A 54,360-nucleotide genomic window follows, 5' to 3' on the forward strand; every position below is an offset into this window, starting at 1 on the left:
CCGCTGACCATATTCCGTCTATGCCTTTTCCGAGGACACAGAGCCCGACCTGTTGCCTCGAGGGGATGAGCGGTGCGGTTTGTACAATTATTGGTGAGATTGCCGCCCTTTGTACAACCCCTGTTATTGACTATCCCCGCTGCTCGGACGAGTTTTCCAATACGCAGCAGTGGGCATCTCAAGTGCCTAGCTCAAGAATCGGCAGCCTGTGCATGGTCATCAGGCAAAAAAAAGCCCGCACAGTGGCGGGCAACAGGGAGCAGCACTAAATGTTCGTGTCAGGCGAGGAGGGTGCCGGGTTGCAACTTTTCAATCAGGGCGCGGGCACTGGCCAGGCTCGGCATCGGTCCGCTGACCGGCTCGCCGTTGCTGACCAGGTACCAACAAGCCAGCAGGCCCTGATCGCGCAAATTGGCCGGTACTGCCGAGCCGATAACGGACATGATCTCGATAGTGGCCATCTGCTGTCCTCCGCTAAAACATGGGGTTACTGTACCGATGCCGCGGGTGGGACTGAAATCAATGTGCTCAATAGTGCTTATCAGTTTTGCCTAACGTGCAGGCAACGTTGTGCAACGGCCGATGAGCACAGCGTGACGCGCAGTGTCGAACCGGTAGGCTTGGGCCAACGGCTCTGCTAGGCTCATTCGCCGTCTGTACACCGCAAAAGGATCGCGTATGCCCCTTACCCCCAGCAGGGATACCGTGCTGTGCATTTCCCTGGCAGGCCGCCCAGGCACCTTCGGTGTCCGCTTCCACAATCACCTCTACGAGCAGCTTGGCTTGGATTTCTATTACAAGGCCATGCGCACCGATGACTTGCCGGCAGCTGTTGCAGGCATCCGGGCGCTTGGGATTCGTGGTTGTGGTGTCTCGATGCCGTACAAGGAAGCGTGCATGGCGTTGGTCGATGAAATCGACCCGTCGGCTGCGGCAATCGATTCAGTCAACACCCTGGTCAATACCGAGGGCCACCTCAAAGCCTATAACACGGACTACCTAGCAGTCCGGCAGTTGCTGACGCAGCACAAGGTCGACCCGACTACGGCGTTCGCCTTGCGTGGCAGCGGTGGCATGGCCAAGGCGGTGGCCAGCGCGTTGCGGGACGCAGGGTTTGGCGAAGGCATCATTGTCGCCCGTAACGAGCAGGCCGGGCGGGAGCTGGCCGATGTGTGCGGCTACCGCTGGCTGCCTGAGCTTGACGACCTTTGCCCGCCGATGCTGATCAACGTCACCCCGGTGGGCATGGCCGGTGGGCCAGAGGCGCAGCAGCTCGCGTTCAGCGAGATGGCAATTGCTGCGTCCGAGCGCGTATTCGATGTCGTGGCCATGCCAGTGCAAACACCTCTGATCGAGCATGCAGAGAAGCTTGGCAAGCAGGTGATCACCGGGCTTGAAGTCATCGCATTGCAGGCGTTGGAGCAATTTGTCCTGTACACCGGCATCAGACCAACCCCTGAGCAGGTACAGGCTGCCGTGGGCTACGCGCGCCAAGGTTGAGCCAGGGGCAGATCCTGCACTATTCGGCGACCAGCAAGTTGAGCTGGTCGCTGCAGCGATTAGAACGCTTGCCTGGCCTTATCCAATTGCTCGTCAACCAGCGCACGACCATACGCCAGCGACACATGCTGAGCATTGTCCAAGTCGCTGAAGAACTTCATGGGCATCGATAGCCGCCGGCTGACATGGCCGTCGGGTGCCGTGATCAGGCAGCCTGCTGCAAAGGGTAAGGGCGAGTCAGGGTGAGGCATCACGCTGGCGGTGATGAGGTGCTTGCGATATTCACACTGGAGCGATTGCATGATCGGTACCTCGCTGTGGCAATGAAGCCTTTACTTCATATACCACAGCAGAGGGCATGCAGGCGGTCGCCCGACGAGCGTGGCCTGTGAGCCTTAAGCTTTGAGCTCGCCAGGCTGGATGACCTCGACCCAGTAACCATCTGGGTCCTTGATGAAGGCCAAGTGGTTCATACGCCCGTCTTGCAGGCGTTTCTGGAACGGCACGCCTAAGGCTTCGAAACGGGCGCATGCTTCACGCACGTCCGGCACCGATACACAGATGTGGCCGAAGCCGCGTGGATCGGTATTGCCATCGTGGTAGGCGAAGTCGGCATCCTGTTCGGTACCATGGTTGTGCGTAAGCTCAAGCACGCCCGGGATCGACTTCATCCACTGATGGCGGGCATGGTCGTCCTCTGGAATCTGGGCGGGGTCGACCAGGGCCAGGAAGTACAGGCTGAAAGCAGCCTCTGGGAAATCACGCTTGTCCACCAGGCGGAAACCCAACACCCGCGTATAGAAGTCCAGCGACTTCTGGATGTCCTTGACCCGCAGCATGGTGTGGTTGAAGACGAATTGGGCAGTGGCAACGTCAGGCTGTGCGGTGACACCCGGAACGGTTTGCAGATCGTGCAAGCTCATGGAAACTCCTGAGACGGGGCCGGGTGCCAGGACCCGGCGAAACGGACAGGCTGCTAATGATACGGCAGTGAAACGATTGCGCAAATGAAAGCGCCCTGCTCAAGGCAGGGCGCTGGAATTAGAGGCCCGCGTGTGCGGGCGCGTGATGGGGTCGCTAGTCCGTTAGCTGTGTTCATGGTGCCCGCGGCGCTGTGAAAAAAGTGTGAAGCCAGTGTTGAGGTTTCATCATGGCGCTGACGCGATCAAGTTCATCGCCGGTTGCTTTGTGGCAACCGGACGAAAGCGTACGAGGAGGGTAGATGAAACAGGTACTGCTGATCGGCATCGGCGCTGGGGATCCTTGCCACCTGACCTATGAGGCGGTCGATGCACTGCGCGGTGTGGACGTGTTTTTCGTCATGGACAAAGGCCCCGAGGTGCAAGACCTTCTGGGGTTGCGCAAGGCGATTCTGCAACGCTACCTGCCAGACCACAGCTATCGCATCGTGCAGATCACCGACCCGCCACGCGCCAGACAGCCCTCGGGGTATGCAACGTCCATTGAAGTCTGGCACCAACAGAGGGCGACAGCCTATGCCGCCGCGCTGCAAATGGAACTGCAGCCAGGGCAGACCGGCGCATTTTTGCTGTGGGGTGAACCTGGCTTGTACGACAGCACGCTGCGTGTGATGGAGCTGGTGCGTGAACGGGGGGTGTCGCTTGCCTTGAAGGTGCTACCCGGAATAAGCAGCATGCAGCTGTTGGCCGCCCGTCACCAGATCGCGCTCACGCGTGTCGGTGAGCCGTTGATCGTGGTGCCGGGGCGGAGGCTGGCGAGTCTCGGGCGCATCGATAATGTTGTGGTAATGCTCGATAGTCACTGCGCCTTCGCTGCACTGTCGGATCCAGCGCTCACGATCTTCTGGGGCGCTTACCTGGGAACCGCGGACGAAATGCTGATCGCCGGGCCCCTGGAAGCGGTCAAGGCACGCATCCTGGAGGCCCGGGCAAGTCAACGTCGGCGCAAGGGTTGGATAATGGACATCTACTTGCTGCGTCGTGAAGTGTTCGCGACTACGGATTGACCAACCTGACCGGCTACTGCGCCGAGCGGGGGCCAAGAATGGAGGCCACCGTGTCTCGCAACTGATCGATGGAGTAAGGCTTGCCAATTCTATACATGCCTTCCGGCACGTCGACGTTTTCTCCATACCCACTGGCGAACAGCACAGGGAGCATAGGGCGCAGCCCGCGTGCGCTCTTGGCCAGGTCATGGCCATCCATGTCCGGCAAGCCAACATCGGTTATCATGAGTTCGAGCGTTTGGTCAGGATTTTCGAGTACTTTCAGTGCGGTCGCAGCGTCATGCGCCTCGATCACGGCGTAGCTCAGATCTTCGAGGACCTCGACCATGAGCATGCGTACGATGTCGTCGTCCTCGACTACCAGAAGGGACATGGTTCAGATCCTGTCTTGATGAATGTCTTTGCTCTGTGCCTCGCCAAGGCCCAGAAGTTCCCGAAGGATACCGATCTGATCGATCCGATGGAACGATTGGAACAGGTATGTTTCAAATGCTGGCTAAATGCCGGGCCAACTGATCAGGGCTTGCGCCAGGCCAGGGGCTGCCCCTCACCATAAGGAAAGATTGACCATGCTGTTCATGGACTCCATTTGCTCGGGCGTTTTCAGATGATACAAGCTGCCTCGATGGACCAACGTAGCTTTCGCAAGCTGTTGAGCCGCAACATCGGCCTGCCCCTGGGGCTCGGCCTGCTCGGTGCCGTGGCATTCGTCGCCGTTATCAACTACCTGCTGTCTGCCATGCAGTGGGTGGAACATACCGATCAGGTGATTGGCAATGCCAACGAGACGCTCAAGCTCTCGATCGACATGGAAACGGGCATGCGCGGGTTTCTGATCACGGGCGATGAACGCTTCCTGGACCCGTACGAGGTGGCCAAGCCCAGGATCTTCAACAGCCTGCAAAGCCTGCGGAGCATGGTCGAGGACAATCCCCAGCAGGTCGAACGCATCGACCGGCTGATCGCGCTGCAGGGGGCGTGGAACGACTTCGGCAGCCAGATGATCGAGCTGCGCCGCGTCGAAGGGGGATACCGCGAGCTGATCGGTAATGGCCGTGGCAAACGCCTGACCGACGAAATCCGCAAGGAGTTCGAGGACCTGATCGGGGCCGAGCAACAGCTGCGCATGACCCGCAACGAGACGGTCAGCAGTGTCACCGTCGCTGGCATCATCACGTTCGTTGTGTTGCTGGTCGGGCTCAGCGCATTACTCGCTTATCTCGGGCGCCGTGACCTGCTGGCCCTGTCCGATAGCTACACCAAGAACTTGCAGGCCCAGCAGCGCGCTGCGGAGCGCCTGGAGCATCAGGCCTGGCTGCGCAACGGCCAGACCCAACTGGCCCAGCAGGTGCTGGGTCAACTGTCCCTGCCCATGCTGGGTGACAAGATCCTGCGCTTCTTCGCTGCCTACCTGGGCAGCGTGGTGGGCGCCGTGTATGTGCGGGATGAACATGGCCGTCTGGTGCGCGTGGCCAGTTATGGGCTCGAAGCCCAGGAGCAGGCCCGCGAGCAGGTGCTGGGTGATCATCACGGCTTGCTGGCACAAGCAGTGCGTGAAGAACGGCTGATCCGCCTCGATGCCCTGCCGGAGGACTATTACCGTTTGGCGTCGGGCCTGGGCAAGGGTTTACCCCGCAGCGGCCTGATTGTGCCGGCTACCGAGGACGGCCAGGTCAACGGCGTCATCGAGCTGGGGCTGCTGCGCCCTTTGCAGGAGCGCGACGCGGAGATGCTCGAGCGCGTGGCGGGCAACCTGGGTATGTCGATCGAAAGCGCCCGCTACCGTCAACGCCTGCAGGAGGTGCTGGCCGAAACCCAGCAGCTCAACGAAGAGCTACAGGTCCAGCAGGAAGAGCTCAAGACCGCCAACGAGGAACTCGAAGAGCAGTCCCGGGTGCTCAAGGAGTCCCAGGCTTATCTGGAGACCCAACAGGCGGAGCTCGAGCAGACCAACGAACAACTCTCCGAACGCACCGATGCACTGGACCTCAAGAACGAAGAGCTCAGCCGCGCCCAGACCGAGCTTCAGGCTCGCGCCGATGAGCTGCAGCGTTCGAGCAAGTACAAGTCCGAATTCCTTGCCAACATGTCCCACGAGCTGCGCACGCCGCTCAACAGCTCGCTGATCTTGGCCAAGCTGCTGGCCGAGAACGGCGAGGGCAACCTGAGCCAGGAGCAGGTCAAATTCGCCGAGTCCATCTACTCGGCAGGCAATGACCTGCTCAACCTCATTAACGACATCCTGGACATCGCCAAGGTCGAGGCCGGCAAGCTTGAGGTGCGCCCCGAAACGACCCACGTCGATCGGCTGGTCGAGGGCTTGCGCGACATGTTCACGCCACTGGCCTCCCAGAAAGGGCTGGGCTTCGAGGTCACAGCTGAGGACCACGTGCCTGCGACCCTGTTCACCGATCGCCAGCGCCTGGAACAGATCCTCAAGAACCTGTTGTCCAACGCCATCAAGTTCACCGAGCGTGGCCAGGTCAGCCTGAATATCGGCTACCAGCCCGAGGCCGGTATCGTTTTCGCGGTGCACGACACCGGGATTGGTATCGCGCCTGATCAGCAGCAAGCCATCTTCGGCGCATTTCACCAAGTCGATGGCACCAGTAACCGCCGCTATGGAGGCACCGGGCTGGGCCTGTCCATCTCGCGCGACCTGGCCCGCCTGTTGGGCGGGCAGATCACCGTACAGAGCACGCCGGGCCAAGGCAGCGTATTCAGCCTGGTACTGCCAGAGCGCCATGATGTCGACGAACAGCCCGTCGCGCCCCTTACCCTGCGCCCTGCGGTGACTTCAATGCCATCGGTCATCCAGCCGCCAGCATCGGCGGCCAAGCCCCCGGTACTGGCCTTCACCGATGATCGCGAGCGGGCGCCGTTTACCAACCGCTGCATTCTGGTCATTGAGGACGAGCCAAACTTTGCCCGTATTCTCTTCGATCTGGCCCATGAACTGGGCTACAGCTGCCTGGTGGCCCATGGCGCGGACGAAGGTTTCGAGCTGGCCGCTCGGTTCCTGCCCGATGCCGTACTCCTGGACATGCGACTGCCGGACCATTCCGGCCTCACTGTACTGCAGCGCCTGAAGGAGCGGACCGAGACGCGCCACATCCCGGTGCATATCATTTCAGTCGAGGATCGGGTCGAGGCGGCCATGCACATGGGCGCGGTCGGTTACGCGGTCAAACCCACCAGTCGCGAGGAGCTCAAGGAAGTCTTCGGGCGCCTGGAAGCCAAGCTGACCCAGAAGCTCAAGCGCATCCTGCTGGTCGAAGACGATGACCTGCAGCGCGAGAGCATTGTCCGGTTGATTGGCGACGAGGACGTCGAGATCACCGCCGTGGGCCTGGCCCAGGAGGCCTTGGCACTGCTGCGCGAGCACGTCTACGACTGCATGATCATCGACCTCAAGTTACCCGACATGCTCGGCAACGAGTTGCTCAAGCGCATGACGGCCGAAGACATCCGCGCCTTCCCGCCTGTGATCGTCTATACAGGCCGTAACCTGACGCGCGAAGAGGAGGCCGACCTGCTCAAGTATTCGCGCTCGATCATCATCAAGGGCGCACGCTCGCCCGAGCGTCTGCTCGATGAGGTCACCCTGTTCTTGCACAAGGTGGAGTCGCAGCTGTCCCATGAACGTCAGCGCATGCTCAAGACCGCGCGAAGCCGCGACAAGGTATTCGAGGGGCGCAAGATCCTGTTGGTAGACGACGATGTGCGCAACATCTTCGCCCTGACCAGCGCCCTGGAGCACAAGGGGGCCATCGTCGAAATCGGCCGCAATGGCCGCGAGGCCATCGAACGCCTGGAACAGCATGAAGATATCGACCTGGTGCTGATGGACGTGATGATGCCGGAAATGGACGGTTTCGAAGCGACCCGGCTGATCCGCCAGCAGCCTCGCTGGCGCAAGCTGCCGATCATCGCTGTGACCGCCAAGGCGATGAAGGATGACCAGCACCGCTGCCTGCAGGCCGGCGCCAATGATTACCTGGCAAAGCCCATCGACCTGGACCGCCTGTTCTCGCTGATACGTGTATGGTTGCCGCAACTGGAGCGAATTTGATTAGCGAACGCAATACCGACATCGAGATCCGCTTGCTCATCGAGGCCATCTACCTCAAGTACAGCTACGATTTTCGCAATTACTCCGGCGCTTCGATCAAGCGTCGGATCTTGCATGCCCTGCGCCAGTTCGACTGCCAAACCGTGTCTGCGCTTCAGGAGCGGGTACTGCATGACCCTGGCATGTTCATGCAGCTGTTGCAGTACCTGACGATTCCCGTCAGCGAGATGTTCCGCGACCCTGGCCACTTCCTTGCCCTGCGCAATGAAGTGGTCCCGCTGTTGCGCACATGGCCATCGATCAAGATTTGGATTGCCGGCTGCAGTACAGGCGAAGAGGTGTATTCGATGGCCATCTTGCTGCGCGAGGAAGGTCTGCTGGAGCGCACCATCATCTATGCCACCGACATCAACCCGCACTCGCTGGAAAAAGCGAAGCAAGGCATCTATTCCATGCCGAGCATGCGCGAGTACGAAGAGAACTACAGGTTGGCCGGTGGGCGCCGTGACTTTTCGGAGTACTACACCGCTGCCTACGGCAATGCCATCATGGACAGCACCTTGCGTGAGCAGGTGACCTTCGCCGACCACAGCCTGGCCACCGACAGCGTGTTCTCGGAAACTCAGCTCGTCTCGTGCCGCAACGTGCTCATCTATTTCGACAAGGTCTTGCAGGACCGGGCCCTGGGCCTGTTCCACGAGTCTCTCTGCCACCGGGGTTTCCTGGTACTGGGCAGCAAGGAGTCGGTCGATTTCTCGGCCTATAGCCAGCGCTTCGAGCCCTGGGTCAAACCTGAACGGATCTACCGCAAGTCATGAAGGGCATACAGGCTGTGGTGATCGGTGCTTCGGCGGGCGGTGTGACTGCTCTGTTCAAGGTGCTCGGCGGGTTGCCAGGGGCGTGCAGGGTTCCGGTGGTGTGCCTGTTGCATCTGCCCGAGGACCGGCATAGCCATCTGGCTGAAGTGCTGCAACGTCGCCTGGGCCGGCCGGTGCTCGAAGCCCGCGACAAGCAGTCTTTGCAAGACGGCGGCATTTTTGTGGCAGGCCCTGGTTATCACCTTTCGGTGGAGTGCGACTTCACCCTGTCTTTGAGCCAGGAACCGCCGCAGCATTTTTCCAGGCCTTCGATCGATTACATGTTCATGTCGGCAGCCGATGCCTATGGCAAGGCGCTGCTCGGCATATTGCTCACTGGCGCAAACGAAGATGGCGCCCAAGGGCTTGCCTACATCAAGAACAGCGGCGGCCGGACCATCGTCCAGGACCCCCGCGATGCACAGGTCGCGCTGATGCCGGAGGCCGCCTTGGCCCTGCACCGGCCCGACCATATTCTTCCTTTGAGTGGTATCGAGCAGTTGCTTGGTACTCTGGAATCCAGCGCATGTTAAGCCAGACCATCGCCAAACTGCTGATCGTCGACGATCTGCCAGAAAACCTCCTGGCCCTCGATGCCCTCATCCAGGGTGACCATCGCGAGGTGCACCAAGCCCAGTCCGCCGAAGCGGCGCTGTCCCTGCTGCTTGAGCACGAATTCGCCTTGGCCATCCTGGACGTGCAGATGCCTGGCATGAACGGGTTCGAGCTGGCCGAGCTGATGCGCGGCACCGAGAAAACCCGCAACATCCCCATCGTGTTCGTGACCGCGGCCGGGCGCGAGATGAACTATGCCTTCAAGGGCTACGAAAGCGGTGCCGTGGATTTCCTCTACAAGCCGCTCGATACCATGGCGGTCAAAAGCAAAGTCTCGGTTTTCGTCGATCTCTACCGTCAGCGCAAAGTGCTCGACCAGCAACTGCAAGCGCTCGAACGCAGCCGGCAGGAGCAGGAAGCCTTGCTGGACAAGCTGCAAAGCGCACGCTGCGAGCTGGAGCACGCCGTGCGGATGCGTGATGATTTCATGTCCATCGTCTCCCATGAGGTGAGGACGCCGCTAAACGGTTTGATCCTGGAAACGCAGCTGCGCAAGCTGAACCTGGCCAGGGGCAATCTGGAGGCCTTCAGTGAGGAAAAGCTCAAGGCCATGGTCGAGCGCGACGAGCGTCAGATCAACAGCCTGATACGGCTGATCGAAGACATGCTCGACGTGTCACGCATCCGCACCGGTAAACTGTCACTGCGCCCGAAGCTGTTTGACCTCAGTCAGCTGGTACGGGGGTTGGTGGAGAACTTCACGGCGCAAGCGATCGCGCTGGATACCCGAATCGACCTGCATTGTGACGGGCGCCTGGCTGGCGAATGGGACGAGTTCCGCATCGAGCAAGTGCTGGCCAACCTTTTGTCCAACGCCCTGCGCTACGGGGAGCGCAAACCTGTGCACGTGCGGGTGTTCGAGCTCGACGGCATGGCATGCGTGCAGGTGCAAGACAACGGCATTGGCATTGGTGCGGCCAACCAGCAGCGCATCTTCCAGCAGTTCGAGCGGGTGTCGAACCATCAGGCTACTGGTGGCCTGGGGCTTGGGCTTTATATCTCCGAGCAGATCGTCCACGCCCACCGCGGGCGCATTCTGGTCGAGAGCGAGGAGGGCCAAGGTGCCACGTTCACCCTGCAACTGCCGCTTGGCGTGCGCGAGCAACAAAACGATCAGGCGCGGGCAACCTCTGCGTGAGCCCGGGGTCTGATGGCAAACTGCAAGAATTTCCAAGGTTTCGATATGAGTGAAGATGCACAAGATGTGGTGTTGGTCGTCGAGGACGAGCCGGCCATTCGCATGATTTTGCGGGACTACCTGGCTGGGGAGGGCTACCACGTGCTGGTTGCCGAAGATGGCGAGCAGGCGTTTGCCATCCTGGCCAGCAAGCCGCACCTGGACCTGATGGTGACTGACTTTCGCTTGCCCGGTGGCATTTCAGGGGTGGAAATCGCTGAGCCCGCTGTCAAGTTGCGGCCGGACCTCAAGGTGATCTTCATCAGCGGCTATCCAGCGGAGATCCTGGAGTCTGGCAGCCCGATCACCCGCAAGGCGCCCATCCTGGCCAAGCCGTTCGACCTCGATACGTTGCACGACAAGATCCAGACCCTGCTGCGCTGACAGCGGTAGTTTGCAGCAAAGCAGCTGGCCACTGGTCGAGCGATCAGTGGCCTGGTTCCAGTTCCACCGCAGGATTGCGCGTCAATGGGCGAACCGCTTGGCCCCGGCAACACACAGCACCGCACCCGCCGTCACCGCCACCATGGCCCAGCTCACCTGCTCGTGCAATAACACCGCCGCCAACCCCAACCCGATGAAGGGCTGGACCAACTGCAATTGGCCTACTGCCGCGATCCCGCCTTGGACGAGCCCGCGATACCAGAACACGAATCCAATGAACATGCTGAACAACGCCACATAACCGAAGCTGAACCAGGCAGAGGCGCCGACTTGCGTAAGGTTCGCCCTCGTGGGCATGGTGATGATTGCCAACACCAGCATCGCTGGTAGCGCAAGCAGCAACGACCAGCTGATCACCTGCCAGCCGCCCAATGTGCGGGACAGGCGTGCTCCTTCTGCGTACCCCAATCCGCACACCACGACTGCCGCGACCATCAACCCATCACCCAGTAGCGAAGCCTGCCCTGCAGAGGTTGATGCGTACCCCGCCACCAACCCGGCACCTGCCAACGAAAATGCCCAAAACAACGGCCTGGGACGCTCGCCGCCACGCAGCACGGCAAAGCCAGCGGTGCACAGCGGCAGCAGCCCCACAAACACAATGGAGTGGGCCGAGCTGACGTGCTGCAAGGCCAATGCAGTCAGTAGCGGGAACCCGACCACGACGCCGAGTGCCGTCACGCCCAGGGATGACCAATCGCCTCGCCCAGGCCGGGGCTGACGCAGCAAAATCAGACAACAAGCACCCACTAACGCGGCAATGGTTGCCCTCGCGCAGGTCAAGAACGTCGGTTCGAACGCCGTCACGGCAACGCGTGTTGCGGGCAAGGAGCCTGCGAAAATCACCACGCCGATGAAACCGTTGATCCAGCCGCTTGCTGTTCTCTGCATCTCGCACTCCTTGTCATCAATGAAGCCAGTACAGCACCAACGTGCGCTTTGATGCCATGTACAATCCAGTACAGTTTGGCGGAACTGTCAGGTATCGATGGGCAGTACAGGTGAGAGGATTTCAGTGAAAGAGCACAGCACACGCATTCGAAAAGTCATGACTGAAGTCCATGCGCGCATCGCGGCCCGTACCTATTTGCCCGGTGCACGAATACCTTCAGTACGGGCAATGGCGCAAAGCATGCAGGTTTCGGTGTCGACTGTGGTCGAGGCCTACGAACGACTGGTGGCCGAAGGAGTAATCCATGCGCGCCGTGGCGCCGGGTTTTATGTGGCAGGGGTCGCGGCGCCCTTAGTGCTGACCGAGGTGGGGCCCAAGCTTGAGCACGAAGTCGACCCGCTGTGGATCTCTCGCCAGGCGCTCGAACCCGTTGGCGCCACGTTGAAACCTGGGTGCGGCTGGCTTCCTGCGCAATGGATGTTCGAGGCCGGGGTGCGCAAGGCGCTCAGGGCTACTGCGCGCTCGCAAGCCGAGCAGGTGGTCGAGTATGCATCGCCGCAGGGCCATCCGCCGCTGCGTCATTTTCTGTCGCGGCGACTGGCAAGCTTTGGCATCGACGTGCCGGCAGAGCAGATCATGCTCACCGAGTCCGGCACGCACGCCATCGACCTGATCTGCCGTTTTCTGCTCCAACCCGGTGACACCGTACTGCTCGACGACCCCTGTTATTTCAACTTCCATGCCTTGCTCAGGGCCCATAGCGTCAACGTCGTCGGTGTACGTCAGACCCCTACTGGCCCTGACATCGAGGCATTTGGTGCTGCCCTGGCGGCGCATTCGCCACGGCTCTACATCACCAATTCCGGTATTCACAACCCAACAGGTGCCTCCCTGTCACCGGGCACTGCACACCGGCTGCTCAAGCTCGCTGAGGCCGCGAGCTTGTTGATCGTCGAGGACGACGTCTTCGCCGATTTCGAGCATACGCCAGCGCCCAGGCTCGCGGCCTTCGATGGCCTGGCGCGGGTCATCCAGATTGGCAGTTTTTCCAAGACCGTCTCCGCTTCGGTCAGGTGTGGGTACATCGCCACGCGTCACGACTGGATTCAGAGCCTGGTCGATCTGAAGATCGCCACCACGTTCGGTGGCGGTCGCCTGGCAGCGGACATCATTCACCATGCGATCACCGGCAGCGGCTACCGCAGGCATATGGAGAACGTGAGGATGCGCCTTGCCATCGAACGGGACAGGACGGCTGAAAAGCTCAAAGCGCTCGGTATCGTTCCTTGGCTGATGCCGCAGGCAGGGCTGTACCTGTGGTGCCGTCTGCCGCAGGGCAAGGACGCTGCCGCGTTGGCCAAGGTATGCTTGGACGATGGCGTGGTGCTGGCGCCTGGGAATGCTTTCAGCCAGTCCCAGACGGCTGGCGACTATGTGCGTTTTAACGTCGCGCAGTCGGCCGACGCGAGAATCTATGAAGTACTGGCACGGGCCCTGAATGCCTGAACCTGCGCCTGGATACGCCGGCATCGGGCCGCAATGCGGCCCCAGCAACCATGACGCCCGAGCTTTTCTGAACCCTCATCCAGCCGGCAATGCCCAACGTATCTCAAGGCTCACGCAGGCTAGCCATCATGGATCACCCGGAAATCATTCACCACGGCGCCCGCGAGGGCGTGACCGGCTCCTGCCATCAAGTCTGGATGGACCAGACGGCCAGCTTGCTGATCGACTGCGGCGCCTTCCAAGGCGAGGACGAGGGGCAAGGCGGGGAGGGCTTGACCCTCGACTTCACCATCGATGGCGTCAAGGCCCTGATCGTGACCCATGTGCATCTGGATCACGTCGGGCGAATCCCACATTTGCTGGCTGCAGGTTTCGAGGGGCCGATCCTGTGCAGCGAACCGTCAGCCCAACTGTTGCCCATCGTACTCGAAGACGCGTTCCGTCTAGGTATCAGCGACGATCCGGAGCAACTGGAACGCTATCTCAAGGTGGTGGAGCAGCGCACCATCGCTTTGCCCTACGGCAACTGGTTCACGCTCCACGAAACCGAGGGTGCCCATTGCAAAGTCAGGCTGCAACCGGCCGGCCATGTGCTGGGTTCGGCTTATGTGGAACTCGAAATGACAGGGCCGGATGCCACTGCCCAGCGCGTGGTCTTCAGTGGTGACCTGGGAGCCCCGCATTCCCCGCTCTTGCCAGACCTGACCCCTCCCGAGCGCGCTGATCTGCTGATTCTGGAAAGCACCTACGGCGACCGCCGCCACGCCGACCGGGAGCACCGGCGTGAACGCTTGCAGGCCGTCATCGAGCGCGCCTTGCAAAATCAGGGCACGGTGCTTATCCCGTCTTTCTGTATTGGCCGCACCCAGGACTTGCTCTACGAGCTGGAGGAAATCCTCCACGAGCATGAACTGTCGGGGCAGGACCAGACCAACAGCGGCCCCGAGGTGGATTGGCCACACTTGCCGATCATTCTCGATTCACCACTGGCCAGCCGTTTCACGCAGGTCTACAAAGGTCTGCAAGGGTATTGGGACGAATCAGCCCAGGATCGCATCAAGGAGGGACGCAAGCCCCTGTCCTTCAAGCAACTGATCACCATCGACAGCCATGAGGAACACCAGCGCATCGTTCAGCACCTGGCCGAGACGGCCCGGCCGGCCATCGTCATCGCGGGCAATGGCATGTGCTCGGGTGGGCGTATCGTCAACTACCTCAAGGCGATGCTGGGTGATGCCCGGCACGATGTGGTCTTCGTCGGTTACCAGGCCCATGGCACACCTGGCCGGGACATCCTGACCCACGGCCCGGAAGGCGGCTACGTCATGCTGGACGGCGAACGCATAGACATCCGTGCCGCAATAGAGCGCGTGGAGGGCTATTCAGCCCACGCCGATCAGGCAGATCTGGTCGGTTTCGTCACACGCATGCAGGCCTGGCCGTCGCATATCCGCCTGATACACGGAGAGCCTGAGGCCAAGCAGTGCCTGGCTGGCGTTTTGCGAGCGCGTTATCGCGAGAGCGGTCACGAGGGAAGTGTGCACATCCCCTGATGGTTGGCGACCAGAAAGTCCACGAACACCCGCACGCGTGCGGGCATGTTCGGTCCACCGGCAAAGACGGCGTGAATCGGTTCACGGTCGCCTGGGTTGAAGGCCTCGAGCAGTGACACCAGGCGCCCGCTGGCCAGGTCATCGGTGACGGTGAAGGTGCCTATCCGGGCGATGCCTGCGCCCAGCCTGGCCAACTGGGCCAGAGCCTCGCCGCTGCTGCATTCGATGTTGCCGCTTACTTTCAATGCGAACTCGCGCCCGTCACGTACGAACGGCCAGTCCGAGGTGGCGCGCCTGAAGTTGAACCGCAGGCAGTTGTGCCTGGCCAGGTCTTCGGGCAGCAAAGGGCTGCCCCGCCGGCTCAGATAGTCCGGCGAGGCCACGATCACTTGGCCCGTTTCATCGATTTGCCGAGCATTCAGCGAACTGTCTGGCAGCGCTCCGAAGCGCACGGCCACATCGGCCTGCCCACCGAGTACGTCGGCAACTTCGTCACTGAGGGTGAGATCAACCAGTACCTGCGGGTACTGCACGCTGAACGCCGCCACCAAGGGGACGATGCGCAGCCGGCCATGCCCAAGGGCAGCGCTGACGCGAACCCGACCGCGCGGCACGCCCTGGTCGGTAATGGCCTGCTCCACTTCCTGAAGGTCGGTCAGTACACGTCGTGCCCCTCGCAGGTATGCCTCGCCTTCTGGCGTTAGGGTAAGCGCGCGAGTGGTGCGCAGCATCAGCCGTGTACCCAGACGCTGCTCGGTACGCGCCAATATGCGGCTGATAGCAGAGGGGGTCAGGCCCAGTGCACGGGCGGCGGCGGACAGGCTGCCTGCTTGCGCCACTTTGGTGAACACTTCCATCTCGCCTGATCGTCCTGTCAGATCCATTTGTGCCTCGTACGCAAAGGTGGTTCGCAAAATCGCTATCTAGTGCCTTGGTGAAACAGATCGTAGCATTTGCGGCACAGATAAGGAGTTTAGCCATGCGTATCAACCCACCCCTTGTAGCGCTCGCCATGGGCGCATTCGGTATCGGCGTTACCGAGTTCGCCCCCATGGGCATGCTGCCCAGCATCGCCACTGACCTGGGCGTTTCCATTCCTGCCGCGGGTCTGTTGGTCAGCGCCTATGCACTGGGTGTACTGATCGGCGCCCCGCTCATGACCCTGGCAACCGTACGCGTACCGCGCCGATACCTGCTGATCGGCCTGATGGCCATCTTCACCTTGGGCAACCTGATGTCGGCCCTGGCCAGTGACTACGCCAGCCTGTTGGTCGCACGGGTGGTGACCTCGCTCAACCACGGCGCCTTCTTCGGTATAGGTGCCATCGTCGCGGCCAGCGTGGTGCCCGCTGAGAAACGTGCCGGCGCCGTGGCTGCAATGTTCATGGGCCTGACGCTGGCCACCATCGGCGGTGTCCCTCTGGCGACCTGGTTTGGCGAGTTGCTCGGCTGGCGCACGGCGTTCTGGGGCATAGCCGGGCTCGGCCTGGTGGCGATGACTACGCTGTGGTATGCCTTGCCAAATGTGCCATCGCCCAAAGGCGACGGTGCACTGGCCGAGATACGTGTGCTGACCCGTGGGCCCGTGTTGGCTGCCTTGCTCCTGACCGTGGTGGGTTCCAGCGCGATGTTCACGGTGTTTACCTACATCGCGCCCATCCTGCAAAACGAAGCCGGCGCCTCTACTGCATTCGTCACGTCCATGCTGGTGCTGTTTGGTGTTGGCCTGACCCTGGGTAACGTGTGGGGCGGTAAGGCGGCGGACCGTTCCGTAGATCGAACCCTGATCGTCTCGCTCGCCGTGCTGATCGCAGTGCTGCTGGTGTTTCCACTGGTGCTGGGCTCGTCCCTGCTGACCGCTGGCGCAATCCTGGTTTGGGGCGCAGCCAGCTTCGCCCTCGTGCCGCCCCTGCAGATGCGCGTGATGGAGGCCGCCAAGGACGCACCGAACCTGGCATCGGCTGTGAACATCGGAGCTTTCAACCTGGGCAACGCCATTGGCGCTGCCTTAGGGGGCGCCGTGATCAACGGCGGCCTCGGTTACTCGGCCATCGCGTTGGCCGGCGCTGGCACTGCGGCGCTGGGCTTGATAATGGTGCTGACGTTCGCCTGGCGGGGTCGCCACCAGGTTACCCAGGTCGCGGTCTGAGGCATGGGCCTGCGCCAAGGCCTCTGCTAGCGGTCAGGGCGTGCCGTTACGCCCATGTTCATGGTAGGCCGGGCGCTCGCTCAGGCGCTCGTAATAATCGCGTAAGGCAGGCAGGTGAGGGTGTTCGAGCGGTGTTTCGAACCAGCGGTTGACCGACAGGCCAATGGGAATGTCGGCCAGTGTGAAGTCGCGTCCGGCTACAAAGGCGCCGGTGCGGGCCAGCTGGCGCTCGAGAATGAGCATGTTGCGCCCCCACTCGGCGCAGCCGTTGGCCAGGGCATGCGGGTCCTGATGGGCAGGTGAATGCCGAACCAGCGACAGGAACGCATAGCGCCAGGAGGCGTTCAGGTCCGAAGCCTGCCAGTCGATCCACTGGTCGATCCTGGCCCGGGTGCGGGCCTCCACTGGGTAGAACGCTGCTGCGCCATAGCAGTTGGCCAAGTAGCGAATGATGCTGTTGGACTCCCACAAGGTGAAGTCGCCGTCCTGGATGACGGGGATCATGGCGTTTGGGTTGAGCGCAAGAAACGCTTCGCTGTCGGTTGCCTGAAAGCCCGATCCCCAGTCCTCACGCACGAACGGGACCTGAAACTCCGCGCACGCCCACAGCACTTTGCGAACGTTGATCGATGAGGCTTTGCCCAGTATGCGCAGCATGTTGACATCCTTGTACGCGGGGTTTCGATCCTCGGTGACCGAGGGCAAACGGTCAAGAGGCAGCGATTATGTAGGCCCTTTCTGAAAATGCGCGCATGCACTTGCTGGTCGTTGTGCTCACGGAAGCACCTGCCTAGTCTCGGGTCTCCAGACAGGGAGCAAACAGCATGGACAACAAACCCACCCTACCAACCCAAGGCCCCACCGTGGTCAACGCAGCCCGACGTTTCGCAAGCGCCGGTTCCGACCTGGTCCAGATGAAGCCAGCGTTGCCCTTGCGTACTGCCTTGATGGAAGCATCCACCATCATGGGTTGCATCACCGAGCTTACCCGCAAGGCCATCGACAAGCCCGCAGACCGCAAGAACGCGATGCTTGCCACCTGTTATCTGGCCGCCATGGCCAAGGCCCTTATCGACGGGCAATTGCAGGCGTTGCGCAATGTTCGTGAGGACGATGTCGAACGATAGCGGTCAGGCGCTTGCCTGGGGGCTGCGAACTTGGCACCCTTGGCGGCGCGTATCGCCTGTAACTCGACAAAAGGAAGAGTGCATTGAGCTGGGACAAGGTGGGGAAACTCCTCGTAGCCGTTCTGATCGGGCTGGCGGCCCTGTTGTTCGTCTACAAGGCAGTGGTGGGCAGCCCGCGCCTGGAAGCGTCGCTGACCTATGCCTACCTGACCTATCCAGGGCAGTTCAGCGAGCGCATCAGCAAAGCCAGCGAGCAGCTCAAGTACGAGCAGTTGAGTGCACGCATAAACACGATCGGCCAAGGGCAACTGAGCCGTGATCAGGTCGACCGGCTGGTGGAGATAGCCCAGGCGCCTTATGCCCAGCTGTTTGCAAAACCTTTCGAGGCCGGCCTGGTCGACCACCGGACTGGCTTGCTCATCGAGTTGCAGAACACCGGCAATGCACCCGTGGACCAGGTGAGGATTCGCTTGCCGTCCAAAGGCCTGGTGCAAATCCGCGATTCGGCCGGCAATGACACCTTGCTTGAAGCTGCCACTGCTCAGCTTGAGATCCCGGCGATAGAGGCCGGTGGCGCCAGCAAGGTCTGGGTGTATTTCGATGCTGATTATTCGCAGATACGCCAGAGTGGGGTCGGTATCAGCTACGCCGAAGGCACGGCGGACATTCAGGTGTATCAGTCGGTCACCGGCTTCCCGGCCTGGGTTGCCCGCTACAGCACAGAGCTGATGGGGCTGTTGGCTGTTCTGGGGGTGAGCGTGCTGGCGCTGGGTTACGCCTGCCTGTCCCGCCGGCGGCCGTCCTAGGCGTTACTCAAGCGCCAGTGTCGTGCAGTGCCAGGCTCTGACGCAGGTGTTCCAGCAAGGCCAGGCGCACCGATTGCGGTCCCTGAACGCGGATCGCCCCGGCCTGGGACAGCAGCCAGCACATCAACGCTCGATCATCCGCTACCGTCGTCACCAAGATGGCACCGCCGTTGGGCAGGACTGTGAGGCGCATGCCCGTACCCAGCGGATGTATCTCCAGATGATGATAGAGCGACTCGTCGACCCAGGCGTGCAATTCCACGTGGACAGGGGCCTCACCTGGCGTGGTCGTTGCCCCGTCGCGCAACTTGCTTCCGGGCTGCCAGTGCCAGCTATAGGGCATGCACGCGCTGTTGCGCTGCAACGGGAACAGCCCTGCCAGTTCGACCAGGTCACGCTCGACCGTTCGCTTAGTCGTGGCATGACCTGCGCTGGACAGCGCTGCCTGTAATTGCGTGCAACTCATGCCGGGATGGCGGCCCGGCAGTAGCTTGAGGAGTTCCCATTGGCGGGCGATGGTGTGACGAGATGATCGACTGGGCAAAGGCTCTTCCTTGAGGGCTTACAATGAACGCCTAACTGGTGGCTTTAAGCTACCGGAGGATACCGTCTAGAAGAGTTTGGACCAAGTCGTTCATGCCAGTGATGTGAGCGACGAGTGCAAACAGCGCCTTTGTAACTGCAAACCCATCGCCCCTGAGTCAACCACACAGAGGCGCTGGGTCAACGCTCTAACATTATTTGTCCAGGCAACGGATCAGCGCGCGCCCATTCAGTTGAGCGCGTGCGCCATACCCTGGTCTTCGCCAAGGAAGCCACCGCTCTGATGCTGCCACAGGCGCGCATAGGTGCCGTTCTTCTCCAGCAACTGGGCATGCGTACCCTGCTCGATGATGCGCCCTTCATCCATCACGATCAGACGGTCCATGGCGGCGATCGTGGACAGGCGATGGGCGATCGCAATCACGGTCTTGCCTTCCATCATCTCGTCCAGGCTTTCCTGGATGGCGACCTCCACCTCGGAATCCAGTGCACTGGTCGCCTCGTCGAGCAGCAGGATGGGGGCGTTCTTGAGCATCACCCGGGCGATGGCGATGCGCTGACGTTGCCCACCGGACAGCTTGATGCCGCGCTCGCCGACCATGGTGTCGTAGCCGGTGCGGCCGTGTTGGTCGCTGAGCTGGCTGATGAACCCGTGAGCTTGCGCATCACGGGCGGCCGCCTGGATTTGCGCCTCGGTGGCATCTGGCCGACCATAGGCGATGTTCTCGCCAATGGTGCGATGCAGCAGGGACGTATCCTGGGTCACCATGCCAATGGCGCTGCGTAGGCTGTCCTGAGTGACCTTCGCGATATCCTGACCATCGATGCGGATCTGGCCACTGTCCACGTCGTAAAAGCGCAGCAGCAGGTTGATCAACGTCGACTTGCCAGCACCTGAGCGGCCGACCAGGCCCACTTTTTCACCCGGTTTGATGTCTAGGCTGAGGTCGGTCAGTACCTGGCGTTCACCGTTGTAGTTGAAACTGACCTTGTCGAATGTTACCGCGCCACCACGGGTCACCAGCGCAGTGGCGTCCGGGGCGTCCTGCACTTTCGGGCCGCGCGTCAGGGTGGCCATGCCGTCCTGGAGTGTGCCGATGTTTTCGAACAATGAGGTCATCTGCCACATGATCCAGTGCGACATGCCATTGATGCGCAGGGCCATGGCGGTGATGGCCGCCACAGCGCCGGTGCCCACCTGGCCCTGGTGCCATAGCCACAGCGCATAACCGCCTGCACCGAGAATCAGCCCTACCACCAACGCCTGGTTGACGATCTCGAACTGGCTCACCAGACGCATCTGCCGGAAACCGGTCTGCTTGAAGTCCTCCATGGCCGCCCGGGCAAAATGGGCTTCGCGCTTGGAGTGCGAGAACAACTTGACCGTGGTGATGTTGGTATAGGCGTCGGAAATACGCCCAGTCATCGACGAGCGCGCATGGGCCTGCTCTTCACCCACTGCGCCCAGGCGTGGAACGAAATAGACCATTGCCAGCCCGAACAGCACCAGCCAGGCAATGAACGGCAGCATCAGTTTCAAGGCAAAGCCGCCGGCCAGGGCGATGATGGCGATGAAATAAACGCCAATGCCAGGCAGGATCTCAATGACCGTGAACAGTACCTCGCGCACGGCCAATGCAGTCTGCATCACCTTGGTGGTGACCCGCCCGGAAAACTCATCGGAGAAGAACGACAGGCTCTGGCGCAGCATCAGCCGGTGAAAATCCCAGCGCAGGCGCAGCGGCAGGTTGATGGCCAGTATCTGGTGCTGGACCATGGTGCGTAGCGCCACCAAGCCTATGCTGATCACCAGGACGATGCCAATTCCCCACAATACGTGACTTTCCTGGGCGGCAGCGGTGTCGCCGGCCTGCCAGGCCGACAGCAGGTCCACCACCTGGCCAAGGAAGCTGAACAACCAGGCTTCGTACAGGGACACGCCGGCACTGAGCAGGGCCAGCGCCAGAATGTAGCCGCGCGCCCCACGGGTGCACGCCCACAGAAACGGCACGAGGCCAACGGGAGGCGGCGGTACCTCATCGGGAGGGAATGGGTCGAGCCTACGCTCAAAGATATGAAGCATGCAGTGTCTCCGGGAAAAACGAATGGCGTGGCAGTCCTGGTACTGCACCAGCAGTGCCCGCCTTTACATAGACACAACGAGTGTCCATCTGATCAAAAATCTCAGCGTCATTGGCCTGCGTGAGGCACCACGTGCTCAAGGCCTGTTGCATCGGCCAGTCAATCAGCCTCTGTCGCCATGCCCTGTGCAGGCAGAAGAGGCACGAGCGTGTCCGCATGCCAATTCATGCCCTAGGCGCTGGCCTCATTGAATTCATGGCGGGAAAGTGTGCGTATCTGCATGCTGACGGTCCGTGTGGGCAAGCGGTGAGGTCATAGTACCAGCGCTTGTTTCTGGCAATTGCAAAGGAATGTATCCATGCCCGCCTGAGCGTGCAGCGAGGGAGTTGCCGGTCAGTCCTGCTCGGCCGAACGGACACTTTGGCCTGAACGCTCATCGACTTCCTGCATGGATGGGGCTAGCCTCGTGCCAATCTGCCCAGCCTGGATCGAACAACGTCCTATGCCTGCCCTTTTTTCCGACTTGCCGTCCCTTGGCGCCCTGCGGGTATTCGAGGTCGTGGCACGGCACCTCAATTTTCGCCTGGCTGCTGCAGAGCTGGGGGTTACCCAGGCTGCCGTGGCTCAGCAGATTCGGGGGTTGGAGCGCGCCTTGGAGGTACGCTTGTTCGAACGCCTGCCCCGAGGCCTGGCATTGACCGACGCTGGCCGGGGGTATAGCGAAACCGTGCGCACTGCGATGGGCATGCTCAATGAGGCGACGCGCCGGCTGCGACCTGCGCCTTCCCATATCACTGTCAGCGTGACTCCTACCTTCGCAGCCAAGTGGCTGATACCCAGGCTCGGCGGACTGGCCGAGCGCCACCCGACATTGGATGTGCGAATACTGGCCACCGATCGGCTGTCGCATTTTCATACCGACGGCGTCGACCTTGCCGTGCGCTACGGGCGCCCGCCTTTTGGGCCAGGGCTTGAGCAGACACTGTTGATGGCCTCGGACATCATCGCGGTGGCGAGCCCCACCCTGGTAGCGGCGCTTGGCCCGCCTGAAGACTTCGCAAGCCTGGAGCGCTATGTGGCCCTGAGTGATGCCCATGATTGGTGGCCGTCTTACCGTGCGCAGGTCTATCCCGGTCACCCCGCCGTCTGTGCAAGGTCTGTCCAGTTCAACCAGACGTCGCTTGCCATCGACGCGGCCATTGGCGGGCAGGGCATTGCGCTGGCGGAACGCGCCTTCGTTGCGCAGGACATCGACGCCGGGCGCCTGGTCCAGGTCGCCGAATCGCACCTGCGCCCAGACAAGGCGTTCTACCTGGTATGGCCCCGCAAAGGGCGAGAGACGCAGCTACTGCAGTGGGTCATCGACTGGCTCAGGTCTGATGCCGGTGATAGCAAAACTACTGGCTAACGCATTGGCAGCTGTCTCCCTCGCTTTTCTGCCATTTGGTAGCCTGAGCCCTGTACCTACTCGATGACCCATCACAGGAGGCAGCATGACAATCGAAAAGGTTGCAATCATCACCGCAGGCGGCAGCGGCATGGGCGCGGCGGCAGCCAGGCGTCTGGCCGCCGATGGCTACAAGGTCGCGATTCTTTCCTCCTCTGGCAAGGGCGAGGCCTTGGCCAGGACGCTGGGCGGGCTGGGCGTGACGGGTAGCAATCAGTGCACGGAGGACCTTGAGCGCTTGGTCGATGAGGTCATGCAGCGGTGGGGCCGCATCGACGTGCTGGTCAACAGCGCGGGCCACGGACCTCGGGGGCCGGTGCTGGAGCTGAGCGACGCCGACTGGCATGCCGGCATGGACACCTACCTGCTCAACGTCATCCGGCCCACACGCCTGGTCACGCCAGTGATGCAGCGCCAGGGCGGCGGGGTCATCGTGAATATCTCCAGTGCCTGGGCCTTCGAACCCAGCGATTTGTTTCCCACATCCGCCGTGATGCGTGCCGGACTGGCTGCGTTCAGCAAACTCTTCGCGGACACTTACGCACGTGACAATGTGCGCATGAACAACGTGCTGCCGGGTTGGATCGACAGCTTGCCGGCCACCGAGCAGCGTCGCGACAGCGTGCCGCTCAAGCGCTATGGCAGTAGCGACGAAATCGCCGCCACGGTCGCGTTTCTGGCCAGTGATGGCGCCGCCTACATCACCGGGCAGAATATCCGGGTCGACGGGGGCCTGACCCGAAGCGTCTGAGTTGAACGATGCGCTCAAGCCAGGCTCACAACCCCAAAGGGTTTCTCAGGAGCAGTGTGATGAGTATCGAACGCAGTATCCCTGAACTCGCGGCCTGGTACGCCCAGTACGACGACATCAGCTACCGCCGTGAGTCGCCCGATGCCTACCACCACGAACTGGTGCGTACCGCCGAAGCGTTGCGTGACGATGGCATCATCGATTGGGACGATTGGCTGGCGCTCAAGGCCTTGGCCGACCAGGCGCATGTGCATGCCCTCGAAGATGCCGTGCACGCCCATGTGATCGACCCTGACACATGAAAGCGCTGAGGATCGCCACGTTCAACATCAACGGCATTCGCAGCCGACTGCCAGCACTGCTGGCCTGGCTCGAACGTGAAAAGCCCGATGTGGTCTGCCTTCAGGAGCTCAAGGCACCCGACCAACAGTTCCCGGGTGGGGCCCTGGAGGCCGCTGGCTACGGTTGCCTGCACCTGGGTCAGCCTGCCTGGAACGGGGTGGCGATCCTGGCGCGCGACAGCGAGCCGCTCGAGGTACGGCGAGGCTTGCCGGGCATGGAGGACGACACCCAGAGCCGCTACTTGGAGGCAGCGGTACAGGGTGTGTTGGTTGGGTGTTTGTACCTGCCCAATGGCAACCCGCAACCAGGGCCGAAGTTCGACTACAAGCTGCGTTGGTTCGAGTGCCTGATCGAGCATGCCCGGCAGTTGCAGGGCAGTGGTCACCCCACCGTCCTGGCTGGGGACTTCAACGTCGTGCCCACGGACCTTGATATCTACGACCCCAAGTCCTGGCGCAAGGATGCACTGCTGCAACCCGAATCGCGCGATTGCTTCGAGCGCTTGCTGGCCAACGGCTGGATCGACGCCATCCGGCACCTGCATCCGCAACAACAGGTATTTACGTTCTGGGACTACTTTCGCAACCACTGGGCACGTAATGCGGGCCTGCGCATAGACCACTTGCTGCTCAACCGGGATTTGGCGCCATACCTGAAACGAGCCGGCGTCGATGCCTGGGTGCGCAATGAACCCAAGGCCAGTGACCATGCTCCGACCTGGATCGAGCTGGGGAGTCGGCGTAGCCGCAAGTCAGCTTGAGCCAGTTAGTCAGGATGGGTGCTGTCCCTATCTCTGGGCTATGAGGTTTCGAGTGGGAGCGGCCCTTGTGCCGCGACGGGGCGCGAAGCGGCCCCAGGATTTCAGCTTTGCCGCTGACGTTGCCGGGGCCGCTTCGCGGCCCGTCGCGGCACAAGGGCCGCTCCGACGAGGAGATTGCTAGCTTGGGGACGTAATCACGTCATCTACGTATTCGACTTCATGATCGACGTAAACACGCATGAGCCTACTTGATGCTTTCTCTTAGCATGACTAATACTAAGGAACGGCCGATGAGGGATGATCATGCAGATGCGCTTCGTTGTGGTTCCAGCTGTACCGCAAACCAAAGAATGGCTGCCACGGCGACTCGGCTTTCCATCTTCGTTGGGGGAGGGCTACGACCTGTACGACACTCAGGACAAGGTCAGGCTGAGTCTAAACCTGCCGACTCGCGTACAAGCTGAATACGAGTGCAGCTGTCGTAACGGCTGCGAAGTGGCCGATGACCTGACCAGAAGCGGCTGAGGGCATGCCCGGGCCGATCAAGCCAGGTAGTCGTCGAAGAACTCCAGCGTGGCCAGGTTCTTGTCCTTGCATTCGAACATGATGTCGAACCTGTCCAGAAACTGCAGCGCGTAGCGGTTCGTCCAGCGGTTCCACATGCGAGCGCTGTGGGCATACAGGTCGCGTTTGTTCACCTGTTCCAGCAACTCATCGATCACCAGCTTGCGATCAGGGTCGAAACCCAGCGCCTGCAGATGTTCCGGGGGCTGAGAATAGTGCATGGTCGGGCGTACCTCTCGCCAGCTCTCGATCACCCGCTCCACTCGCCCATCGTTCGGGTCGATGTAGTCACCCTCATGGATCCAGCAATGGTGGATATCCAGCACCACCGGCGCCAGGTCCGCCAGCGCCAGACAGTCGTCGAGCCCATAGGTCTTCTCGTCGTTCTCGAAGGTGATCACGTTGCGGGCCACATCGGACAGGCGCGGCCATACGGTGCGAATACCCGCACCGCCCAGCCGGCCGGCAATGTGCACATTGCATTTGAAGTCCTGGAAGACCTGTCCGTAGCCCATCATGCGGATCATGTCGGCATGGTATTCGAACTCGGCCAAGCTGTTGTCCACCACATCGGGGCGGTCTGAGCCCAGCACGCAATACTGCCCAGGGTGAAACGACAGGCGTATCTCCCGGGCGCGTGCGAAAGCGCCGATGGCGGCGAAACGTTCGGTCATCAGCGCTTGGAAATCCGCCTCGCGGTACACGTGGGCCACGCTAGGGTGGCTGTACAGCGGTAGCAGGTCGCTGCTCAGGCGCAGCATGCGCAGCGCCTGGGGCAGCTGGGCCACGTAGTCGAGCAAGCGCAGCTGGGCCTGGAGATTGTGTTCAACCAGTTCCAGCAACTTGTTCCGGGCCGCCTCGCGGGAGGCGCCCGAGACCCAGCGCAGCGTCGTGCTGCGCGGGTTGAACGTCCGCTCGATGGTCTCCAGCTCCTTGACCGACAAGCTGCGGTGGGGGTGCCGGTACATGCAGGCGAAACCCAGGCGTGGCATGCAAATACTCCAGAGGGCTGGGCCCGTTTACAGCAGTTTGTCCAAGGTGATCGGGAACTCGCGTACCCGCTTGCCCGTGGCATGGTAAATGGCATTGGCCACGGCCGCGGCTACCCCCACCACGCCAATCTCGCCTACCCCTTTGGAACCCAGTTCGTTGACGACATCATCATGCTCTTCGACGAAGATCACCTCGATATCGCCAATGTCGGCGTTCACCGGTATGTGGTACTCGGCCAGATTGTGGTTGAGGATGCGGCCCAGTGCATGGTCGGTCTGGGTTTCTTCGTGTAGTGCCATGCCGATGCCCCACACCACGCCCCCCAGAATCTGGCTGCGCGCTGTCTTGGGGTTGACGACCCTGCCTGCCGCCACCGCACTGACTACGCGGTTGACGCGTACGGTGCCCAGGTCTTCGTCCACCGATACCTCGACGAACACCGCCGAATGGGTGGCGGTGGAGTAGGGCTTGCGCTTGTCGTCAGGGCCTGCCTCGACCTGCACCTCGAAGCAGGCTTGCTGGGCACTGGGCAGCAGGTCGGCAAGGGCGAAGCAATGCTCACCGGCGCTCACCTGGCCACCTGCAATCACGAACGCGGAATCGTCCAGGCTGGCCAGGCTCGGGAGCTGTTGCCTGGCCTGCTCGACAACCTGCTTGCGCAGCTCCAGGCAAGCTTTGCGTACGGCAGAGCCGACGGAGGACACAGTGAATGATCCGCCTTGCAACGGCGCCTTGGGCAAGGAGGAATCGCCAAGCAGGAACGTCACATCGGCCATGTCGAGGCCCGCGGCGTCGGCAGCGATCTGCGTCATGACGGTATAGGTGCCAGTGCCAATGTCGGTGGTGGCACTGCTGACGGTCAGGTGCCCGTCGCAGCCCAGACGCGCCTTGGCGCTGGCTTGCATTTGCATGGCTTCCCATACACCACCGGCCATGCCCCAGCCTATGCGCTGGTTGCCGTCACGCATCGAGCCGGGCGTAGCCTGACGCTTGTGCCAACCGAAACGCTCGGCCCCTTGCGCGTAACAGGCCAGCAGTTCTTTGCTCGAATAAGGCTTGCCCTCGTTGCCGTTGTGGCTGGCAAAGTTACGTCGCCGCAACTCGACCGGGTCCAGCCCGGCTGCGCAGGCCAGTTCGTCCATGGCACATTCCAGCGCCAGCACGCCCGAACCTGCACCCGGCGCGCGCATGTCCAACGGGGTGTAGACGTCCAATGGCGCAAGGCGGTAACTCAACGCAACGTTGTCGCACTGGTACAGCATGCCGCTCCACTCGACCACGTGTTCGGCAAAGTCTTCAAAGCGGGACGTCTGGCCGATGGCGTCATGACCAATGGCAGACAGGCGGCCCTGCTCATCGGCCGCCAGGCGCAGGCGCTGCTGTGTGCGTGGGCGGTAGCCAAAGGTGAACATCTGCTGGCGGGTCAAGGTCACGCGAACCGAGCGCATCAGGTGCAGGGCAGCCATGACCGCCAGGGGCAGCTGATACTGCGGACGCAGGCCCGAACCGAAGGCGCCACCGACGAAGGCTGCCTTGACGCGCACTTTATCCTTGGGCAGGCCAAAGACGTTGTGCACGTATTCCTGGCAATTTTGCGTACCTTGGGTTTTGTCATGAATGACCAGGCTACCATCGAGTTGGTAGCACACGGTGGAGGCGTGGGGCTCCATCGGGTTGTGGTGCTCGTTGGCCGTCCAGTAGGTGGCGTCCACGCGGGTAGGGGCACTGGCGTACTGGCCTGGGAAATCTCCACGGGGCTCAGGTGTTTCAGCCGGCGCATCGTGCGCTTGACCCAGCACCTTCTCAAGGTCGGACTCATGGCTTTCCTGGCTGTAGTGGATCTCGACCAGCGAACCTGCATGACGGGCGATTTCCAGCGTCTGTGCTACGACCAGTGCAACGGGCTGGCCGCTGTAGAACACGCGGTCGTTGAACAACGGTCTGAAGGGCGAGCCCTCGGCTGCATCATCGTCGCTGTAGTCATCGTCGTAGCTGGAAATACGCGGACGGTTGATGTGGTCCAGCACCGCCACCACGCCTGGTACCTGCAGCGCTTTCTCGCTGTTGACCTTGACCACCCGGCCACGGGCGATGGTGCTGGAAACGACGCTGCCGTGCAGCAGGCCTTCTTCCGGGTAATCGGCGGCATAGCGCGCCTGCCCAGTGACCTTGGCCGCGCCGTCGACGCGGTCCGCTGGGGTTCCTACTACTTTGCTCATTGTGCGTCCCCCTCGAGGCTGCCGCCGGCGGCGGCCTCGTTCAATGCCCGAATGATGGCTTGTTGAGCCAGCTGCACCTTGAGGCCGTTCTGGCTCAGGGGCTGTGCCCCTTGCAGCAGGGCAGTGGCCGCTTGGGTGAACAGCTCGGTGCTGGGCGCCTGGCCGTGCAGCGTGGCTTCCACAGCTTCGTTGCGCCATGGCTTGTGGGCCACGCCACCCAGGGCGATGCGGGCCTCTTGAATTAACCCGTTTTCGATGCGCAGGGCAGCGGCAACCGAGACCAGCGCGAAGGCGTAGGAGGCTCGATCACGCACCTTCACATAGCGGAAATGTTCGGCAAAGCCTTGGTCGGGCAGCTCGATGGCGGTAATCAGTTCATCAGGCGCCAAGTGGTTGTCATGCTGCGGCGTATCGCCGGGCAGACGATGGAAATCGGCAAACGGAATCTGGCGTTTGGCAGCAGGCCCTTGCACATGCACCACGGCCTTCAGGGCAGCCAGTGCCACGCACATGTCCGAAGGATGAGTCGCCACGCACGCCTCGCTGGCGCCGAGAATCGCATGAATGCGATTCAAGCCGCTGCGTGCTGGGCAACCGCTGCCGGGTTCACGTTTGTTGCAAGGCGTACCGGTGTCGTAGAAGTAGTAGCAGCGCGTACGTTGCAACAGGTTGCCGCCGGTGCTTGCCATGTTGCGCAGCTGCGGCGATGCACCGGCCAGGATCGCTTGTGACAGCAATGGGTAGCGCTGGCGGATGAGTGGGTCCCACGCCAGGTCCGCGTTGCTGACCAATGCGCCGATCACCACACCGCCCGCGTCGCTGGGTTCGATGCGATTGAGTTCCAGCCCTGTGATGTCAATCAGTCGCTCGGGCCGCTCGACATTTTCCTTCATCAAGTCGACCAGGTTGGTCCCGCCTGCAATGAAGCGCGAGGACGCATCGGTCAGGCGCAGCGCCTCTTCCACCGAGGCCGGCTTGTGGTAGCTGAAAGGGGTCATGTGCGCGCCCTCTTGATCAGCGGCAGGGCCTGCTCGACGGCGGCTACGATGTTGCTGTAGGCGCCGCAGCGGCACAGGTTGCCGCTCATCTGCTCGCGGATGTCGGCACGGGTATGGGCGTGTCCTTCATTGGCCAGGCCCACGGCCGAGCAGATCTGGCCAGGTGTGCAGTAACCGCACTGGAAGGCATCCTGGCTGATGAATGCCTGCTGCATGGGGTGCAGTTGGTCACCCTCGGCCAGGCCTTCGATGGTGACGAGGTCGGCACCTTCGCACATCACCGCCAGGGTCAGGCAAGCGTTCACCCGGCGGCCATCGCGCAGCACGGTACAGGCCCCGCATTGGCCATGGTCGCAACCTTTCTTGGTGCCCACCAGATCCAGCTGCTCACGCAGCAAGTCGAGCAGGGTGGTCCAGGGTTGTACCGTCAGGGCCTGGGGTTGGCCATTGAGGGTGAAGTTCAGGGTCTGCTGTGCAGTGCCCTGTTCAGGGAGTGCAGTCATGGTAGGTCCTCACGGTTCGATTGCGCACAGTGGGCTGTGTCTATGGAGTGCGACTGGTCAGGCGCCCGGAACGTTCATCCCAAGCGCCAGGCCCTTGTCATTTCTTGGCAGGCAGTACCGCGCTCAGCACCTGCTTGGCGGTCTGCACGATCACGCCGGCCTCATCCGGGTCACCCTTGAGCAAGGTGGTTGCGAACTTCCTGGCCTGCTCGAGTTTCAGGTGCGGTGGCAGTGGCGCTACGTTGGGGTCAGTCTTGAACTCGATCAGCACCGGGCGATCAGCTGCCAGTGCGCGCTCCCAGGCGGGGGCGACATCTTCCTCGCGCTCGACGTAGATGCCCTCAAGACCAATCGAAATGGCGAACAAGTGATAAGGCACGTCAGGTATCGATTGAGAGGCTTCGAACTTCGGATCGCCCTCCATCACGCGCTGCTCCCAGGTCACCTGATTGAGGTCTTCGTTGTTGAACACCGCGCAGATCCACGTGGGGCTTTCCCACTGCTGCCAGTATTTGGCCACGGTGATCAGTTCGGCGAGGTTGTTCATCTGCATGGCGCCGTCGCCCACCAGGGCGATCACTGGCCGGGTCGGGTGGGCGAACTTGGCAGCAATGGCGTAAGGTACGGCCGCGCCCATGCAGGCCAGGCCGCCCGACAAGGAGCACTGCATCCCCTCACGGATCATCAGGTCGCGGGCGTACCAGTTGGCGCACGAACCCGAATCACTGGATATGATCGCCAGATCTGGCAGGCGCGGGGATAGCTCGTGCACCACTCGCTGCGGGTTGATCGGGTCGGCCTTGACCAGCGCACGTTTGCTCAATGTCTTGTCCCAGCTTGCGCGCCATTTCTCGATTTTCTTGCGCCAGCTGTGGTCTGGACGCGTGTGCAGCAATGGAAGTAATGCCTGCAACGTCTGCGCGGCGTCACCGACCAGGTTCACCTCCATGGGATAGCGCAGGCTGAGCATGTCTGGCTGCAGGTCGATTTGAACGCCGCGCGCCTGACCGTCCTTGGGCAGAAATTCGGAATACGGGAAGCCAGAACCAATCATCAGCAACGTGTCGCATTCGGCCATCAGTTTATAACTCGGCTCGGTCCCCAGCAGGCCGATGGCGCCCGTTACCCACGGCAGTTCATCGGGCAGAACGCCTTTGCCAAGCAGGGCCTTGGCAACGCCGGCACCCAGTTGCTCAGCCACCGCGGCTACCTCTTTGCTGGCCCCCAGCGCGCCGGCCCCGACCAGGATGGCGACCTTGCGCCCTGCGTTGAGCACATCGGCCGCGCGCTGCAAGTCGGCATCGAAGGGGACTACCTTAGGTTTGCTGTAACCAACGCCCGAATGCACGGTGCCATGGGCACGGGTCGGGTCTTCGTAGGGCAGGTCCTGCAGGTCGTTGGGCAGGATCATGGCCGTCACGCGGCGCTCTCCAACGGCTGTGCGCACGGCGCGGTCCACCAGATGACGTACCTGTTGCGGCGTGGATGCCTGCTGCACAAATGCGCCGGCGACGTCCTTGAACATCGAGACCAAGTCCAGCTCCTGCTGATAATGACCGCCCAAGGCGGCACGCGCTTGCTGGCCCACGATGGCCAGGACCGGCTGATGGTCCATGCGCGCGTCGTACAGGCCGGTGAGCAGGTGCGAGGCACCCGGCCCGGACGTGGCGATGCACACGCCCAACTCGCCGGTGAACTTGGCGTGGGCACTGGCCATGAAGGCGGCCATCTCTTCGTGCCGGGCCTGGATGAATTGGATCTTGCCGCCCGCGCGGTTCAGGGCGCCGAACACACCGTTGATTCCGTCGCCTGGGTAACCAAAGATGCGGCGTACGCCCCATTGGTACAGCCGTGCGATCAGAAAATCGCCTACAGTGTCGCTCATCGTCTTCTCCTGCCGCGTCTCGGATAAGTTCTGGACTTGGCAGGGAAGACTAAAGTTTCAACGGACTTGAAGCGGTTCAGCTGACCGGGATAAACAGCCCTTGCAGATCAACCGTGCTTGCGCAGCGCTTCGATCAACTCGGCCTTGGTCATGGTCGAGCGGCCCTTGATGTCCTTGTTGCGCGCCTCCTTGAGCAGGCTCTCCTTGGTCTGGGATTCCAGCGAGGCAGAGCTGTTGCGCGGGTGTCCCTCGCGGGACTTGGCGGCTCGCTTGGCAGAGTCGCTGCGTGCAGTTTTCTTGTCGGTGCTGCTCGTCTTGCTACCGGAGCCACCTTTCTTGTCGCCCCCGCCGGATTGCTTGTTCACCGTGGCCCAGGCCCGCGCCTCGGCCTTGTCCTTGGGCAAACCCTTGTCCTCATAGCTTTGCTCGATGTGCTCGGCTTTGCGCTTTTGCTCTTGGGTGTACTTGTCCTTGTCGCCGCGTGCCATGGTGGTCGCTCCTCATTGGATGGGTATTAGGGTTGAAGGCCAGCACACGCTCGAGTGCCGATGGGCGGACGGACGGCGGGCCCTTTAATCGGCGGATTCCACCTGAGATAGGGGGCGGGCGACGTGCTCCAGTGACCGGCGCTCTGCGGCTACCCCGTAAACGGCCTGGACGACTGCTGCTGCCAGCATGAGCGCAGCGCCGAGCAGGTACCCATACCAGACTTGGGTACGCTCGCCCGATTCGATCAAGGCACCGAACAACGTCGGCCCCACCATGCCACCCAGCCCCGTGCCGAATGCATAGAACACGGCAATGGCCAGGGCACGGATCTCCAGCGGGAAGGTTTCTGCCACCGTGAGGTAAGCAGAGCTGGCCGCGGCCGAGGCAAAGAAGAAGATGACCATCCACGCGATCGTTTGCTCGACGGCATTGATCATCCCCTGTTCGAACAGATAGCCGCTCAGGGTCAGCAATACGCCCGACAGGGCATAGGTGGTGCTGATCATGATGCGCCGCCCTAACACATCGAACAGCCGCCCGAGCAACAAAGGGCCACAGAAGTTGCCGAGCGCGAACGGCAGGACATACCAGCCAACGCTGGAGGAGGGCACATCGTAGAAGTCGGTCAGCACCAGGGCGTAGGTGAAGAAGATGGCGTTGTAAAAAAAGGCCTGCGCCGTGAGCAGCGTCAGGCCTACCATGGCCCGGCGCCTGTGGACGACGAACAGGCTGTGAAATACCTCGGCCAAAGGCGTGTGGTGCCTGGCTCGCAATTGCAGGGGCGGGCTGTCAAGTGCAGGCAGTGCCAAGCCTTGATCGCGGCACCTGCGCTCGATGTCGGCCACAATGCGTTCAGCCGCCTCGGGTTGATTGTGGATCATCAGCCAGCGCGGGCTTTCCGGCACCCACAGCCGCATGAGCATGATCAGCAGGCCCAACGCAGCGCCAATGCCAAAGCATAGGCGCCATCCAAGATCACCGTGCGCCATCGAAGGGTTCAGCAGCACGATGGCACCCACTGCACCCAGCGCAGCGCCTAGCCAGAACGTACCGTTGATGGTCAGGTCGACCCAGCCACGGTAGCGCGCTGGAGTGAACTCCTGGATGGTTGAGTTGATAGCGGTATATTCCCCACCGATGCCCGCGCCTGTGAGAAAGCGAAAGACCATTAAGCTCCACAGGTTCCAGGAAAATGCCGTGGCAGCGGTGGCGCCGATGTAGAGCGCCAGGGTGATGAAAAACAGCTTGCGCCGACCCAGGCGGTCGGTCAGCCAGCCGAAAAAGAGCGCGCCGAGCACTGCCCCGGCGATATAGATGGCACCAGCCAGGCCGACATCGCGGTTGCTCATGGCCAGGGCAGGGCTGTCCTTCAAGGCGCCGGCCAACGACCCGGCAAGGGTGACTTCCAGACCGTCCAGTAGCCAGGTGATGCCAAGCGCTACCACCAGCAACGTGTGAAATCGTGTCCATGGCAGTCGATCGAGGCGGGCGGGGATATCCGTGTCGTAGAACCGCTGGTCGTGACTACTGGCGTGTGTGTCGTGTCTGGATTCAGTCGCCACGTCAGCCTCAAGTCTGTTGTAGCTGTCGTTTGAAGGAAGGGCTGCACAGCAGCCCTTGTATTCCACGTGTCAGGCTTGGTTAGCCATAGCGCGAGTCACATGCACCGGATGATCAGCTACCACCACCCGAGCCGCCTGCGCCGCCGGCACCGCTACCTGAGCCGCCGCTCCCGGTCCCGCTGCCCATACCGGTACCGCCGCTGCCGCCCATGTCGCCTCTACCGCCCATGTCGCCACTCCCGGTGCCGCCCATGCCCGAGCCGCTCCCGGTGCCGCCGGCGCCCGTGTTCGCCCCATTACCGGTACCGGTACCCGAGCCGGGAGCAGTGCCATCGCCCCCCGTGGCGTCGGTGCCGTTGCTGCCGGTGCCGCTTCCGGTGCCCATGCCATCGCCCGGGGTGCCAGAACCGGTGGCGCCGCTGTTGCCATTCATGGTGCCGTGATCGCCCGATTGCATGCTGGGGGTGTGTTGATCATTCATGTTGGTTGCTGCCATGACCACCGGCGCAGATGCGCCCAGGCAGAGCGCAAGCAGCAGGGAGGAAGGTTTTAGCATTGTCATGATGAAGCTCCTTTTATGAGGTGTCCTCGTAGTGTTCGTCAGGTTGGACTGCCGGCCGTGCCCGGTAATCGACGAACGGGCTTAGCTGAGCCCGTAACTACTGGCACGACAGTCATTTGTCCGCCTTCGTCCTGAGTGCACCTCAACATTGCGACAAGCTCAAGGGTCCCAAACGCTCGACCAACAGTGCTTCGCGCAATTCGTCAGGCTGGAGTGAATTGCTTTGACCAGCCGCCGTTTGCTGCGGGTCACCCATGAACACAGACCAACCTGTGTGAACACATGAGAGATGAACATCATGGCTAGCAATGACGACAAGCATGCAAACCAAGGCGGCAGCTCCAACACCAATCCAGGCAACTTTGCCAATGACCGAGAGAAAGCGTCCCAGGCAGGTCACAAGGGAGGCCAGGCATCAGGCGGTGATTTCGCCAACGACCGTGAGAAAGCGTCCGAAGCGGGCCGTAAAGGTGGGCAGGCCTCCGGAGGCAACTTCGCCAATGATCCGCAGAAAGCCGCTGAGGCGGGCCGCGAAGGCGGCAAGAACAGCCACGGCGGTGGCCGCTCGAGCGATGAGAATCGTTGATCAACGTTAAACCGACCGGTGTAGCGCCCGCTGCTTCGGCACGATGATGAGGATTTACCGATGTTCATGCACAACAAACGTCTGCAGTACACCGTCCGTGTCTCCCAGCCCAACCCTGGGCTTGCGAACCTGTTGCTCGAACAGTTTGGCGGGCCTCAGGGTGAGCTTGCCGCCGCGATGCGCTATTTCACCCAGGCCGTAACCGAGGATGACCCAGGGCGCAAGGACATGTTGTTCGATATCGCCACCGAAGAACTCAGCCACCTTGAGATCATCGGATCGATCGTGGTGATGCTCAACAAAGGTGCCAAAGGCCGTCTGGCCGAAGGGGTGGAAGCCGAGGGTGAACTGTATCGATCACTCACCGGCGCGGGTAACGACTCGCATGTCACCAGCCTTTTGTATGGGGGTGGCGCTGCGCTGGTGAACTCTGGTGGCATTCCCTGGACCGCTGCCTACATCGACACCATTGGAGAGCCGACGGCAGATCTGCGCTCGAACATTGCCGCCGAGGCCCGCGCCAAGATCGTGTATGAGCGTCTGATCAACGTGACCGATGACCCCGGCATCAAGGATGCGCTCGGTTTTCTGATGAGCCGAGAAATTGCCCATCAGATGTCTTTCGAGAAAGCGCTGCATTCCATCCAACCTAACTTCCCGCAGGGCAAAATGCCGGGTGATCCCGAGTTCAACCGCACCTACTTCAACATGTCCCACGGCGGGGAGGTGCGCGGCTCATGGAACGAAGGCCAGGATTGGGTCTACGTGGATCAGCCGCAACCGGCCGTCGATGGCGGTAATGGTATGGCGTCGGTGGAGCTCGATGGGGCCAGTGCAGACGCAGTGGAGGCCATGAAGCTGAGAACCCAGTCCAATCCCGACCTGCAGCCAATGACCGGTGCCGAATTGGGCAAGGTCAATGGTGATGAGCCTATATGAACCGGCAGGGCAGCGGACCGTCGGGTCCGCTGCTACGTTCAAGCGTTACATGTCACGCGTTCACGCCCCCCGCATACCCATGTTGTCTCGCCCTTGCGCATGCACGTTCGCCTCCTGCGGCAACGCCGTGACCTTGATGGCCCGCACCGGTACGGCGAACTTGGCGCCGATTTTCGAGAACCGCTCAAGCAGTTTGAAGTTGATGGCCTGCTGGATGTCCATGTACAGGTTGTAGCCTGGGTCCTGCACGATGTAGACGCATTCGAACTCCAGCGCCTCCTTGCCGAAGCCACGCAAGTGCGCCCGGTCGAAGCGTGCTTGGGCTTGAGCCTTGATCGCTTCCTCGACGATCCCGGGCGCCTTCTTCACCGCCTCGGTAGGCGTATCGTAGGACAGACCAAACTCGAACACGATGCGACGTTCTTGCAGGCGCTTGTAGTTCTGGATGGTGCTGCTGATCATGCTGGCATTGGCCATGACGATCTGCTCGCCGCCCAGGCTGCGGATGCGCGTGGTTTTCAGGCCAACATGCTCGACGGTGCCGGCCAGGGGGCCAATGACGATGAAGTCACCTACCTCGAACGGTTTGTCCACGGCGATGGACAGCGAGGCGAACAGGTCACCCAGAATGTTCTGCACAGCCAGAGCGACCGCAATACCGCCCACACCCAAGCTGGCGACGAAGGCGGTGATGTTCACGCCCAGGTTCGACAGCATGGCCAGTAGCACGATCGACCACAACAGCACCCGCGCACCCCAGGCCGACAACGTGGCCAGGGCGCTGCTCTGCTGGGAACCGTCCGGGTTGTGACGGGTGAAGTAGCGATCCAGGCCCAGGCCGATGGCACGGTTGGCCCACAGGCCGATCTGCAGCGCTGCGACGACGAACCAGAGGCTGCCAACCCGGCTCAACCAACGCTCCGGCAGGTCGAGCATGCTCAACCCCACCAGCAGCGAAGCCAGAAACAGCAGCGAGTTGCTGGTGCCTGACAGGACCTTCTCTACCACGTGGCTCAAGGCCCCGGAATGCGAGGACCAGTGCTTGACGCGCCGCTGTACGAAACTGATGGCTGCCCTGGCGACCAGGAACGTCAGTGTGGCCACAGTGACTGCGAGTAACAGGTTGAGAATGGAGATACCGAAGAACGTGGTATCGGTGAACAGTGTGATGATGCGATCGCTCATGAAGGCTTGCCTCCTCTAGCAAAGGTTTCGAGGTGTCAGGCGTCGAGCAAAACAATTGCCCTGCGAATGGTTATCGGATGATCCGTGCACGTCGATCCTGGACAGATGAACTGTGCGGGTCGGGTAGGGGCCCGTGCGCGTGTAGGCCATTGATTGGTCCACGGTGGACAACAAGTGGGGCCCGGTCCAGCGATGCGCTGATGCGGCACATCATGGCTGCGGCGCGTTGTCTTCAAGCGGTGTGCCGGTACGTGCGGCCAGTGCACGGTATTCCTTGCGCAGCTCGCGCAGGGTCTTGCTGTCCATGGCCTCCAGGTCCAGCACCGAACGTTGCGCCGATTGAGTGGCGCGGATCAGCTCGTCGAGCTTGACGTGAATGATGTCGTTGTCTCGGTTCTGGGTATTCTGGATCAGAAACACCATCAGGAAGGTGATGATGGTGGTCGAGGTGTTGATGATCAGTTGCCAGGTATCGTTGTAGTGGAACCATGGGCCGGAAACCGCCCACATGATGATGAGCACGATGGCCATCAAGAACGTGCTGGGGCGGCCGGCCTGGTTGGATAGCCACTGACAGAACTGCGCGAACTTCATCGGATCCCTCCTGGTGATTGCAGCGTTTCAGGTGACGCAGTGTGCGCCGCCAAGTGTGTAAGGGTCAGCCGTCAGATTGCTCTTCGGGTGGTACCTGGCCTTCCGGCCATTCGGGAGCCGGTTCGGTGGGTTCCTGCTCAGGTGCTTCAATGAGATCACCCGGATTGTGCGGTACGTTGTCCACATAGGGGTCTGGTTGAGTGGGGGTGGTCATGGTGGATTCCTCTTGGGATGTGCTGCGTTAGTGGCCAGCCTGTTGCCAGGTGTTCCATCGAATCTGCCAAGTGGAACGCCTGGACACTCAAGCGACTCCACCATCGAGTGAGGTCAAGGGGCTACTGAGATGATCTACCTAGGCTGTGCAGGCTGGAGCCTGCCCAAGGAGCATGCTCTGGCTTTTCCCGAAGCAGGCAGCCATCTGGAGCGCTACGCCGCGCGCCTGAGTGCTGTGGAAATCAACAGTTCGTTCTACCGGCCCCATCGCCCGCAGACCTATGCGCGCTGGGCCGCATCGACGCCTGAGGACTTTCGCTTCTCGGTCAAGGTGCCCAAGGCGATCACCCATGAAATGCGTCTGCACAGGTGTGAAACGGCGCTGGACAGCTTTCTGGCCCAATGCGGGGAGTTGGGAGAGAAGTTGGGCTGCTTGCTCGTCCAGTTACCACCGTCGCTAGGGTTTGACGAAGCTGTAGTCAGGCGCTTTTTCGAAGCACTGCGGTGCAGGTTCGACAAGCCAGTAGTCGTCGAACCTCGGCATGAGACATGGCGTTCAGTGCAACCGCTGCTGATCGACTTTCAGGTAGGGCAGGTGGGGGCAAGCCCCTCCAGATTCGAGCTAGACGGCCAGCCCTCTGGCTGGTCAGGCATAGCGTATTGGCGGCTGCACGGCGTACCGGTGGTGTATCGGAGCGCTTATACCGATCAATGGCTACGGGAGCTTGCCGCCCAATTGAAACGCGCCCATGACCAAGGGGCGATCCCCTGGTGCATCTTTGACAACACGGCCAGTGGCGCCGCTGTCGGCGATGCGCTGTCGATGCGCAGTTACCTTGGCTGAGCGAAGCGGATCAAACTTTTCCCCAGCGTTGCGCTCTGCTCATAAAGACACCCTGTTCACGTTGGAGATGCTCATGAAAGACACTCACACTCACACCCACACCGGCGACAAAGTTCCGCGTCCGATTTCCTCAGAGCAAGCGCAAAAAGGCGATCAGTCACCTGATCCTGTGTTGGAACGCCCTGATCCGGCCACCGAGGCCATCGACAAGGCTATCACCCCGACTTCCATCAAGGAGCTGGACGAGCAGACCCGGGCGATCGAGCAGCAGACTGAAAACGTGGAGAAGCGCTTGAATCGTTAAGCGATGGGGTCGTTTTGCTGCATGCGCTGTGCTTTCCTGAAATTCAAGCCAGCGACTTATTGCTGCGATGGGCCGCAAAGCGGCCCTAAGATTTGAGCGCCGCCCTGATATTGCAGCGTCGCACCTTGAGTTGTCGGGGCAGGTCTGGCGCCCTTGCAAGGCTGCTTACCCACTGGCAGCGCGTAGCCTTGACGAGCCCCACGTCAACCCGGCTCCATCATCGTATTCTTTTTCCATCCCCGCAGATTCATGACACACAGCGTGAACTGCAGAATGATCAGCGCCCAAGCCTCGGCTTGCCAGCCCCAGGCCGCCCACAACAGGTTGCTTGCAGTGAAGCAGCAGAAGCCGACCTTGCGCCGGGCGGGTCGCCGCGAGCCTATGCACCATGCTGCCACTACCGTTAGCACCATGGCCGGCCATTCCAGCCAATCGATCCAAGCCTCCATCGAACGGTCCTCGGTCCTGGTTTGTTCGTGGGACCGGCCAGTCGAAGCCGGGTTCAGATCGATCCTCTTTCCCAGACACGCCTTGCGATGAAAGCGCGTACGCCAACGTTTTTTTGAACCTCACCCGGCCTCGGCTTGCCCACTTCAGAGGTATTGCTTTGAATCATGTTCTAGAGGAGGGGTGTCATGCCCAGCACAGCACGCAAGGTCCGTTATGGTGTAGTGGCCGGCGGTTCGATTTCCCAGGGTGCGTTCATGCCCGGTATCGGGCAAACCGACAACTCGGAAATTACCGTCCTGGTCACCGGAGATGAGGAAAAAGCCCGGCAGTTGGGCGAGCGGTATGCCCTGCGCACCTACCATTACGACCAGTATGCTCAGATGCTCGCTGCGCGGGAGGTGGACGCACTGTACATTGCAACGCCCAATTTCCGTCATCGTGAGTTCGTATTGCCGGCCCTCGAAGCCGGTATCCATGTGTTGCTCGAAAAGCCCATGGGCATCAGCGAAGCCGATTGCAAAGCCATGATCGAGGTTTCGAAACGCACGGGTGCCAAGCTGATGGTTGCCTACCGCCTGCACTGCGAGCCGGGCACGCTGGACATGATCGAGCGCGTGCATAAGGGCGATTTCGGCGATCCCAGGTTGTTCACATCCATCTTCACGCAGCGTGTCAAACCTAATAACCACCGTGCCCAGAATGGTTTCGAGGCCGGGCCGGTACCGGACATGGGCCCCTATCCCCTGAACATGGTGCGCCAGTTGTTCAACGCCGAACCCATCGAAGTCTCGGCCATGGGTGTTCGATCGCCTGGCAGCACCATGGATACCTGGGATACGGTCACCGTGAGCCTGCGCTTCGAAGACGAGCGGCTGGCGCAGTTCACCGTCAGCTATACCTTGCCGTCTACCGAGCGGTTCCAGCTATTGGGCACCAAGGGCGAGATCGAGGCTTCGCCGTGCTTCGGTTATGGGGAAGGGGTTGCGATCAGCTACAGGGCCACCATCGATGGCGAGACGCGTGTGCACGTCAACCCTGTGGTGGACCAATTTGCTGGGGAAACGGCCTATTTCTCCGATTGTATCCTCAACAACGTTGCGCCCGAACCCGATGGGGAAGAGGGGTGGCGTGATGTACGGGTAGTCGAGGCAATCAAGCGAGCGCTTGAAACCGGTACACCGCAACGACTCGAACCACTGCCCGCTCGGCCGTTCGCGCGTCGATCCGAGCAGCGCAGGGCTTTTGCCCTGGCCCCAGTACCGCCGATGGTTGATGCCGAGTCGCCGGCAGAATAACGGGCGAGCTGCGCGCCCCTGAGGGCGCGCAGGCTTGATTACGCGGCGCGCTGTTCCGACTTGCCCTTGAGCAATTTCTTCTGCGCCATCATCGCCTGGCCCATCTCCTCGAGTTGCTGCTTACCCAGCAGCTTGCGTGCCGTGGGGAACAGCTCGCTTTCTTCTTCCTCGATGTGGTGCTCCAACAACTCTTTCATCACCTTGACCCGCCCTGCGAACTCGACCGTGCCGGTGTCTGTGCCTTCAAGGTCAGGCAGCACCAGTGAATCGACGGTACGGTGCTCTTCCTTGGCCTCGTAGTACATCTTTTCTTCTTCCTTACCACCAGCTTCTTTGATGGCTGGGTAAAGGATTTCCTCTTCCAGGGCGGTATGAATGGTGACTTCCTGCTTGATGCGTTCCAGCAGGTCGGCACGCTTTTTCACTGCGCGCTCTGTTGTCGAAGACAGCTCTTCAAGCAGTTTCTTGACCAACTGATGGTCCTGGGTCAGCAATTCGATGGCGTTCATGGATCACCTCTGCAGGTTGTTGTAATCACGGTTGCCATGGGTTGAGTCAAGCGCCAGGCCATCAGTTCCGCTGCACAGATGACCTGCCTGGCGTGTCCCCTTATCGACACGGTGCGCGACCACCCAGTGCCAACGCTGCGCGTAGCGCCGCCAGGTGCGTGAGGCCTTGCGGCAGGTTGCCCAGGTACTCGGCGGTATCAGGATCGATCATCTCTGAATAGATGCCTGCGCCATGGTCAAGGCCTTGTAGGGCAGCTTCATAGGCGTGCTGCGCCCGTTGGTGCTGACCGAGCAGCACCCAGGCTTCCACCAGCCAGAACGTGCACGCCAGGAAGCAGCCTTCTTCCTCGACCGCACCGCTGTAGCGATAGTGGAAAGGTCCGGCCGACAGGCTGTGCTGCACAGCGTCCAGGGTGCTCTGCAGCCGCTCGGGCGCCGGATAGCCGAAGCGCACCGCCAGGGCGATGCCTGCGTCCAGCCTGTCGCTGCCTGGGTAGAACACATACGCCTGGCGGGCCTCATGCCAGCAGTGGTTTTCGATCCACTCGAAAACACGGTCACGCTCGCGCGCCCAGCGCTGCCGGCAGGTAGTGGGCAGATGCCCGCCGTCGGCCAGTTCGATGGCCCGGCTCAGGGCCTGCCAGCAGCTGATCTTCGACAAGGTGTAGTGCCGCGTTTCTGGCAGTTCCCAGATACCGGCATCCGGCTGGCGCCACTGGTCGGCGCATTGATCTGCCAGGCGTGACAGCAGCATCGCACTGCTGCCGTCCAGGATGTTGCCGGTGTCGATGAAGCAACGGGCAGTTTCGAATATGTCGCCGAATACGCCGTGCTGTAACTGGTCGCGGGCATCGTTACCCACTACGGGCGGCGATTGCTTGTAGCCCGGCAGGTCGATGGCGCGTGTGCATTCGCCCATGGCCCCGTCCAGGGTGTAGAAGACCTGCGCGCCATGCTCGGCCAGCCTGCGCAGCAACCAGGTAAATGCCGCCTTGGCTTCAGGCTGAGCGCCAATGCCGAGGAAGGCTTCGATGGTATACCCGGCATCGCGCACCCATGCGAAGCGGTAGTCATAGTTCTTGGTGCCGCCGATGCGCTCTGGCAGGGAGGTGGTGGCAGCCGCCATGATCGAACCGCTGGGCGATGACAGCAGCAGCTTGAGCGCCAGCGCGTTGCGTACCACCACTGACTGGTAGGGACCTTCATAGATGAGGCTTTGCGACCACTGCCGCCATTCGCGATCAGAGCCGTCGATTCGGTCATCGATCAAGCTGAGTGGCGGCACCACCAAGGGCTCGTCGTGTCCCGCGATCAAGGCCACTACAGTACGTTGCCCGGGCGAGGTGTCGAGCGTGGCGCGCACGCCCATATCGTCCTTGCGCCGCACGCTGAGCTGTTGGTCATGCAGGAACATCCCGAGAATATGGCCCGCGTGAAAAACGCAGCCGTTGTCGTTGGGCGTCAGGTACGGGCTCACCGTGTCGGCCTGGGTGCCGAAATCGATGGCGATTTCGAATGCGATCGACCCTTCGATGCCCTCGATACGACGGGCCAGTTCCGCCCAAGGTAGGCGCCCGGCAGGCCCACTGTTCAGCGATTCGGTCAACCGCGCCCGGCCGGTTGCAGTGATGTACTCGGTCTCCACCACGTTGCTGCCGGGGCGATACCGACGCTTTGCCTGATAGGGCTGGGTCGGGGTGATGGCGAAGAAACCGCCGGTCCTGGGCGAGAGCAGTCGATCGAACAGAGGGGGCGAATCCATGTGCGGCACGCACCACCAGTCGATGGAGCCGTCCAGGCCTACCAGCGCTACCGAGCGCCCATCGCCAAGGGCTGCATACTGCTCCAGCATCAGCCATCCACCGGCGTCCCGCTGGGGCTCGGCACATTGCCGCGGGCTTTCAGATACGTCTTCCACATTGCAGCTCCTGCACCATTGGTACTGATGTGACTGAAGCGAAGCGAGAACAGTTCGTCATCACGTGGGCAACGGCAAGAGGATGACTGTCGGGATAAAATAAATGGAATCTTTTGTTACGCCTTTGGCTCCATTAGGCTGAGTTTGATGGAGGAGAGTCCAATGGCAGGACAACAACTGTATGTAATCGAGTACGAGCTACACGGAGAATTCAGGACTTTCATCATTCGACTGGAACGCATGGACAACGCCGAGGCCTGGCACTGGGCTAGCTGCGATGCAGGTGTCGGGATCATTCCGCGGTTCGGTCAGCACAAGATCAAGAAAGTCAGCCGTCCCATGGCCGAGCGCTATGGGTTGACCAACGTGCGGTGGCGAGTCTCGGGCAAAGGTCCGGAGTTCGTCGCGCCCCCGGTGGACATGAAGAAATTTGCGGTTGCCACTGACAAGTCCTGAATTCGACCAGCTGCACGCCGGTGGCATATGCCCCGGCGTGTCCAAGCGTCTGTACCGAACCGTACAGGGCTACGGGTACAAGAATGTCGACAGTCGCACGGCGCTGTTGGCGCCGGCTCTCACGTGGCCTGTAACCTGGCCTGGTGCGTCATTGCGCACGGTCAGGTGAACAGTGGCCATTCCTGCTTCGTCGGTCGCCACTTCAATGAGCATCGCCTTGCCTTGAGTTTGAGTGCGCAGCGGCTGCGGTTGCACGGTTTCGATACTGGCTTCCTGAAGCATGCTTCCGCCTAGTTGTACCCAAACCGGCTTGCTCGGCGTTCCCTTCACGCTGATCGATAGCTCGACAGGGCTTGCGCTGCGACCTAGTCGCTTGTAGTGCACCTGTACCTTGCCATCAGCACTGGTCGCCCTGGCATCGATCAACCAAGGGCTGGCAGGCACCATGGCGATCGCCAAGCCCAGTGGTAGTAAAAGTGCAAGCCATTTGAAGCGTCCGGCGCGCCCAAAGCGGTGATGGGCAAAGGCGCCTTCGGGTGCTGGGTAATGCTTGGAAGTCATCGGGTACTCGTTCATCTAGGTGTGATCAGGCCCGTTCGCCGCGTAGCCAACGTTGGTGATAATGCGCCAGTTGCGACAGTCCATAGGCCGCCCCCTGGCGCATCACCTCGTCACGCTCGCCAAAAAAGCGTTGGGTGGCGGTGAAAACGGCAAGCGGCTCTCCGGCGAACGCCCAGGCAAAACACAGCGTACCGGGCGGAATTTTGCCTTGCGCGGCAGGTCCTGCGACCCCTGTGGTGGCAATGGCAACGGTCGCGTCGCTGTCTTTCAATGCGCCTAATGCCATTTCCCATGCAACCGCTTCGCTGGTCAGGCCATAACGCTCGATAGTCACCGGGCTAACGCCCAGCAAGCGTTGTTTGGCAGCGGGGGAATAGACAACGTAGCCGCTTTCGAGCACCTCGGCGGTACCTGGCAGAGCGGCCAATGCCGCTACCATGGCGCCTGCGGTGCAGGATTCGGCAGTGGTCAAAACTAGGTCATGTTTTTTCAAGTACTCGAAGACGGACTCAATCGCGTCGATGGCCATACCTGTAACTCGCGCAGCATTTTGCAGTGGACGCGAGCGCTACGCTGTTGGTTCACTGCAAGTGCGTCCGCCCGTCCATCGTGCAGCAATCGAGCTGAACTTAGCGGGACTTCCAGGCTTCCTTTTTAAAGAAGGTTGAGAAACCGATCAAAAGGGAGAGCGGTTATGAACGAGCCTGTGACGTACTTCTGGATCGCCGTGGCGGTCCTGATCCTACTGGTGGACCTGTGGGCCATCGTCAGTGTGTTTCGTAGCGACAAGACCGATGCCACAAAGGCGGCCTGGGCCCTGTTGCTCCTGGCTCTGCCTGTGGCGGGTCTGGCGATCTGGGGTATCTGGGGACCGCGTGGCATCAAACGCGGTACTGGACCCTCTTCCCCTGAACATAGCAAAGGCTGAGGTGTCTTCATGAGCACATCGAATGAGCAGGACGCCAAGCGCGTGGAGCAAGCGCGCACCACGGGCGAAAAAGAGCGAGACAACGACGCTCAGCGCCCAGACGGGTCTACGGGCACCGAGCAGGACACTACGGCGCAGAAGACCGCAAGGGATGTGCCTGCGCACAAGCCGTAAACCAATGTTCAGCCAGCTTTGCTACATCGCGCGATGTCTACGGCAGCCAATGCTGTTGACCCGTGCATGGGCACTCACCCTGGCCATGGATAGTTTCTAGGAGCCGTACTGTGCCACGTATTATCACCCCAGCCACCCCAGAGCACGAAATCCAGGAGCATAATGCTCGCATGTTCGGCTCGCCCAAGGAGCGGTTGGACTTCTACCGACAGGAAATCCAGTACGAGACGAGTATCCTTGCTAACCGTACGGATGCTTACCTGGCCGCCCAGTCCTTTTTAGTCATTGCGTATGCCTCAGCCATGGGCAATACCAATCAGAGCTGGGGCGAAATGTTCACGCTGGTGGTGCCGCCCTTTTTGGCGCTGCTTGGTGTACTCAGTTCACTGAACGCCTGGCCAGGTATTCACGCTGCCTACAAGATCATCGAGCATTGGCAACTCAAGCAAAGTCATCTGCTGCGAAGCGAACCCATGATGGGGCTGGCTTACGACGAATCGCCATTATTTAGCGAAACCGAGACTTCCCAGGCCGGCCATCGCAAGTCTTTGCTGTTCTCGCTGCGTACACCCTGGATTTTCCTCGTATGCTGGGTATTGCTCGGGTCATACGCCATATTTATTCAACTGGCGTGAAAACCAGACCTTCCAACTCTTGTGCGTGAGGCTCATCATAGGCGTCTTTTGCGCTTAATAGCGTGCCTGTAGCCGATGCTTGTTTTCAGGAAGTTCGAGGTCGATCGATGAATCAACGTACCGCTGGTGTCGCTACCAGTGGCCAGGATGATGCCGCGCTAACCGCAGAACGGTTGCAGCTTGCGCTGGATGCGGGTGCGATCATCGGCACATGGGTGTGGGATATACCCAATGACAGGGTGACGGCCGATGAGCGATTCTCGCATTCGTTTGGTTTGCCGCTGGCCAGATGCCTGACAGGTATGCCTCTGGCGGAAGCATTTGCCTCCATCTATCCCGATGACCGTGAACGCGTCGCGCAAGCCATCCAGGCGGCCATGGCCCTGGGCGGTCCGTTTCGCTGTGAATACCGGGTCCGCCAGGACGATGGCTGCTATCGCTGGGTTGAAGCCAACGGTCGGGTCGAGCTCGATGAGCAGGGCGTTGCGGTGCGCTTTCCTGGCGTGCTGATGAACATCGAGTCGCGTCGCAAGGCGCAGGCCGAACGCGACCGTATGTCCACGTTGCTGCGTACCTTCACTGCCGCGGTCCCCGGCGTTGTATATGCCAAGGACCTGGAAGGGCGCATGCTGGTGGCCAACCATGGCGCCACGCAGCTGATCGGCAAGCCGCCTGAGTTTTACCTGGGCAAGACCGACCTTGAGTTCCTAGAGGATAAGGAACAGGCCAGGCAGGTGATGGAAACCGATCAGCGTGTGATGGCCGGCGGGACGGCCGTCCAGGTCGAAGAGCGGGTGGACATGCCAGACGGCTCGGCCACGTATTGGCTATCGGTCAAGGCGCCGCTGCTCAGTGACGAAGGGGAGGCGATCGGCCTGGTTGGCTCTTCGATCGACGTCACCGCCCGCCGGCAGGCAGAAGAGCAACTACTTGAGCTTAACCGGACACTTGAGGCGCGTATCGCCCAGGCGGTAGCTGAACGGGAAGAGGCTGAAGCCGCCTTGCGCCAGGCACAGAAAATGGAAGCAGTAGGGCAGTTGACTGGGGGCATTGCCCATGACTTCAACAACTTGTTGGCGGGCATCTCGGGCAGTCTTGATCTGATCAGGTCTCGCTTGGCACAGGGTCGTCTTGAGGATGTGGAACGTTACATGACCGTGGCCTACGGGGCTACTCGCAAGGCCGCCGCGTTGACGCACCGACTTTTGGCGTTTGCAAGGCGCCAAACCCTGGTGCCCGTGCAGACCGATGTCCATGCGCTGATTGATGGCATGGCTGAGCTCGTGCGCCGTACGGTAGGCCCCTGCGTGAAGCTGGAGGTCCAGTTGTCCGCTTCGTTGCACACCTGCCTGGTCGATCCCGCCCAGCTCGAGAATGCATTGCTGAACCTCTGCATCAACGCGCGCGATGCCATGGACGGGAATGGCCGGATTTGCATTCAGACCGCAGACCAACGCATCGACGGTGATGCGGACCCGGAGATCGCTTCGGGCGATTACCTGAGCATATGCGTCACGGATGAGGGCATTGGTATGGACGCCGCGACCCTCTCTAGGGCGTTCGAGCCATTCTTCACCACCAAGCCGCTGGGTGCGGGGACAGGCTTGGGCCTCTCGATGGTGTACGGTTTCGCCCGCCAGACCGGCGGGCATGTGCATATCGATTCGGCACCAGGGCAAGGAACTCGGGTGTTTATGCAACTACCCAGTCACGGTGGGCCTGCCCGAGTGGTCAGCGACAGCGTGGCCCCTGTGGTGAGTCATCGGGCGCGGCCGGGTGAAACTGTATTGCTGGTGGACGATGAAGCGTCAGTTCGCCTGTATGTCAATGAAACGCTCAGTGGTATGGGCTACGTCGTCATCGAAGCAGCCGACAGCCTGGCAGGCTTGCAATTGCTGCGCTCGGACACTCGAATCGACCTGTTGATCACCGATGTCGGGCTGCCTGGCGGGCTGGACGGCAGGAAGATGGTGGACGTTGCCAGGGGAACACGGCCGCGGCTACCGGTGTTGTTCATCACGGGATACGCACCGCCCGCGCCTGGGCAGCAGAGCTGGCCTGCCCACGGCGGCATGGTGCTGAGCAAGCCGTTTGATCAACAGACGCTGGTCAAGGCCCTGATCACCCTGATGCACCCTTGAGGTCTGGCCTGGCCCGCTGGGCAGTGGGCCAGGCCCTGACAAGGCTCGGTGCCGCTTAGATCGCTATCTCAGGCGCCAACGTACCCGCTGCCGCCCCAGGTACCAGAATCACCTTGCGGCAATCATCCTTTTTCTGATCGAACATCTTGTAGCCCATTGCCGCTTCCTCAAGCGCCAACCGGTGCGTCACGATCAGTTCAGGTTGCAGCCGGCCAGCCTCGATGTGCTCAAGCAGTTCTGGCAAGAACTTCTGCACATGGGTCTGGCCCATCTTGAACGTCAGGCCCTTGTCGAACGCGTCCCCGAAAAGGAAGCCGTGGATGAACCCGGCATACACCCCAGGGACGCTGACCACCCCGCCGCGCCGCACGGCAGCAATGCATTGACGCAACGCCTTGCCACTGCTGCCTTCGATCTTGAGGGCTGTCATGACGGTTTCGGTGGTGCTGCCCTTGGCCTCGAAGCCCACTGCATCAATGACGGCATCAACGCCGCGCATGCCTGGGGTCAGCCGAATGATGCTGTCGGCAGGGTCATCGTCCTGCTCGAAATTGATTGGCACTACCCCATAGGTGTCACGGGCAAACGTCAGGCGGTAGTCGTTGTCATCGACCAGGAAAATTTTTTGAGCGCCCAGCATGCGGGCGCAGGCCGCACTCAACAGGCCCACGGGGCCCGCACCGTAGATAGCTACTGTCGACCCCTGGCCCACTTGCGCGTTGGTCACCGCCTGCCAGGCGGTGGGCAGAATATCCGACAAGAACAGCACCTTGTCGTCGGACAGCGAGGTCGGCACCTTGAAGGGGCCTACATTGGCCTTGGGTACCCGTACATAGTCCGCCTGGCCACCCGGGATGCCACCATACAAATGGCTGTAGCCGAACAACGCTGCACCGGGTGGAATGACTTTCTTGTTGATGATGGCGCCGCGGCCGGTATTGGTCGTCTCGCAGGCGGCAAACAAGTCGTGCTGGCAGAAGAAGCAGCCGCCGCAGGCGATCACGAACGGAATCACCACGCGGTCGCCAACTTGCACATTGGTCACCGCGCGGCCGACGTCCTCGACGACCCCCATGAACTCGTGGCCAAAAATGTCGCCGTGTTCGGTTTGTGGGATCTTGCCGTGATACAGATGCAGGTCAGACCCGCAGATAGCGGTAGCCGTGACTCTCAGAATGATGTCGTCAGCCTCTTGCAGGATGGGGTCCGGCACCGTGTCGACCCTTACATCCTGTGCACCGTGGTACGTCAATGCTCTCATGGTTCAACTCCTGCGAAGGCGGGTGTGCTATGCAGGTGAAACCACAAGGTAAGCAAAAGTTCAGGTCGAAAGCTTGACCGGTGTATGCCGGACCGTCCTTGTTCAGGCTGCCAGTAACGGCAGGCGTATCGTGAAGGTGGTACCAAGTGCGGCGTCCGAATCGACGGTGATATCGCCACCATGGGCCAGGGTGATCTCGCTCACGATAAATAACCCCAACCCGACAGAGCGTACCGAGTCGGCATGGTCCGTGCCCCGGGTCATGGGCGCAAACAGGGACGTAAGCAAGGTGTCGGGAATGCAAGGGCCATGGTTGTGTACGCTGACCACGGCGCCATGCTCATGAAGGTCAGTGGTAATGGTGACCGGGTGAGCGAGGTCACCATAGGCCACGCTGTTGGCCACCAGATTGCCAATCATCTGCTGCACGCGATCCGGGTCCAGTGCAAGTTGCCCTTTGCCTTTGCAAAGGTGACGAATGCGCGCCTGGGCGAAGGCGACTCTCAATTCGTTTACGCTCTGATCGACCGTTGAACACAGGTCTATCGGTTGGCGGCGGATGGTAATGCCTTGGCCAATTCTGACCGAGGCAAAGTCGAGCAGGTCAGCGATCATGCGCCTGGCGCGTTCCGAGGAATGGCTGATACTGCCCAGCAGGCGTCTTTCCTTGTCCCTGTGCTCGCCGCGTTCGAGCAACTGCGTAGCCATCTTGATCGCGGTTAGCGGGTTTTTCAGGTCATGGCTGGCGATGGCGACCATCTGCTCGGCAAAGGCTGCACGTCGTTGGGCGCTCTGGTAGGCGTCGGCCAGTTCAGCCTTGGCCTGCTGCAATGCAGCTTCGGCCTCAGTGGTCTGCGCCAGCAATTGCTCGGCTCGGCGCCGGGCGGTAAGTAATTCACGCTCGTAGCGATCACGCTCGATGGTGCCGAACAACGCCAGTTCGTGGAACACGCCGTGGGCATATTGACGGCGCACGCCATTGAGCAACATGGTGATGACGTGACCGGCGCGGTGCCGGACCTCGAGCTTCACCTCGGCCACCGAACCCTGCATTCTCATCAGTGGCGCCCAATGGGTCTGATGGAAGATGCGTCCGCCCATGGTCAACAGCTCCTGAAACCTGCACTGCGCCAGGTCCTCGGGCGCGTAGCCCAACCATTTGCAGAAGGTCTGGTTGACCTTCACGATCATTCCGGTCTCAGTGGTGACTACCAGACCGCAGGGTGCCCCTTCGAACAACACGTCGACAGGCGGTGTCTCGCCTGCCCCCGTCATGGCCCCGGTGCCCAGGGTTGCAGGAAAGCATCCATGGCCTGGGAACAGGCTGTAGGGGCACTCATGTGCGGGCAATGGCCGATGTTGTCGATCAGGCACAGCGTGCTGTTGGGTAGCACTGCATTGAGGTACTGGCCCACGGAAACCGGGGCGATAAGATCGTCGATGGATTGGAGAATCAGTACAGGTGTAGGCAAGCCTTGCACATCCAGCCGGTTGTCAGACAGGAACGTGACACGTGCGAACTGCCGCGCGATGTCTGGATTGGTGCGGCAGAAGCTGTTGGTCAGCTCCTCGCTCAGCATGGGCTGGCCGGGCGCCCCCATGATCACCGGCGCCATGGTGCTCGACCAGCCCAGGTAATTGCTGTCCAGGGTTTCAAGCAGTTCGTGGATATCCTGATGCGTGAAACCGCCAATGTAATCACCATCGTCGATATAGTACGGGGAAGGACCCACCATCACATGGGCCGCAATGCGACCCGGTTGCTGCCTGTCCGCCAGTGCGCCAATCATGGCGCTGACCGAGTGGCCGACCAGAATCACGGTGCCTTGGCCATATTCGGTGATTATCTCGTTCAGATCCGTCGCATAACCTGCCAAGGAGTCATAGCGAACGCGATCATAGGCAGTCAGGTCCGACTGCCCGGCGCCGACCAGATCGTAGGTCACGGTGCGAAAGCGCGCTTGAAAATGCGGTAAAAGGTACTTCCACATCGATTGATCGCAGCCAAAACCGTGGGAGAAGATCAACGTGACAGGGCCTGCGCCCGCAATGCGCACGTTGTTACGCTTAGATAAGGTCATGGCTTTCCAAGAGGCTGTGCAGCATCCGTGGCAGGGTGGGTAGGGCATGCTTGGCCATCGTCGGCAGTTCACGCTACCGCTTAACAGCAAGCGTAGGCTCTAGATGACGAATCGACATTGGCCATTGAACAATAGTTTCGTAAGCAGCCCCTGTTGGTGGAGCAATTTGCCGCTTGGCGTTGTCAAGAAGTGACCAGTTGCACCATTGCCCAACCAGGAGAGTCACGTGACGGACAAGAAGGCCCGCGTCAGCAATCAGGCGACCGGAGACATATCCAACCTGCCGCACGACATGTTTTTTGCTGCCGTGCAAACGACGCGCATGCCCATGATCGTGACCGATCCCGGCCGCGACGACAATCCTATCATCTTTGCCAACCGTGCGTTTCTGGAAATGACCGGCTATGACGCCGGTGAAATCATGGGGCGAAATTGCCGCTTCCTGCAGGGCCCGGAAACCGAGCGGACAGTGGTCGACGCCATCCGTGAGGCGATCGAGAAGCGCGTGGACATCGCCACTGAAGTGCTCAATTACCGCAAGGACGGCTCCAGTTTCTGGAATGCGCTGTTCATCTCGCCGATTTTCAACGAGCGTGGCGACCTGATCTACTTCTTCGCCTCGCAGCTGGACGTCAGCCGTCGTCGCGATGCCGAGGATGCGCTGCGTCAGGCGCAGAAGATGGAAGCCCTGGGTCAGTTGACGGGCGGCATTGCCCACGACTTCAACAACCTGCTGCAAGTGATGGGCGGTTACATGGGGCTGGTGGCCAGCGAGACCGACAAGGCGCAGCCTGACCTGAGTCGCATTCGCCGAAGCGTCGGGCACGCGCAAACGGCGGTCGATCGTGCCAGCACCCTCACCAAGCAGTTGCTGGCCTTTGCTCGCAAGCAGAAATTGCACGGCCGGGTGCTCAACCTCAATCATCTGCTCGATGACGTGGTCCCTATCATCGAGCGCACCTTCGGTGCCGAGGTGACGGTCGAATACGACTTGGAAGAGCACTTGCGCAACTGTCGCATCGACCCGACCCAGGCCGAAGTGGCGCTGTTGAACATCTTCATGAACGCCCGGGACGCCCTGATCGGCCGCAAACGACCCCATGTATTCATCGAAACGCGGAACGTGCATGTAAGCGACATCAATCTGTCCTTCGATGGCCTGTTGCCAGGCAGTTACGTGAGCATCTCCATTACCGACAATGGCATCGGCATGCCTGCCAGCATTCGAGACCGTGTCATGGACCCTTTCTTCACCACTAAGGAGGAGGGAAAGGGTTCAGGGCTAGGGCTGTCCATGGTGTACGGGTTCGCGCGTCAGTCCGGTGGTGCTGCCCGGATCTACACCGAAGAGGGCGAAGGCACCACGCTGCGCTTGTATTTCCCGGTGGACGAAGCCAGCCCGATTCAGGAAAAGCCCGTGAAGCTGGTTGAACGCAGTTCCGGCACCGAGAGGATTCTCATTGTCGAAGACCGCCCTGATGTCGCCGAGCTGGCCAAAATGGTGCTGGAAAACTATGGCTATGACGCCGACATGGTGCTCAACGCACGCGAAGCGCTAAAACTCATCGAAGCAGGTGAGCGCTATGACTTGTTGTTCACCGACCTGATCATGCCCGGGGGCATGAATGGGGTGATGCTGGCGCGCGAGGTGCGTCGTTTGCAGCCGCAGATCAAGGTGCTGCTCACGACCGGCTACGCGGAAAACTCGATTGAACGCACCGACATCGGCGGCTCTGAATTCGATGTGATTTCCAAGCCCTGCCAGCCCCATGATCTGGCACGCCGTGTGCGGCAGGTACTCGATGGGCATACGGGTATTGTGTGAGGTCGGCTCGCTAGAGCCCCGATCAAAGTGAACCATTGGTTGCTCCCTGGGCTCGATTGAAAAAGCGAGCACAGGGAAACTGGCATGACGGCATTCATTGAGCAGCCTACCAATGACCTGATGCACCTGGAGGCAATCAACCGTTGGTTCTCGACCTTCGATGATCACGCGTTACGCAACGCCTGCCCCAGTGCCTACCGCGAGGAATTGCTAAGCCAAGCAGACGAGATGAGACGTCTCCAACTGATCGCTTGGCAGCAGTGGCGGGATCTTCGACAACTGGTTGACAGGTCATTGCAGCGAGCATCAAAAGGCTTCGGTCATTCAACAAATGGATGATTCGGTTCGCATGCAACATTCGCCCACTGCTTAAACAAGTATTTTTCGCACATGCCCTGCTAGAACATTCAGTCGCTCAAGCGCTTTGACCTGATAATTTTGTCAGTCGTGTAATTCAAGGCAACTTGCTAACGTCTAGCTCTGAGTTCTGAATGCAAGGGTTGGGCGCAAAATGCGAATCTACTGTAGTGTCGGGGCATGTTTGCTTTGCGCGTTCAGCGCAGGCGCGCAGGCGGATTTTAACTTTGTTCACCCTGGAATACTGACGTCCGAGGTGCAGTTGCGGTATGTGCGTGACCACAAGCATCTCGAGCCTTGGGCGACATCCATGCACGCTGCTTTGGCGTCACCGTTGGCTGACAGAAATTATCGGGCTAGGCCTTGGAGCATTGTTCACTGCGGTGCGTATTCTGTACCGGATTACGGGTGCTCGGACGAAATCCGGGATGCTCAGGCTGCCTACTTGCAAGCGCTGTTGTGGCGTTATACAGGGGACCCTGCATATGCCGAAAATGTACGGGAAATCTTCAAAGCCTGGACTGAAACGTTAGAGCAGCATACGGGCAATAACAGGCGCCTGCAAGCCTCATGGGCCGCTCAATTGTTTACCCGTGCAGCGGAGATCGTCAAGTATAGCTATGGGGGCTGGCCGCAGGTTGAAAAGGATGCTGTGACGAGAATGTTTAGGGAGCAATACCGACCGTATGCCAGCCAGATGTTTCTGCCTAGTACCGGTA

58 protein-coding genes (1 of these 58 running past the window's edge) are annotated in these 54,360 nt (G+C 60.9%); 30 read left to right on the forward strand and 28 right to left on the reverse strand.

Going from position 1 to position 54,360, the window contains the following annotated elements:
- Positions 1–278 precede the first annotated feature (278 nt).
- A complete protein-coding gene (locus ACF8GB_RS14310; RefSeq protein ID WP_078478749.1) occupies positions 279–461 on the reverse strand; it encodes a hypothetical protein in 183 nt (60 codons plus the stop codon).
- 217 nt (positions 462–678) lie between these two features.
- On the opposite strand from ACF8GB_RS14310, the gene ACF8GB_RS14315 reads away from it, so the two are divergent.
- Positions 679–1,500 carry a shikimate 5-dehydrogenase gene (locus ACF8GB_RS14315; RefSeq protein WP_058637311.1) on the forward strand — a complete coding sequence of 274 codons (822 nt, stop codon included), beginning with the start codon at positions 679–681 and terminating at the stop codon, positions 1,498–1,500.
- A gap of 59 nt (positions 1,501–1,559) precedes the next feature.
- On the opposite strand, the gene ACF8GB_RS14320 is transcribed toward ACF8GB_RS14315, so the two are convergent.
- Together ACF8GB_RS14320 and gloA are read right to left on the reverse strand one after the other, a co-directional pair.
- Positions 1,560–1,802 carry a hypothetical protein gene (locus ACF8GB_RS14320; RefSeq protein ID WP_058637310.1) on the reverse strand — a complete coding sequence of 81 codons (243 nt, stop codon included), beginning with the start codon at positions 1,800–1,802 and terminating at the stop codon, positions 1,560–1,562.
- Between the two features lie 93 nt (positions 1,803–1,895).
- Positions 1,896–2,423 carry a lactoylglutathione lyase gene (gene gloA / locus ACF8GB_RS14325; protein ID WP_058637309.1) on the reverse strand — a complete coding sequence of 176 codons (528 nt, stop codon included), beginning with the start codon at positions 2,421–2,423 and terminating at the stop codon, positions 1,896–1,898.
- Between the two features lie 299 nt (positions 2,424–2,722).
- Here gloA and cobF point away from each other — a divergent pair, with 299 nt between their 5' ends.
- Positions 2,723–3,487 carry a precorrin-6A synthase (deacetylating) gene (gene cobF, locus ACF8GB_RS14330; protein WP_078478748.1) on the forward strand — a complete coding sequence of 255 codons (765 nt, stop codon included), beginning with the start codon at positions 2,723–2,725 and terminating at the stop codon, positions 3,485–3,487.
- A gap of 13 nt (positions 3,488–3,500) precedes the next feature.
- On the opposite strand, the gene ACF8GB_RS14335 is transcribed toward cobF, so the two are convergent.
- Positions 3,501–3,860, reverse strand: coding sequence for a response regulator (locus ACF8GB_RS14335; RefSeq protein ID WP_058637307.1), 360 nt, complete (start codon positions 3,858–3,860; stop codon positions 3,501–3,503).
- Positions 3,861–4,094: 234 nt separating this feature from the next.
- Here ACF8GB_RS14335 and ACF8GB_RS14340 point away from each other — a divergent pair, with 234 nt between their 5' ends.
- The 5 genes from ACF8GB_RS14340 to ACF8GB_RS14360 are packed head-to-tail and all read left to right on the forward strand — an operon-like array spanning position 4,095 to position 10,592.
- Positions 4,095–7,559 carry a response regulator gene (locus tag ACF8GB_RS14340; RefSeq protein WP_392527208.1) on the forward strand — a complete coding sequence of 1,155 codons (3,465 nt, stop codon included), beginning with the start codon at positions 4,095–4,097 and terminating at the stop codon, positions 7,557–7,559.
- Positions 7,556–8,377, forward strand: coding sequence for a protein-glutamate O-methyltransferase CheR (locus ACF8GB_RS14345; protein ID WP_058603911.1), 822 nt, complete (start codon positions 7,556–7,558; stop codon positions 8,375–8,377). Before ACF8GB_RS14340 ends, ACF8GB_RS14345 begins: the two co-directional genes overlap by 4 nt.
- Positions 8,374–8,949, forward strand: a complete 576-nt coding sequence (locus tag ACF8GB_RS14350) for a chemotaxis protein CheB (RefSeq protein ID WP_196186611.1) — start codon at positions 8,374–8,376, stop codon at positions 8,947–8,949. The genes ACF8GB_RS14345 and ACF8GB_RS14350 overlap by 4 nt, the downstream gene beginning before the upstream one ends.
- Entirely contained in the window at positions 8,943–10,169 is a 1,227-nt protein-coding gene (locus tag ACF8GB_RS14355; protein WP_392527209.1) for an ATP-binding protein, read from the forward strand. Before ACF8GB_RS14350 ends, ACF8GB_RS14355 begins: the two co-directional genes overlap by 7 nt.
- A gap of 45 nt (positions 10,170–10,214) precedes the next feature.
- The gene (locus tag ACF8GB_RS14360) at positions 10,215–10,592 is read left to right on the forward strand and encodes a response regulator (RefSeq protein ID WP_027914716.1); all 378 of its coding nucleotides are present in this window, start codon (positions 10,215–10,217) and stop codon (positions 10,590–10,592) included.
- Between the two features lie 81 nt (positions 10,593–10,673).
- Here ACF8GB_RS14360 and ACF8GB_RS14365 read toward each other — a convergent pair whose 3' ends face one another.
- A complete protein-coding gene (locus ACF8GB_RS14365) occupies positions 10,674–11,543 on the reverse strand; it encodes a DMT family transporter (RefSeq protein WP_392527210.1) in 870 nt (289 codons plus the stop codon).
- A 124-nt stretch (positions 11,544–11,667) separates the two neighbouring features.
- Here ACF8GB_RS14365 and ACF8GB_RS14370 point away from each other — a divergent pair, with 124 nt between their 5' ends.
- The gene (locus ACF8GB_RS14370) at positions 11,668–13,050 is read left to right on the forward strand and encodes a PLP-dependent aminotransferase family protein (protein ID WP_392527211.1); all 1,383 of its coding nucleotides are present in this window, start codon (positions 11,668–11,670) and stop codon (positions 13,048–13,050) included.
- A 128-nt stretch (positions 13,051–13,178) separates the two neighbouring features.
- On the forward strand, positions 13,179–14,603 hold the full coding sequence (locus ACF8GB_RS14375) for an MBL fold metallo-hydrolase RNA specificity domain-containing protein (protein WP_392527213.1): 1,425 nt from the start codon (positions 13,179–13,181) through the stop codon (positions 14,601–14,603).
- Here the strand turns inward: ACF8GB_RS14375 and ACF8GB_RS14380 are convergent.
- Positions 14,576–15,487 (reverse strand): LysR family transcriptional regulator, encoded by a 912-nt coding sequence (locus ACF8GB_RS14380; protein ID WP_392527214.1) that lies wholly within the window; start codon positions 15,485–15,487, stop codon positions 14,576–14,578. The two genes, ACF8GB_RS14375 and ACF8GB_RS14380, sit on opposite strands and share 28 nt — an antisense overlap.
- A gap of 95 nt (positions 15,488–15,582) precedes the next feature.
- On the opposite strand from ACF8GB_RS14380, the gene ACF8GB_RS14385 reads away from it, so the two are divergent.
- Positions 15,583–16,752: an MFS transporter gene (locus ACF8GB_RS14385; RefSeq protein ID WP_078478740.1), complete on the forward strand. Its 1,170-nt coding sequence runs from the start codon at positions 15,583–15,585 to the stop codon at positions 16,750–16,752.
- 33 nt (positions 16,753–16,785) lie between these two features.
- Here the strand turns inward: ACF8GB_RS14385 and ACF8GB_RS14390 are convergent, their stop codons facing one another.
- Positions 16,786–17,409 carry a glutathione S-transferase family protein gene (locus tag ACF8GB_RS14390; RefSeq protein ID WP_392527216.1) on the reverse strand — a complete coding sequence of 208 codons (624 nt, stop codon included), beginning with the start codon at positions 17,407–17,409 and terminating at the stop codon, positions 16,786–16,788.
- A 167-nt stretch (positions 17,410–17,576) separates the two neighbouring features.
- Between ACF8GB_RS14390 and ACF8GB_RS14395 the strand changes: the two genes are divergently transcribed.
- Both ACF8GB_RS14395 and ACF8GB_RS14400 read left to right on the forward strand, forming a co-directional pair.
- On the forward strand, positions 17,577–17,879 hold the full coding sequence (locus tag ACF8GB_RS14395; protein ID WP_196186605.1) for a DUF3077 domain-containing protein: 303 nt from the start codon (positions 17,577–17,579) through the stop codon (positions 17,877–17,879).
- A gap of 83 nt (positions 17,880–17,962) precedes the next feature.
- The gene (locus ACF8GB_RS14400; RefSeq protein ID WP_058637298.1) at positions 17,963–18,685 is read left to right on the forward strand and encodes a hypothetical protein; all 723 of its coding nucleotides are present in this window, start codon (positions 17,963–17,965) and stop codon (positions 18,683–18,685) included.
- A 7-nt stretch (positions 18,686–18,692) separates the two neighbouring features.
- Here the strand turns inward: ACF8GB_RS14400 and ACF8GB_RS14405 are convergent, their stop codons facing one another.
- Positions 18,693–19,229 carry a WYL domain-containing protein gene (locus ACF8GB_RS14405; RefSeq protein ID WP_196186604.1) on the reverse strand — a complete coding sequence of 179 codons (537 nt, stop codon included), beginning with the start codon at positions 19,227–19,229 and terminating at the stop codon, positions 18,693–18,695.
- 228 nt (positions 19,230–19,457) lie between these two features.
- Positions 19,458–21,311: an ABC transporter ATP-binding protein gene (locus ACF8GB_RS14410; protein ID WP_058637296.1), complete on the reverse strand. Its 1,854-nt coding sequence runs from the start codon at positions 21,309–21,311 to the stop codon at positions 19,458–19,460.
- 501 nt (positions 21,312–21,812) lie between these two features.
- On the opposite strand from ACF8GB_RS14410, the gene ACF8GB_RS14415 reads away from it, so the two are divergent.
- From ACF8GB_RS14415 to ACF8GB_RS14435, 5 genes are all read left to right on the forward strand, one after another.
- Positions 21,813–22,718 (forward strand): LysR substrate-binding domain-containing protein, encoded by a 906-nt coding sequence (locus tag ACF8GB_RS14415; RefSeq protein ID WP_392474985.1) that lies wholly within the window; start codon positions 21,813–21,815, stop codon positions 22,716–22,718.
- Between the two features lie 85 nt (positions 22,719–22,803).
- Complete coding sequence (locus ACF8GB_RS14420; protein WP_196186602.1) at positions 22,804–23,508, forward strand: SDR family oxidoreductase; 705 nt, start codon at positions 22,804–22,806, stop codon at positions 23,506–23,508.
- Between the two features lie 59 nt (positions 23,509–23,567).
- The gene (locus tag ACF8GB_RS14425; protein ID WP_058637293.1) at positions 23,568–23,810 is read left to right on the forward strand and encodes a hypothetical protein; all 243 of its coding nucleotides are present in this window, start codon (positions 23,568–23,570) and stop codon (positions 23,808–23,810) included.
- Positions 23,807–24,610, forward strand: coding sequence for an exodeoxyribonuclease III (gene xth, locus ACF8GB_RS14430; protein ID WP_145255261.1), 804 nt, complete (start codon positions 23,807–23,809; stop codon positions 24,608–24,610). Before ACF8GB_RS14425 ends, xth begins: the two co-directional genes overlap by 4 nt.
- A 297-nt stretch (positions 24,611–24,907) precedes the next feature.
- Positions 24,908–25,135 (forward strand): hypothetical protein, encoded by a 228-nt coding sequence (locus ACF8GB_RS14435; protein WP_392527219.1) that lies wholly within the window; start codon positions 24,908–24,910, stop codon positions 25,133–25,135.
- Positions 25,136–25,152: 17 nt separating this feature from the next.
- Here the strand turns inward: ACF8GB_RS14435 and ACF8GB_RS14440 are convergent, their stop codons facing one another.
- The 8 genes from ACF8GB_RS14440 to ACF8GB_RS14475 form a co-directional block, all read right to left on the reverse strand.
- Positions 25,153–26,166, reverse strand: a complete 1,014-nt coding sequence (locus ACF8GB_RS14440; protein ID WP_196121964.1) for a UV damage endonuclease UvsE — start codon at positions 26,164–26,166, stop codon at positions 25,153–25,155.
- Positions 26,167–26,193: 27 nt separating this feature from the next.
- Complete coding sequence (locus ACF8GB_RS14445) at positions 26,194–28,386, reverse strand: xanthine dehydrogenase family protein molybdopterin-binding subunit (protein WP_326383911.1); 2,193 nt, start codon at positions 28,384–28,386, stop codon at positions 26,194–26,196.
- On the reverse strand, positions 28,383–29,384 hold the full coding sequence (locus ACF8GB_RS14450) for an FAD binding domain-containing protein (protein ID WP_392527220.1): 1,002 nt from the start codon (positions 29,382–29,384) through the stop codon (positions 28,383–28,385). The genes ACF8GB_RS14445 and ACF8GB_RS14450 overlap by 4 nt, the downstream gene beginning before the upstream one ends.
- A complete protein-coding gene (locus ACF8GB_RS14455; protein WP_058603931.1) occupies positions 29,381–29,887 on the reverse strand; it encodes a (2Fe-2S)-binding protein in 507 nt (168 codons plus the stop codon). Before ACF8GB_RS14455 ends, ACF8GB_RS14450 begins: the two co-directional genes overlap by 4 nt.
- Before the next feature lie 97 nt (positions 29,888–29,984).
- Positions 29,985–31,772, reverse strand: coding sequence for a thiamine pyrophosphate-requiring protein (locus tag ACF8GB_RS14460; protein ID WP_392527221.1), 1,788 nt, complete (start codon positions 31,770–31,772; stop codon positions 29,985–29,987).
- A 107-nt stretch (positions 31,773–31,879) separates the two neighbouring features.
- Positions 31,880–32,260 carry a termination factor Rho gene (locus ACF8GB_RS14465; protein WP_078478732.1) on the reverse strand — a complete coding sequence of 127 codons (381 nt, stop codon included), beginning with the start codon at positions 32,258–32,260 and terminating at the stop codon, positions 31,880–31,882.
- Positions 32,261–32,344: 84 nt separating this feature from the next.
- Positions 32,345–33,823, reverse strand: a complete 1,479-nt coding sequence (locus ACF8GB_RS14470; protein WP_326383914.1) for an MFS transporter — start codon at positions 33,821–33,823, stop codon at positions 32,345–32,347.
- Positions 33,824–33,935: 112 nt separating this feature from the next.
- Entirely contained in the window at positions 33,936–34,385 is a 450-nt protein-coding gene (locus ACF8GB_RS14475; RefSeq protein WP_058637284.1) for a hypothetical protein, read from the reverse strand.
- A gap of 298 nt (positions 34,386–34,683) precedes the next feature.
- Between ACF8GB_RS14475 and ACF8GB_RS14480 the strand changes: the two genes are divergently transcribed.
- Positions 34,684–34,971, forward strand: coding sequence for a general stress protein (locus tag ACF8GB_RS14480; RefSeq protein ID WP_196186195.1), 288 nt, complete (start codon positions 34,684–34,686; stop codon positions 34,969–34,971).
- Between the two features lie 60 nt (positions 34,972–35,031).
- Positions 35,032–35,910 (forward strand): manganese catalase family protein, encoded by an 879-nt coding sequence (locus ACF8GB_RS14485; RefSeq protein ID WP_196127873.1) that lies wholly within the window; start codon positions 35,032–35,034, stop codon positions 35,908–35,910.
- Positions 35,911–35,970: 60 nt separating this feature from the next.
- Here ACF8GB_RS14485 and ACF8GB_RS14490 read toward each other — a convergent pair whose 3' ends face one another.
- From ACF8GB_RS14490 to ACF8GB_RS14500, 3 genes are all read right to left on the reverse strand, one after another.
- Entirely contained in the window at positions 35,971–37,095 is a 1,125-nt protein-coding gene (locus tag ACF8GB_RS14490) for a mechanosensitive ion channel family protein (RefSeq protein ID WP_392515290.1), read from the reverse strand.
- Positions 37,096–37,305: 210 nt separating this feature from the next.
- On the reverse strand, positions 37,306–37,689 hold the full coding sequence (locus ACF8GB_RS14495) for a low affinity iron permease family protein (protein ID WP_058603938.1): 384 nt from the start codon (positions 37,687–37,689) through the stop codon (positions 37,306–37,308).
- Positions 37,690–37,753: 64 nt separating this feature from the next.
- Positions 37,754–37,903 (reverse strand): hypothetical protein, encoded by a 150-nt coding sequence (locus ACF8GB_RS14500; protein WP_392515292.1) that lies wholly within the window; start codon positions 37,901–37,903, stop codon positions 37,754–37,756.
- A 129-nt stretch (positions 37,904–38,032) separates the two neighbouring features.
- Between ACF8GB_RS14500 and ACF8GB_RS14505 the strand changes: the two genes are divergently transcribed.
- Both ACF8GB_RS14505 and ACF8GB_RS14510 read left to right on the forward strand, forming a co-directional pair.
- Positions 38,033–38,746, forward strand: a complete 714-nt coding sequence (locus tag ACF8GB_RS14505; protein ID WP_392527222.1) for a DUF72 domain-containing protein — start codon at positions 38,033–38,035, stop codon at positions 38,744–38,746.
- A gap of 73 nt (positions 38,747–38,819) precedes the next feature.
- A complete protein-coding gene (locus ACF8GB_RS14510; protein WP_392527224.1) occupies positions 38,820–39,050 on the forward strand; it encodes a hypothetical protein in 231 nt (76 codons plus the stop codon).
- 203 nt (positions 39,051–39,253) lie between these two features.
- On the opposite strand, the gene ACF8GB_RS14515 is transcribed toward ACF8GB_RS14510, so the two are convergent.
- Entirely contained in the window at positions 39,254–39,499 is a 246-nt protein-coding gene (locus tag ACF8GB_RS14515; protein WP_392527225.1) for a hypothetical protein, read from the reverse strand.
- Positions 39,500–39,685: 186 nt separating this feature from the next.
- On the opposite strand from ACF8GB_RS14515, the gene ACF8GB_RS14520 reads away from it, so the two are divergent.
- On the forward strand, positions 39,686–40,795 hold the full coding sequence (locus tag ACF8GB_RS14520) for a Gfo/Idh/MocA family protein (RefSeq protein ID WP_392527227.1): 1,110 nt from the start codon (positions 39,686–39,688) through the stop codon (positions 40,793–40,795).
- Between the two features lie 38 nt (positions 40,796–40,833).
- Here ACF8GB_RS14520 and ACF8GB_RS14525 read toward each other — a convergent pair whose 3' ends face one another.
- A complete protein-coding gene (locus ACF8GB_RS14525; protein ID WP_058605217.1) occupies positions 40,834–41,304 on the reverse strand; it encodes a hemerythrin domain-containing protein in 471 nt (156 codons plus the stop codon).
- Positions 41,305–41,404: 100 nt separating this feature from the next.
- The gene (locus ACF8GB_RS14530) at positions 41,405–43,159 is read right to left on the reverse strand and encodes a glycoside hydrolase family 15 protein (RefSeq protein WP_392527252.1); all 1,755 of its coding nucleotides are present in this window, start codon (positions 43,157–43,159) and stop codon (positions 41,405–41,407) included.
- Positions 43,160–43,384: 225 nt separating this feature from the next.
- On the opposite strand from ACF8GB_RS14530, the gene ACF8GB_RS14535 reads away from it, so the two are divergent.
- Complete coding sequence (locus tag ACF8GB_RS14535; RefSeq protein WP_023535998.1) at positions 43,385–43,678, forward strand: DUF6555 family protein; 294 nt, start codon at positions 43,385–43,387, stop codon at positions 43,676–43,678.
- A 69-nt stretch (positions 43,679–43,747) separates the two neighbouring features.
- Here ACF8GB_RS14535 and ACF8GB_RS14540 read toward each other — a convergent pair whose 3' ends face one another.
- Both ACF8GB_RS14540 and ACF8GB_RS14545 read right to left on the reverse strand, forming a co-directional pair.
- Positions 43,748–44,239 carry a hypothetical protein gene (locus ACF8GB_RS14540; protein WP_196121958.1) on the reverse strand — a complete coding sequence of 164 codons (492 nt, stop codon included), beginning with the start codon at positions 44,237–44,239 and terminating at the stop codon, positions 43,748–43,750.
- A 25-nt stretch (positions 44,240–44,264) separates the two neighbouring features.
- Positions 44,265–44,768, reverse strand: coding sequence for a CinA family protein (locus ACF8GB_RS14545; RefSeq protein ID WP_197844654.1), 504 nt, complete (start codon positions 44,766–44,768; stop codon positions 44,265–44,267).
- Positions 44,769–44,933: 165 nt separating this feature from the next.
- Here ACF8GB_RS14545 and ACF8GB_RS14550 point away from each other — a divergent pair, with 165 nt between their 5' ends.
- The 4 genes from ACF8GB_RS14550 to ACF8GB_RS14565 all read left to right on the forward strand — a co-directional run bounded on the left by ACF8GB_RS14550 (position 44,934) and on the right by ACF8GB_RS14565 (position 48,117).
- Positions 44,934–45,167 carry a PLDc N-terminal domain-containing protein gene (locus ACF8GB_RS14550; protein ID WP_028687006.1) on the forward strand — a complete coding sequence of 78 codons (234 nt, stop codon included), beginning with the start codon at positions 44,934–44,936 and terminating at the stop codon, positions 45,165–45,167.
- Between the two features lie 9 nt (positions 45,168–45,176).
- Entirely contained in the window at positions 45,177–45,341 is a 165-nt protein-coding gene (locus ACF8GB_RS14555; RefSeq protein WP_167340246.1) for a hypothetical protein, read from the forward strand.
- A 110-nt stretch (positions 45,342–45,451) separates the two neighbouring features.
- Positions 45,452–45,976, forward strand: coding sequence for a hypothetical protein (locus ACF8GB_RS14560; RefSeq protein WP_023536033.1), 525 nt, complete (start codon positions 45,452–45,454; stop codon positions 45,974–45,976).
- Between the two features lie 107 nt (positions 45,977–46,083).
- Positions 46,084–48,117: a PAS domain-containing sensor histidine kinase gene (locus tag ACF8GB_RS14565; protein WP_196186189.1), complete on the forward strand. Its 2,034-nt coding sequence runs from the start codon at positions 46,084–46,086 to the stop codon at positions 48,115–48,117.
- 55 nt (positions 48,118–48,172) lie between these two features.
- On the opposite strand, the gene ACF8GB_RS14570 is transcribed toward ACF8GB_RS14565, so the two are convergent.
- The 3 genes from ACF8GB_RS14570 to ACF8GB_RS14580 form a co-directional block, all read right to left on the reverse strand.
- The gene (locus tag ACF8GB_RS14570; RefSeq protein WP_196186188.1) at positions 48,173–49,378 is read right to left on the reverse strand and encodes a zinc-dependent alcohol dehydrogenase; all 1,206 of its coding nucleotides are present in this window, start codon (positions 49,376–49,378) and stop codon (positions 48,173–48,175) included.
- A 102-nt stretch (positions 49,379–49,480) separates the two neighbouring features.
- Complete coding sequence (locus tag ACF8GB_RS14575) at positions 49,481–50,653, reverse strand: PAS domain-containing sensor histidine kinase (protein ID WP_326383918.1); 1,173 nt, start codon at positions 50,651–50,653, stop codon at positions 49,481–49,483.
- On the reverse strand, positions 50,650–51,459 hold the full coding sequence (locus ACF8GB_RS14580) for an alpha/beta hydrolase (protein WP_326383919.1): 810 nt from the start codon (positions 51,457–51,459) through the stop codon (positions 50,650–50,652). The genes ACF8GB_RS14575 and ACF8GB_RS14580 overlap by 4 nt, the downstream gene beginning before the upstream one ends.
- 226 nt (positions 51,460–51,685) lie before the next feature.
- Here ACF8GB_RS14580 and ACF8GB_RS14585 point away from each other — a divergent pair, with 226 nt between their 5' ends.
- From ACF8GB_RS14585 to ACF8GB_RS14595, 3 genes are all read left to right on the forward strand, one after another.
- Positions 51,686–53,284: a histidine kinase famiy protein gene (locus ACF8GB_RS14585; RefSeq protein WP_392474992.1), complete on the forward strand. Its 1,599-nt coding sequence runs from the start codon at positions 51,686–51,688 to the stop codon at positions 53,282–53,284.
- Between the two features lie 84 nt (positions 53,285–53,368).
- Positions 53,369–53,623 (forward strand): hypothetical protein, encoded by a 255-nt coding sequence (locus tag ACF8GB_RS14590; protein ID WP_058637266.1) that lies wholly within the window; start codon positions 53,369–53,371, stop codon positions 53,621–53,623.
- Between the two features lie 328 nt (positions 53,624–53,951).
- Positions 53,952–54,360, forward strand: partial view of an alginate lyase family protein gene (locus tag ACF8GB_RS14595; protein WP_256675164.1) — the start only. The gene runs 611 nt beyond the window's last position; the window shows 409 of its 1,020 coding nt (coding positions 1–409); its start codon is at positions 53,952–53,954; its stop codon lies off the right edge, out of view.

The sequence above is a fragment of the Pseudomonas sp. xss_4 genome (assembly GCF_043104125.1).
In the GTDB taxonomy this organism is placed as follows: Bacteria; Pseudomonadota; Gammaproteobacteria; order Pseudomonadales; family Pseudomonadaceae; genus Aquipseudomonas; species Aquipseudomonas parafulva_B.

What these genes read in the sequence shown, in the direction of transcription:
- ACF8GB_RS14310 (WP_078478749.1), bottom strand. Translation starts at nt 461, where the DNA reads ATGGCCACTATCGAGATCATGTCCGTTATCGGCTCGGCAGTACCGGCC.
- ACF8GB_RS14315 (WP_058637311.1), top strand. Translation starts at nt 679, where the DNA reads ATGCCCCTTACCCCCAGCAGGGATACCGTGCTGTGCATTTCCCTGGCA.
- ACF8GB_RS14320 (WP_058637310.1), bottom strand. Translation starts at nt 1,802, where the DNA reads ATGCAATCGCTCCAGTGTGAATATCGCAAGCACCTCATCACCGCCAGC.
- gloA (WP_058637309.1), bottom strand. Translation starts at nt 2,423, where the DNA reads ATGAGCTTGCACGATCTGCAAACCGTTCCGGGTGTCACCGCACAGCCT.
- cobF (WP_078478748.1), top strand. Translation starts at nt 2,723, where the DNA reads ATGAAACAGGTACTGCTGATCGGCATCGGCGCTGGGGATCCTTGCCAC.
- ACF8GB_RS14335 (WP_058637307.1), bottom strand. Translation starts at nt 3,860, where the DNA reads ATGTCCCTTCTGGTAGTCGAGGACGACGACATCGTACGCATGCTCATG.
- ACF8GB_RS14340 (WP_392527208.1), top strand. Translation starts at nt 4,095, where the DNA reads ATGATACAAGCTGCCTCGATGGACCAACGTAGCTTTCGCAAGCTGTTG.
- ACF8GB_RS14350 (WP_196186611.1), top strand. Translation starts at nt 8,374, where the DNA reads ATGAAGGGCATACAGGCTGTGGTGATCGGTGCTTCGGCGGGCGGTGTG.
- ACF8GB_RS14355 (WP_392527209.1), top strand. Translation starts at nt 8,943, where the DNA reads ATGTTAAGCCAGACCATCGCCAAACTGCTGATCGTCGACGATCTGCCA.
- ACF8GB_RS14360 (WP_027914716.1), top strand. Translation starts at nt 10,215, where the DNA reads ATGAGTGAAGATGCACAAGATGTGGTGTTGGTCGTCGAGGACGAGCCG.
- ACF8GB_RS14365 (WP_392527210.1), bottom strand. Translation starts at nt 11,543, where the DNA reads ATGCAGAGAACAGCAAGCGGCTGGATCAACGGTTTCATCGGCGTGGTG.
- ACF8GB_RS14375 (WP_392527213.1), top strand. Translation starts at nt 13,179, where the DNA reads ATGGATCACCCGGAAATCATTCACCACGGCGCCCGCGAGGGCGTGACC.
- ACF8GB_RS14380 (WP_392527214.1), bottom strand. Translation starts at nt 15,487, where the DNA reads ATGGATCTGACAGGACGATCAGGCGAGATGGAAGTGTTCACCAAAGTG.
- ACF8GB_RS14385 (WP_078478740.1), top strand. Translation starts at nt 15,583, where the DNA reads ATGCGTATCAACCCACCCCTTGTAGCGCTCGCCATGGGCGCATTCGGT.
- ACF8GB_RS14390 (WP_392527216.1), bottom strand. Translation starts at nt 17,409, where the DNA reads ATGCTGCGCATACTGGGCAAAGCCTCATCGATCAACGTTCGCAAAGTG.
- ACF8GB_RS14395 (WP_196186605.1), top strand. Translation starts at nt 17,577, where the DNA reads ATGGACAACAAACCCACCCTACCAACCCAAGGCCCCACCGTGGTCAAC.
- ACF8GB_RS14410 (WP_058637296.1), bottom strand. Translation starts at nt 21,311, where the DNA reads ATGCTTCATATCTTTGAGCGTAGGCTCGACCCATTCCCTCCCGATGAG.
- ACF8GB_RS14415 (WP_392474985.1), top strand. Translation starts at nt 21,813, where the DNA reads ATGCCTGCCCTTTTTTCCGACTTGCCGTCCCTTGGCGCCCTGCGGGTA.
- ACF8GB_RS14420 (WP_196186602.1), top strand. Translation starts at nt 22,804, where the DNA reads ATGACAATCGAAAAGGTTGCAATCATCACCGCAGGCGGCAGCGGCATG.
- ACF8GB_RS14425 (WP_058637293.1), top strand. Translation starts at nt 23,568, where the DNA reads ATGAGTATCGAACGCAGTATCCCTGAACTCGCGGCCTGGTACGCCCAG.
- xth (WP_145255261.1), top strand. Translation starts at nt 23,807, where the DNA reads ATGAAAGCGCTGAGGATCGCCACGTTCAACATCAACGGCATTCGCAGC.
- ACF8GB_RS14435 (WP_392527219.1), top strand. Translation starts at nt 24,908, where the DNA reads ATGATCATGCAGATGCGCTTCGTTGTGGTTCCAGCTGTACCGCAAACC.
- ACF8GB_RS14440 (WP_196121964.1), bottom strand. Translation starts at nt 26,166, where the DNA reads ATGCCACGCCTGGGTTTCGCCTGCATGTACCGGCACCCCCACCGCAGC.
- ACF8GB_RS14445 (WP_326383911.1), bottom strand. Translation starts at nt 28,386, where the DNA reads ATGAGCAAAGTAGTAGGAACCCCAGCGGACCGCGTCGACGGCGCGGCC.
- ACF8GB_RS14450 (WP_392527220.1), bottom strand. Translation starts at nt 29,384, where the DNA reads ATGACCCCTTTCAGCTACCACAAGCCGGCCTCGGTGGAAGAGGCGCTG.
- ACF8GB_RS14455 (WP_058603931.1), bottom strand. Translation starts at nt 29,887, where the DNA reads ATGACTGCACTCCCTGAACAGGGCACTGCACAGCAGACCCTGAACTTC.
- ACF8GB_RS14460 (WP_392527221.1), bottom strand. Translation starts at nt 31,772, where the DNA reads ATGAGCGACACTGTAGGCGATTTTCTGATCGCACGGCTGTACCAATGG.
- ACF8GB_RS14465 (WP_078478732.1), bottom strand. Translation starts at nt 32,260, where the DNA reads ATGGCACGCGGCGACAAGGACAAGTACACCCAAGAGCAAAAGCGCAAA.
- ACF8GB_RS14475 (WP_058637284.1), bottom strand. Translation starts at nt 34,385, where the DNA reads ATGACAATGCTAAAACCTTCCTCCCTGCTGCTTGCGCTCTGCCTGGGC.
- ACF8GB_RS14480 (WP_196186195.1), top strand. Translation starts at nt 34,684, where the DNA reads ATGGCTAGCAATGACGACAAGCATGCAAACCAAGGCGGCAGCTCCAAC.
- ACF8GB_RS14485 (WP_196127873.1), top strand. Translation starts at nt 35,032, where the DNA reads ATGTTCATGCACAACAAACGTCTGCAGTACACCGTCCGTGTCTCCCAG.
- ACF8GB_RS14490 (WP_392515290.1), bottom strand. Translation starts at nt 37,095, where the DNA reads ATGAGCGATCGCATCATCACACTGTTCACCGATACCACGTTCTTCGGT.
- ACF8GB_RS14495 (WP_058603938.1), bottom strand. Translation starts at nt 37,689, where the DNA reads ATGAAGTTCGCGCAGTTCTGTCAGTGGCTATCCAACCAGGCCGGCCGC.
- ACF8GB_RS14500 (WP_392515292.1), bottom strand. Translation starts at nt 37,903, where the DNA reads ATGACCACCCCCACTCAACCAGACCCCTATGTGGACAACGTACCGCAC.
- ACF8GB_RS14505 (WP_392527222.1), top strand. Translation starts at nt 38,033, where the DNA reads ATGATCTACCTAGGCTGTGCAGGCTGGAGCCTGCCCAAGGAGCATGCT.
- ACF8GB_RS14510 (WP_392527224.1), top strand. Translation starts at nt 38,820, where the DNA reads ATGAAAGACACTCACACTCACACCCACACCGGCGACAAAGTTCCGCGT.
- ACF8GB_RS14515 (WP_392527225.1), bottom strand. Translation starts at nt 39,499, where the DNA reads ATGGAGGCTTGGATCGATTGGCTGGAATGGCCGGCCATGGTGCTAACG.
- ACF8GB_RS14520 (WP_392527227.1), top strand. Translation starts at nt 39,686, where the DNA reads ATGCCCAGCACAGCACGCAAGGTCCGTTATGGTGTAGTGGCCGGCGGT.
- ACF8GB_RS14525 (WP_058605217.1), bottom strand. Translation starts at nt 41,304, where the DNA reads ATGAACGCCATCGAATTGCTGACCCAGGACCATCAGTTGGTCAAGAAA.
- ACF8GB_RS14535 (WP_023535998.1), top strand. Translation starts at nt 43,385, where the DNA reads ATGGCAGGACAACAACTGTATGTAATCGAGTACGAGCTACACGGAGAA.
- ACF8GB_RS14540 (WP_196121958.1), bottom strand. Translation starts at nt 44,239, where the DNA reads ATGACTTCCAAGCATTACCCAGCACCCGAAGGCGCCTTTGCCCATCAC.
- ACF8GB_RS14545 (WP_197844654.1), bottom strand. Translation starts at nt 44,768, where the DNA reads ATGGCCATCGACGCGATTGAGTCCGTCTTCGAGTACTTGAAAAAACAT.
- ACF8GB_RS14550 (WP_028687006.1), top strand. Translation starts at nt 44,934, where the DNA reads ATGAACGAGCCTGTGACGTACTTCTGGATCGCCGTGGCGGTCCTGATC.
- ACF8GB_RS14555 (WP_167340246.1), top strand. Translation starts at nt 45,177, where the DNA reads ATGAGCACATCGAATGAGCAGGACGCCAAGCGCGTGGAGCAAGCGCGC.
- ACF8GB_RS14565 (WP_196186189.1), top strand. Translation starts at nt 46,084, where the DNA reads ATGAATCAACGTACCGCTGGTGTCGCTACCAGTGGCCAGGATGATGCC.
- ACF8GB_RS14570 (WP_196186188.1), bottom strand. Translation starts at nt 49,378, where the DNA reads ATGAGAGCATTGACGTACCACGGTGCACAGGATGTAAGGGTCGACACG.
- ACF8GB_RS14575 (WP_326383918.1), bottom strand. Translation starts at nt 50,653, where the DNA reads ATGACGGGGGCAGGCGAGACACCGCCTGTCGACGTGTTGTTCGAAGGG.
- ACF8GB_RS14580 (WP_326383919.1), bottom strand. Translation starts at nt 51,459, where the DNA reads ATGACCTTATCTAAGCGTAACAACGTGCGCATTGCGGGCGCAGGCCCT.
- ACF8GB_RS14590 (WP_058637266.1), top strand. Translation starts at nt 53,369, where the DNA reads ATGACGGCATTCATTGAGCAGCCTACCAATGACCTGATGCACCTGGAG.